52 protein-coding genes (2 of these 52 only partly in view) are annotated in these 57,671 nt (G+C 64.6%); 39 read left to right on the top strand and 13 right to left on the bottom strand.

Annotation, left to right across the window (positions count from 1 at the left end):
• On the top strand, positions 1-502 hold the 3' portion of the coding sequence (locus LDO54_RS08185) for a DeoR/GlpR family DNA-binding transcription regulator (RefSeq protein ID WP_224009022.1). The gene continues 278 nt to the left of window position 1, outside the view; 502 of the gene's 780 nt are visible here — the last part of the coding sequence; its start codon lies beyond the left edge, outside the window; the stop codon is at positions 500-502.
• Positions 503-575: 73 nt separating this feature from the next.
• Here the strand turns inward: LDO54_RS08185 and LDO54_RS08180 are convergent, their stop codons facing one another.
• Entirely contained in the window at positions 576-1,895 is a 1,320-nt protein-coding gene (locus tag LDO54_RS08180) for an ATP-binding protein (RefSeq protein WP_224009020.1), read from the bottom strand.
• A gap of 10 nt (positions 1,896-1,905) precedes the next feature.
• Positions 1,906-2,652, bottom strand: a complete 747-nt coding sequence (locus tag LDO54_RS08175; RefSeq protein ID WP_224009018.1) for a response regulator transcription factor — start codon at positions 2,650-2,652, stop codon at positions 1,906-1,908.
• Positions 2,653-2,829: 177 nt separating this feature from the next.
• On the opposite strand from LDO54_RS08175, the gene LDO54_RS08170 reads away from it, so the two are divergent.
• The 6 genes from LDO54_RS08170 (at position 2,830) to LDO54_RS08145 (ending at position 15,456) form a co-directional block, all read left to right on the top strand.
• Positions 2,830-4,155 carry an MdtA/MuxA family multidrug efflux RND transporter periplasmic adaptor subunit gene (locus tag LDO54_RS08170; RefSeq protein ID WP_224009016.1) on the top strand — a complete coding sequence of 442 codons (1,326 nt, stop codon included), beginning with the start codon at positions 2,830-2,832 and terminating at the stop codon, positions 4,153-4,155.
• A complete protein-coding gene (locus tag LDO54_RS08165; RefSeq protein ID WP_224009014.1) occupies positions 4,152-7,268 on the top strand; it encodes a multidrug efflux RND transporter permease subunit in 3,117 nt (1,038 codons plus the stop codon). Before LDO54_RS08170 ends, LDO54_RS08165 begins: the two co-directional genes overlap by 4 nt.
• Positions 7,265-10,609 (top strand): efflux RND transporter permease subunit, encoded by a 3,345-nt coding sequence (locus LDO54_RS08160; protein WP_224009012.1) that lies wholly within the window; start codon positions 7,265-7,267, stop codon positions 10,607-10,609. Before LDO54_RS08165 ends, LDO54_RS08160 begins: the two co-directional genes overlap by 4 nt.
• On the top strand, positions 10,606-12,039 hold the full coding sequence (locus tag LDO54_RS08155) for an efflux transporter outer membrane subunit (protein ID WP_224009010.1): 1,434 nt from the start codon (positions 10,606-10,608) through the stop codon (positions 12,037-12,039). Before LDO54_RS08160 ends, LDO54_RS08155 begins: the two co-directional genes overlap by 4 nt.
• A gap of 67 nt (positions 12,040-12,106) precedes the next feature.
• Complete coding sequence (locus LDO54_RS08150) at positions 12,107-12,889, top strand: response regulator (RefSeq protein ID WP_224009008.1); 783 nt, start codon at positions 12,107-12,109, stop codon at positions 12,887-12,889.
• 155 nt (positions 12,890-13,044) lie between these two features.
• On the top strand, positions 13,045-15,456 hold the full coding sequence (locus LDO54_RS08145; protein WP_224009006.1) for a TonB-dependent siderophore receptor: 2,412 nt from the start codon (positions 13,045-13,047) through the stop codon (positions 15,454-15,456).
• Between the two features lie 56 nt (positions 15,457-15,512).
• On the opposite strand, the gene LDO54_RS08140 is transcribed toward LDO54_RS08145, so the two are convergent.
• Positions 15,513-16,067, bottom strand: a complete 555-nt coding sequence (locus LDO54_RS08140; protein ID WP_224009000.1) for a lipocalin family protein — start codon at positions 16,065-16,067, stop codon at positions 15,513-15,515.
• An 87-nt stretch (positions 16,068-16,154) separates the two neighbouring features.
• Positions 16,155-17,780 (bottom strand): putative bifunctional diguanylate cyclase/phosphodiesterase, encoded by a 1,626-nt coding sequence (locus tag LDO54_RS08135; protein WP_224008998.1) that lies wholly within the window; start codon positions 17,778-17,780, stop codon positions 16,155-16,157.
• A 25-nt stretch (positions 17,781-17,805) separates the two neighbouring features.
• On the opposite strand from LDO54_RS08135, the gene LDO54_RS08130 reads away from it, so the two are divergent.
• Positions 17,806-18,855, top strand: coding sequence for a hypothetical protein (locus LDO54_RS08130; protein WP_224008996.1), 1,050 nt, complete (start codon positions 17,806-17,808; stop codon positions 18,853-18,855).
• A gap of 130 nt (positions 18,856-18,985) precedes the next feature.
• A complete protein-coding gene (locus tag LDO54_RS08125; protein WP_224008994.1) occupies positions 18,986-19,867 on the top strand; it encodes a LysR family transcriptional regulator in 882 nt (293 codons plus the stop codon).
• A 27-nt stretch (positions 19,868-19,894) separates the two neighbouring features.
• Here LDO54_RS08125 and LDO54_RS08120 read toward each other — a convergent pair whose 3' ends face one another.
• Positions 19,895-21,595 (bottom strand): IlvD/Edd family dehydratase, encoded by a 1,701-nt coding sequence (locus tag LDO54_RS08120; RefSeq protein WP_224009068.1) that lies wholly within the window; start codon positions 21,593-21,595, stop codon positions 19,895-19,897.
• Positions 21,596-21,763: 168 nt separating this feature from the next.
• On the bottom strand, positions 21,764-23,071 hold the full coding sequence (locus LDO54_RS08115; RefSeq protein WP_224008992.1) for an MFS transporter: 1,308 nt from the start codon (positions 23,069-23,071) through the stop codon (positions 21,764-21,766).
• Positions 23,072-23,145: 74 nt separating this feature from the next.
• Between LDO54_RS08115 and LDO54_RS08110 the strand changes: the two genes are divergently transcribed.
• The 4 genes from LDO54_RS08110 to LDO54_RS08095 all read left to right on the top strand — a co-directional run bounded on the left by LDO54_RS08110 (position 23,146) and on the right by LDO54_RS08095 (position 26,254).
• Positions 23,146-23,379, top strand: a complete 234-nt coding sequence (locus tag LDO54_RS08110; RefSeq protein WP_224008991.1) for a hypothetical protein — start codon at positions 23,146-23,148, stop codon at positions 23,377-23,379.
• Positions 23,380-23,462: 83 nt separating this feature from the next.
• Positions 23,463-24,467 (top strand): sugar phosphate isomerase/epimerase family protein, encoded by a 1,005-nt coding sequence (locus LDO54_RS08105; RefSeq protein WP_224008989.1) that lies wholly within the window; start codon positions 23,463-23,465, stop codon positions 24,465-24,467.
• A 49-nt stretch (positions 24,468-24,516) separates the two neighbouring features.
• Positions 24,517-24,903: a C-glycoside deglycosidase beta subunit domain-containing protein gene (locus LDO54_RS08100; RefSeq protein ID WP_224008987.1), complete on the top strand. Its 387-nt coding sequence runs from the start codon at positions 24,517-24,519 to the stop codon at positions 24,901-24,903.
• Between the two features lie 124 nt (positions 24,904-25,027).
• The gene (locus LDO54_RS08095) at positions 25,028-26,254 is read left to right on the top strand and encodes an MFS transporter (RefSeq protein WP_224008985.1); all 1,227 of its coding nucleotides are present in this window, start codon (positions 25,028-25,030) and stop codon (positions 26,252-26,254) included.
• A gap of 104 nt (positions 26,255-26,358) precedes the next feature.
• Here LDO54_RS08095 and LDO54_RS08090 read toward each other — a convergent pair whose 3' ends face one another.
• Positions 26,359-27,297, bottom strand: coding sequence for a LysR family transcriptional regulator (locus tag LDO54_RS08090; RefSeq protein ID WP_224008983.1), 939 nt, complete (start codon positions 27,295-27,297; stop codon positions 26,359-26,361).
• 37 nt (positions 27,298-27,334) lie between these two features.
• Positions 27,335-28,261 carry a LysR family transcriptional regulator gene (locus tag LDO54_RS08085; RefSeq protein ID WP_224008981.1) on the bottom strand — a complete coding sequence of 309 codons (927 nt, stop codon included), beginning with the start codon at positions 28,259-28,261 and terminating at the stop codon, positions 27,335-27,337.
• A gap of 335 nt (positions 28,262-28,596) precedes the next feature.
• On the opposite strand from LDO54_RS08085, the gene LDO54_RS08080 reads away from it, so the two are divergent.
• The 11 genes from LDO54_RS08080 to LDO54_RS08030 all read left to right on the top strand — a co-directional run bounded on the left by LDO54_RS08080 (position 28,597) and on the right by LDO54_RS08030 (position 39,678).
• Positions 28,597-29,739 carry a porin gene (locus LDO54_RS08080; protein WP_224008979.1) on the top strand — a complete coding sequence of 381 codons (1,143 nt, stop codon included), beginning with the start codon at positions 28,597-28,599 and terminating at the stop codon, positions 29,737-29,739.
• A gap of 23 nt (positions 29,740-29,762) precedes the next feature.
• Positions 29,763-30,086, top strand: coding sequence for a hypothetical protein (locus tag LDO54_RS08075; RefSeq protein WP_224008978.1), 324 nt, complete (start codon positions 29,763-29,765; stop codon positions 30,084-30,086).
• A gap of 72 nt (positions 30,087-30,158) precedes the next feature.
• A complete protein-coding gene (locus LDO54_RS08070) occupies positions 30,159-31,214 on the top strand; it encodes a sugar phosphate isomerase/epimerase family protein (protein WP_224008976.1) in 1,056 nt (351 codons plus the stop codon).
• A gap of 51 nt (positions 31,215-31,265) precedes the next feature.
• Positions 31,266-32,429, top strand: a complete 1,164-nt coding sequence (locus LDO54_RS08065; RefSeq protein WP_224008974.1) for a Gfo/Idh/MocA family protein — start codon at positions 31,266-31,268, stop codon at positions 32,427-32,429.
• Between the two features lie 40 nt (positions 32,430-32,469).
• On the top strand, positions 32,470-33,633 hold the full coding sequence (locus tag LDO54_RS08060; protein WP_224008972.1) for an alpha/beta hydrolase family protein: 1,164 nt from the start codon (positions 32,470-32,472) through the stop codon (positions 33,631-33,633).
• 23 nt (positions 33,634-33,656) lie between these two features.
• Complete coding sequence (locus LDO54_RS08055) at positions 33,657-34,604, top strand: VOC family protein (RefSeq protein ID WP_224008970.1); 948 nt, start codon at positions 33,657-33,659, stop codon at positions 34,602-34,604.
• Complete coding sequence (locus LDO54_RS08050; RefSeq protein ID WP_224008967.1) at positions 34,601-35,011, top strand: Rieske (2Fe-2S) protein; 411 nt, start codon at positions 34,601-34,603, stop codon at positions 35,009-35,011. The genes LDO54_RS08055 and LDO54_RS08050 overlap by 4 nt, the downstream gene beginning before the upstream one ends.
• Positions 35,004-36,134, top strand: a complete 1,131-nt coding sequence (locus LDO54_RS08045; protein WP_224008965.1) for an FAD-dependent oxidoreductase — start codon at positions 35,004-35,006, stop codon at positions 36,132-36,134. Before LDO54_RS08050 ends, LDO54_RS08045 begins: the two co-directional genes overlap by 8 nt.
• Before the next feature lie 31 nt (positions 36,135-36,165).
• Positions 36,166-37,182 (top strand): fumarylacetoacetate hydrolase family protein, encoded by a 1,017-nt coding sequence (locus tag LDO54_RS08040; RefSeq protein WP_224009066.1) that lies wholly within the window; start codon positions 36,166-36,168, stop codon positions 37,180-37,182.
• A gap of 11 nt (positions 37,183-37,193) precedes the next feature.
• Positions 37,194-37,982 carry a cyclase family protein gene (locus LDO54_RS08035; protein ID WP_224008963.1) on the top strand — a complete coding sequence of 263 codons (789 nt, stop codon included), beginning with the start codon at positions 37,194-37,196 and terminating at the stop codon, positions 37,980-37,982.
• A gap of 22 nt (positions 37,983-38,004) precedes the next feature.
• Positions 38,005-39,678: a GMC family oxidoreductase gene (locus LDO54_RS08030; RefSeq protein WP_224008961.1), complete on the top strand. Its 1,674-nt coding sequence runs from the start codon at positions 38,005-38,007 to the stop codon at positions 39,676-39,678.
• Between the two features lie 124 nt (positions 39,679-39,802).
• Here the strand turns inward: LDO54_RS08030 and LDO54_RS08025 are convergent, their stop codons facing one another.
• Positions 39,803-40,096 (bottom strand): hypothetical protein, encoded by a 294-nt coding sequence (locus tag LDO54_RS08025; RefSeq protein ID WP_224008959.1) that lies wholly within the window; start codon positions 40,094-40,096, stop codon positions 39,803-39,805.
• Between the two features lie 345 nt (positions 40,097-40,441).
• On the opposite strand from LDO54_RS08025, the gene LDO54_RS08020 reads away from it, so the two are divergent.
• From LDO54_RS08020 to LDO54_RS08005, 4 genes are all read left to right on the top strand, one after another.
• The gene (locus tag LDO54_RS08020; protein ID WP_224008956.1) at positions 40,442-41,359 is read left to right on the top strand and encodes a class I SAM-dependent methyltransferase; all 918 of its coding nucleotides are present in this window, start codon (positions 40,442-40,444) and stop codon (positions 41,357-41,359) included.
• A gap of 656 nt (positions 41,360-42,015) precedes the next feature.
• Positions 42,016-43,392: an MFS transporter gene (locus tag LDO54_RS08015; protein ID WP_224008954.1), complete on the top strand. Its 1,377-nt coding sequence runs from the start codon at positions 42,016-42,018 to the stop codon at positions 43,390-43,392.
• A 28-nt stretch (positions 43,393-43,420) separates the two neighbouring features.
• Complete coding sequence (locus LDO54_RS08010; protein WP_224008952.1) at positions 43,421-43,798, top strand: C-glycoside deglycosidase beta subunit domain-containing protein; 378 nt, start codon at positions 43,421-43,423, stop codon at positions 43,796-43,798.
• A 19-nt stretch (positions 43,799-43,817) separates the two neighbouring features.
• On the top strand, positions 43,818-44,837 hold the full coding sequence (locus tag LDO54_RS08005) for a sugar phosphate isomerase/epimerase family protein (protein ID WP_224008950.1): 1,020 nt from the start codon (positions 43,818-43,820) through the stop codon (positions 44,835-44,837).
• Here the strand turns inward: LDO54_RS08005 and LDO54_RS08000 are convergent.
• Positions 44,834-45,037 carry a hypothetical protein gene (locus tag LDO54_RS08000; protein WP_224009072.1) on the bottom strand — a complete coding sequence of 68 codons (204 nt, stop codon included), beginning with the start codon at positions 45,035-45,037 and terminating at the stop codon, positions 44,834-44,836. The two genes, LDO54_RS08005 and LDO54_RS08000, sit on opposite strands and share 4 nt — an antisense overlap.
• 15 nt (positions 45,038-45,052) lie before the next feature.
• Between LDO54_RS08000 and LDO54_RS07995 the strand changes: the two genes are divergently transcribed.
• The 9 genes from LDO54_RS07995 (at position 45,053) to LDO54_RS07955 (ending at position 53,360) form a co-directional block, all read left to right on the top strand.
• Positions 45,053-45,295: a c-type cytochrome gene (locus LDO54_RS07995; RefSeq protein ID WP_253074384.1), complete on the top strand. Its 243-nt coding sequence runs from the start codon at positions 45,053-45,055 to the stop codon at positions 45,293-45,295.
• Positions 45,292-46,455 (top strand): Gfo/Idh/MocA family protein, encoded by a 1,164-nt coding sequence (locus tag LDO54_RS07990; protein ID WP_224008947.1) that lies wholly within the window; start codon positions 45,292-45,294, stop codon positions 46,453-46,455. Before LDO54_RS07995 ends, LDO54_RS07990 begins: the two co-directional genes overlap by 4 nt.
• Positions 46,456-46,468: 13 nt before the next feature.
• The gene (locus tag LDO54_RS07985; protein WP_224008945.1) at positions 46,469-47,527 is read left to right on the top strand and encodes a sugar phosphate isomerase/epimerase family protein; all 1,059 of its coding nucleotides are present in this window, start codon (positions 46,469-46,471) and stop codon (positions 47,525-47,527) included.
• A gap of 78 nt (positions 47,528-47,605) precedes the next feature.
• On the top strand, positions 47,606-47,908 hold the full coding sequence (locus LDO54_RS07980; RefSeq protein WP_224008943.1) for a Dabb family protein: 303 nt from the start codon (positions 47,606-47,608) through the stop codon (positions 47,906-47,908).
• A gap of 162 nt (positions 47,909-48,070) precedes the next feature.
• Positions 48,071-48,619 carry a gluconate 2-dehydrogenase subunit 3 family protein gene (locus LDO54_RS07975; protein ID WP_224008941.1) on the top strand — a complete coding sequence of 183 codons (549 nt, stop codon included), beginning with the start codon at positions 48,071-48,073 and terminating at the stop codon, positions 48,617-48,619.
• A 2-nt stretch (positions 48,620-48,621) separates the two neighbouring features.
• Complete coding sequence (locus tag LDO54_RS07970) at positions 48,622-50,304, top strand: FAD-dependent oxidoreductase (RefSeq protein ID WP_224008939.1); 1,683 nt, start codon at positions 48,622-48,624, stop codon at positions 50,302-50,304.
• A gap of 101 nt (positions 50,305-50,405) precedes the next feature.
• Positions 50,406-51,779, top strand: coding sequence for a cytochrome ubiquinol oxidase subunit I (locus tag LDO54_RS07965; RefSeq protein ID WP_224008938.1), 1,374 nt, complete (start codon positions 50,406-50,408; stop codon positions 51,777-51,779).
• Positions 51,780-52,007: 228 nt separating this feature from the next.
• Positions 52,008-53,003 (top strand): hypothetical protein, encoded by a 996-nt coding sequence (locus LDO54_RS07960; RefSeq protein WP_224008936.1) that lies wholly within the window; start codon positions 52,008-52,010, stop codon positions 53,001-53,003.
• Positions 53,004-53,018: 15 nt separating this feature from the next.
• On the top strand, positions 53,019-53,360 hold the full coding sequence (locus LDO54_RS07955; protein ID WP_224008934.1) for a c-type cytochrome: 342 nt from the start codon (positions 53,019-53,021) through the stop codon (positions 53,358-53,360).
• Positions 53,361-53,441: 81 nt separating this feature from the next.
• Here LDO54_RS07955 and LDO54_RS07950 read toward each other — a convergent pair whose 3' ends face one another.
• On the bottom strand, positions 53,442-53,705 hold the full coding sequence (locus LDO54_RS07950; RefSeq protein WP_224008932.1) for a hypothetical protein: 264 nt from the start codon (positions 53,703-53,705) through the stop codon (positions 53,442-53,444).
• A gap of 58 nt (positions 53,706-53,763) precedes the next feature.
• Positions 53,764-54,861 carry a porin gene (locus LDO54_RS07945; RefSeq protein WP_224008930.1) on the bottom strand — a complete coding sequence of 366 codons (1,098 nt, stop codon included), beginning with the start codon at positions 54,859-54,861 and terminating at the stop codon, positions 53,764-53,766.
• A gap of 237 nt (positions 54,862-55,098) precedes the next feature.
• Between LDO54_RS07945 and LDO54_RS07940 the strand changes: the two genes are divergently transcribed.
• Both LDO54_RS07940 and LDO54_RS07935 read left to right on the top strand, forming a co-directional pair.
• Positions 55,099-56,019 carry a LysR family transcriptional regulator gene (locus LDO54_RS07940; protein ID WP_224008928.1) on the top strand — a complete coding sequence of 307 codons (921 nt, stop codon included), beginning with the start codon at positions 55,099-55,101 and terminating at the stop codon, positions 56,017-56,019.
• 163 nt (positions 56,020-56,182) lie between these two features.
• Positions 56,183-57,034: a fumarylacetoacetate hydrolase family protein gene (locus LDO54_RS07935; protein WP_224008926.1), complete on the top strand. Its 852-nt coding sequence runs from the start codon at positions 56,183-56,185 to the stop codon at positions 57,032-57,034.
• Between the two features lie 14 nt (positions 57,035-57,048).
• On the opposite strand, the gene LDO54_RS07930 is transcribed toward LDO54_RS07935, so the two are convergent.
• Positions 57,049-57,671, bottom strand: partial view of a LysR family transcriptional regulator gene (locus LDO54_RS07930; RefSeq protein ID WP_224008924.1) — the 3' portion only. Its footprint extends 364 nt past the window's final position; the window shows 623 of its 987 coding nt (coding positions 365-987); the start codon falls outside the window, past its right edge — the gene reads right to left on this strand; its stop codon occupies positions 57,049-57,051.

The raw sequence follows: 57,671 nt of genomic DNA, 5'->3' as shown, positions 1-57,671 counted from the left end.
GCATATTCCCGATCAGGCTTCGCTGTTCATCAACCTCGGCACCACGACCGAGGAAGTCGCGCGCGCGCTCAATCATCATCGCGGGCTGCGCGTGATCACGAACAATCTGAACGTGGCGAGCATGATGAGCGGCTATCCCGAATGCGAAGTGCTGATCACGGGCGGCATCGTGCGGCCGTGGGACAAGGGCATCGTGGGCGAACTCACCATCGATTTCATCCGCCAGTTCAAGGTGGATTACGCGATTATCGGCACGTCGGCGATCGAGCTCGACGGCACGCTGCGCGACTTCGACACGCGCGAGGTGCGCGTGGCCGAGGCCATCATCCAGCACGCGCGCACGGTCTATCTCGTGACCGACCATTCGAAGTTCGGCCGGCCCGCGCTCGTGCGCCAGGGACATCTGAGCCAGATCCACGCGCTGTTCACCGACAAGCCGCTGCCCGAGGCGATGGACGAGACCATCGCTCAGGCCGGTACGGCGGTGTATGTCGCGCAGTGAAGGGTGACCGGCGAGGGTGAGCGGCGGGGGTGAGCGGCGAGCGCGGTGCGTGCCTTGAATCCCGAACTCGCCCTTACGCCCCGGCGTTCTGACTCAACTGGACGCGCGCCGTCAATCCACACGGGCGGCGATTGAAAATGGTGAGCTGGCCGCCGTGCGCGCGCACGATGTCGCGCACGATCGCCAGGCCGAGGCCGACGCTGCCCGGCTGCCCGGCGCGCGACGGATCGAGGCGCACGAACGGTTCGAGTACGTCGCGCAGGCTCGCTTCGGGAATGCCGGGGCCGTCGTCGCTGACGTCGATGAGGATCGTGTCCTCGCGCACCGAGGCCACCACCACCACCGTCTCGCCAAAACGCAGCGCGTTGTCGATCAGGTTGGCCAGCACGCGCTGCATGCTGTCCGGGCGGCAGAAGCAGCGGATCTGGCGCGGCCCCTCGTAGCGGATCGCCGCGCCCGCTTCCTCGTATTCGTCGCAGACCGTCGCGATCAACGCGCTCAGGTCGAGCCATTCCTTGTTTTCGTTGTCGTTGCCCGTATTCAGATACGAGAGCGCCGACGACACCATCGTCTGCATCAGGTCGATGTCCTTGCGCAGCTTGTCGCGCATGGTCTCGCTCTCGTTGGTGTCGAGCTGCAGACGCATGCGCGTGAGCGGCGTGCGCAGATCGTGGCTCACCGCCGCGAGCATGCGCGTTCGGTTATGCAGCGAGAGCGTGATGCGCTCCTGCATCAGATTGAACGCGTGCGCGGCGCGGCGGATTTCGAGCGGCCCTTCCTCGGCGATCGGCGCGAGCGCGATCTCGCGGCCGAACGCATCGGCCTTGTCGGCGAGACGGCGCAGCGGACGCACCACGAGCGACACGGCCCACACGGACATGCCCAGCACGCCGACGCACATGAACAGAATCGCGCCATAGAACGGAAAGCGCAGGCGCGGCGGCTCGGGGCCGATGTGCTGCGTGCGCACTTCGAGTTGCGCGGCGTCGTTCGGAAACTGCACGAGCACCTGGATCGTGCCGCTGGGATCGGCCTTGTCGCAGGAATGGACGCTGACCGTCGCGTCGATGTCGCTCAATTCGTCGCGCAGCGTGCGAAAGAGTTCGCCGTTGTCGAGCGTGTTGACGGTGCAGCGCGCGGGCGCGGACGTCATGGTCATCACGTAGCCGGGCGTCTGCATCGCGGCCGCCGATTGCGCGCGCGCGTTCGCGGGCTGCTGCGCGAGCACGCGCGCGATGCCCGCGATGCGATAGGTCGGCTGCCACGGCCACGGCGGTTTGGGCGGGCCGCTCGGGTTGAGCAGCAGCAGCGTAAAGAGCGCGAACGTGACGCTCGACGAGCAGACGATGATCGCCAGAATCTGGCCGAGCGTGGTGGTGAAGAAGCGGCGCATCAGGCGTGCATCACTCGAAAAAGACGTCGAGCTGGAAGGCATAGCCGTCCGCGCGCACGGTGCGAATGGTCTCGTCGAGCGGATCGTCGCCGCTGAGCTTGCGGCGCAGGCGGCTCACGAGCAGGTCGATCGAGCGCGTGGCGATCGGGAAGTCCTTGCCGCGCGTAAGCGCGATCAGCTGTTCGCGCGAGAGCACCTGGCGCGCGTGGCGGCAGAACACCAGCAGCAGGTCGGTTTCCGCGCCCGTGAGCGGAATGCGCAGGCCCGTGGGCGAGCGCACGAAACGCCGGTACGGAAAGAACGTGTGGCCCGCGAACGCGATCACGAGTTCGGCGCCGGGATCGCGCGCGGTCTCGCCGGGCGTCGCGGCCTGGCTGTTTTCCGCGCCGCTCGGCGGACGCCGCAACGCGGAGCGGATGCGCGCAAGCAGCTCGCGCAGATCGAAGGGCTTGGAGACGTAGTCGTCCGCGCCCAGTTCGAGGCCGATCACCTTGTCGGTGGTTTCGACCAGCGCGGTCAGCATGATGATGCGCGGCCCGCCCGACGCGCGCAGCCGGCGGCACAGTTCCAGCCCGTCCATGCCCGGCAGCATCACGTCGAGGAGCACCAGTTCGACGCTCTCCTGCGCCAGCAGCGCGAGCGCCTGTTCGGCGCTTCCGGCCACGCGTGTGCGATAGCCTTTGCCGCCCAGAAATTGGGCGAGCGGCGCACTGATGTCCGGGTCGTCTTCGACGATGAGAATGGGGATGGGATTCAAGGGAGGGCTGTGGCGCAGAGGCGCGTGGAGTTCGCTTTCATTGTCCGATAATTCGCCGCCGGTCGGGCTGTCAATCGTGTGTCAATCTGGCTACATTGTGTTGATTCCATTAAAAATCAACAAGATATGAGCGCCATGCCGTATCGTTCGCGGCTTCATTCACGTATTGCGAACGGCATGGACAAGCGCGTAGAGCCCCCTCGAGCACCCGACGAAACCAGCGTGCGCGAGCCGCACGAAACCCGTGCGGACCGGCGTCGCCGCGTCTGGCCGTGGGCGCTGCTGTTGCTCGCCGTCGCGGGCGGCGCGCTGTTCGCGCTGCGCCCGCACGCACCCGGCGCGGGCGGTCCGCCGGGCTTTCCGGGCGGCCACGGTTTTCCGGGCGGCCCCGGTGGCCCGATGGGCGGCATGGCCCAGTCGGTGGGCGTCGCCGCCGCCGCGACCGGCGACGTGCCCGTGCGCCTCAGCTCGCTCGGCACCGTGACGTCGCTCGCGACCGTCACCGTCAAATCGCAGATCAGCGGCTATCTGCAGTCGATCGATTTCCGCGAAGGCCAGCACGTGAAGAAGGGCGACGTGCTCGCGCAGGTCGATCCGCGCCAGTACGAAGTGCTGCTCAAGCAATATCAGGGGCAGGTCGTGAAGGACAAGGCGCTGCTCGACAACGCGCGTCTCGATCTCGCGCGCTATCAGCGCCTCGCGAAAACCGATTCGATCTCGCAGCAGACGCTCGATACCGCCGAAGCCACCGTGCGCGAGTACGAAGGCACGGTGCTGACCGATCAGGCCCAGGTCGACGCCGAAAAGCTCAATCTCACGTACTGCCGCATCGTTTCGCCCGTGGATGGGCGCGTGGGTCTGCGTCAGGTCGACGTCGGCAACTACGTGACGGCGTCGGACACGGACGGCGTGGTCGTCGTCACGGAGACCGATCCGATTTCGGTCGTGTTCACGCTGCCCGAAGACGATCTGCGCCGCCTCAACCAGCGTCTCGCGAGCGGCGCGCGTCTCGCCGTGACGGCCTACGACCGCTCGGGCGAGGACAAGCTCGCGGACGGCGTGCTCGACACCGTCGACAACCAGATCGACACGACCACCGGCACGGTGAAGCTGCGCGCGCTGTTCAAGAACACCGATGGCGCGCTGTTCCCGAACCAGTTCGTCAATATCTCGCTGCTGCTCGACACGCTGCACGGCGCGGTGACGATTCCCTCCGAGGCCGTGCAGACCGGCACGCCGGGCACCTTCGTCTATCGCGTCAACGACAATCAGACCGTGTCGCTGCGCAAGGTCCGCGTGGGCGCGTCGGCCAATGGCCGCACCGCCGTGCTCGCGGGGCTGGCGGCAGGCGAGCGCGTCGTCGTGGATGGCGCCGATCATCTGAGCGACGGCGCGAAGATCCGCGAGCCGAAGGCGAGTGCGAATCAAGCCGCAAATCAAGCTGCGAATAAATCCGCAAGCGACAACGACCGCGTCCGCGCGAAGGCCCGCCCGCAGTCATGAATCCGTCGCGCCTCTTCATTCTGCGGCCGGTCGCGACGACCTTGCTGATGGCGGCGCTGCTCGTCGTCGGCCTCGTGGCCTGGCGTTTCCTGCCGCTTTCCGCGCTGCCCTCGGTCGAATACACGACGATCCAGGTGCAGACCTTCTATCCGGGCGCGAGCCCGGACGTGATGACGTCCGCCGTCACCGCGCCGCTCGAACAGCAGCTCGGCGAAATGGCGGGCCTCAAGCAGATGGCCTCGCATTCGTCGGCGGGCGCCTCGGTCATCACGCTGCAATTCGATCTCGCGGTGTCGATGGACGTCGCCGAGCAGGAAGTGCAGGCCGCGATCAACGCAGCCGACAGCCTGCTGCCGAGCGACCTGCCCGCGCCGCCCGTCTACGCGAAGGTCAATCCCGCCGACGCGCCGATCCTCACGCTCGCGATCACCTCGCCGACGATGCCGCTGACCGAGGTGCAGGCGCTCACGAACACGCGCATCGCGCAGAAGATTTCGCAGATGGCGGGCGTGGGTCTCGTCACGCTCTCGGGCGGCCACAAGCCCGCCGTGCGCGTGCGCCCGAACATCCGCGCGCTGGCCGCCTACGGCCTGAACGTCGACGACCTGCGCACCACGCTCACGAACGTCAACACGAATGCGCCGAAGGGTTCGCTCGACGGCCCGCATCGCGCGTGGACGATCGACTCGAACGACCAGATCGAAGATCCCGAGCAGTATCTGGATACCGTGATCGCTTATCGCAGCGGCCGTCCCGTGCGTCTGCGCGATGTCGCCGACGTGGTGGCGGGCGCGGAAAACACGCAACTCGCCGCGTGGAGCAACGACACGCCCGCGATCCTGCTGAACGTGCAGCGCCAGCCCGGCGCGAACGTCATCAACGTGGCCGATTCGATCAAGGCGATGCTGCCCGCGCTCACGCGCGATCTGCCGTCGTCGGTGCACGTCGCGCTGCTCACGGACCGCACGACCACGATCCGCGCTTCGGTGAAGGACGTGCAGTTCGAACTCGCGCTCGCGGTCGCGCTGGTCGTGATGGTGATCTTCGTGTTCCTGCGCAACGTGCCCGCGACGCTGATCCCGAGCCTTTCGGTGCCGCTCTCGCTGGTCGGCACGTTCGCGGCGATGTACCTCTGGGGCTTCAGCCTCGACAATCTTTCGCTGATGGCGCTGACGATCGCGACAGGCTTCGTCGTCGACGACGCGATCGTCGTGATCGAGAACATCAGCCGCCACGTGGAAGCGGGCATGGAGCCGCTCGAAGCCGCGCTGAAGGGCTCGCGCGAAATCGGCTTCACGATCATCTCGCTCACGGTCTCGCTGCTCGCGGTGCTGATTCCGCTGCTGTTCATGGGCGACGTGATCGGGCGGCTGTTCTACGAGTTCGCGGTGACGCTCGCAGTGGCGATCGTGATTTCGGCGCTCGTCTCGCTCACGCTGGTGCCGATGCTGTGCGCGCGTCTGTTGCGCGCGGAGCCTCATGTCGGGCACGTCGCGACGAAAAAACCCAAGGGCCGCGACTGGTTCGGCCCGATCATGGCGCGCTACGACCGTGCGCTGACCTTCGCGCTCGACCACGAAAAAGCCACGCTCGCGGTGGCCGTGGGCACGTTCGCGCTCACGGCGGCGCTGTACGTGTTCATCCCGAAGGGCTTCTTCCCGACCCAGGACACGGGCGTGATCCAGGGCATCACCGAAGCGTCGCAATCGATTTCGTTCGAGCGCATGAGCACGCTGCAAACGCAGCTTGCGGATGCGGTGCTCAAGGACCCGGACGTGGTGAGCCTGTCGTCGTCGGTGGGCGTGGACGGCAGCAACATGACGCTCAACATGGGCCGCATGCAGATCAACCTGAAGCCGAAGGACGAACGCAGCGCCTCGGCGAGCGAGATCATCCGCCGACTGCAGGACGAAACCGCCGACGTGACGGGCATCGCGCTGCATATGCAGCCCGTGCAGGATCTGAGCGTGGATACGCAGGTGAGCGCGACGCAGTATCAGTTCATGCTCGATAACCCGTCGATGGACGTGCTGAGCGAGTGGACCCCCAGGCTGATCGCGGAACTGCGCAAGCAGCCCGAACTCGCCGATGTGACGAGCGATTTGCAGGACGCCGGTCTCGCCGCCACGGTGCAGGTCGACCGCGCGACGGCCGCGCGCTTCGGCATCACGCTCGCGACCATCGACAATGCGCTCTACGATAACTTCGGACAACGGATCGTCAGCACGATCTTCACGCAGTCGGACCAGAAGCGCGTGATCATGGAGATCGATCCGAAGCTCGCGCGCGGGCTCGATGCGTTCGACTCGGTCTATCTGCCGTCGTCCACGGCGACCGATGGTCAGGTGCCGCTGTCCGCGGTCGCGCGCATCGTCACGAGCAAGAAGCCGATCCAGATTTCGCACCTCGGCCAGTTCCCGGCCACGACGATCTCGTTCAATCTCGCGAAGGGCGCGTCGCTGGGCGCGGCGGTCAAGGCCGTCAAGCGCGCGGAAGCGGCGCTCGCGATGCCGGACAGTTTCGAAACGCGCTTCCAGGGCGCGACGGACGCATTCCAGTCGTCGCTGTCTAGCGAGCTGTATCTCGTGCTCGCGGCGGTGCTGGTGATGTACGTGGTGCTCGGCGTGCTCTACGAGAGCTTCGTGCATCCGCTCACGATTCTTTCGACGCTGCCTTCGGCGGGCGTCGGCGCGCTGCTGGCGATGGTGCTCACGGGCGCGGATCTCGACATCATCGGCGTGATCGGCATTGTGCTGCTGATCGGCATCGTCAAGAAGAACGCGATCATGATGATCGACTTCGCGCTCGTCGCCGAACGCGACGAAGGCCTCACGCCGCGCGAGGCGATTCATCGCGCGTGCCTGCTGCGCCTGCGCCCGATTCTGATGACGACGATGGCCGCGCTGATCGCCGCCGTGCCGCTCGCGCTCGGCACCGGCAGCGGCTCCGAATTGCGCCATCCGCTCGGCATCGCGATGATCGGCGGGCTCGTGTTCAGCCAGGCGCTCACGCTGTTCACCACGCCGGCCGTCTATCTGGCGATGGAACGCATGGCGGCATGGATGCGCGCGCGCGGCTGGACGCTCAACGGCGCGCAGCGAGGCGCGTCATGAATCTCAGCGCCGTGTTTATCCGGCGGCCGGTCGCGACCATTCTGGTGACGATCGCGATTGCCGTGGCGGGCGCGCTCGCGTTCGGCCATCTGCCGGTCGCGCCGCTGCCCGCCGTCGATTTTCCGACCATCCGCGTGCAGGCGCAGATGTCGGGCGCGAGCCCCGAGACGATGGCGGCCACCGTGGCCGCGCCGCTCGAACGCCACCTGGGCCAGATCGCCGACGTCACGGAAATGACCTCGCAGAGCAGCGTCGGCTCGACCGACGTGATCCTGCAATTCGGTCTCGACCGCGATATCAACGGCGCGGCGCGCGACGTGCAGGCCGCGATCAACGCCGCGCGCGCCGACCTGCCGAGCGCGCTCAAGTCGAACCCGAGCTATCGCAAGTTCAATCCCGCCGACGCGCCGATCCTGATCGTCTCGCTCACCTCGAAGACGCTCACGCCGGGCCAGCTTTACGACAGCGCCGCGACGGTGCTGCAACAGCGGCTCATGCAGATCGACGGCATCGGCAACGTCGATCTGAACGGCAGTTCGCTGCCCGCCGTGCGCGTCGAGCTGAACGCGGGCGCGCTGTTCAAATACGGCATCGGTCTCGAAGACGTGCGTGCCGCGCTCTCGGCCGCGAACGCGGACAGCGCGAAGGGCATGGTCAGCGACGGCGCGCTGCGCTGGCAGCTTTACGCGAACGACCAGGCCGAACGCGCCGACGAATACCGCAATCTCGTGGTCGCGTGGCGCAACAGCCGTCCGGTTTTTCTGCGCGACGTGGCCGAGGTCAACGACTCGGTCGAGAGCCTGCGCAACGCGGGTTATGTGAATGGCAAGCCCGCCGTGATGCTGTGGATCTTCAAGCAGCCGGGCGGCAATATCGTCGACGTGGTCGACCGCGTGAAAGCCGTGCTGCCGCAATTGCAGGCCGCGCTGCCGCCGGGCACCGAAGTCACGCTCTCCGACGACCGCAGCAGCACGATCCGCGCCTCGCTCTCGCATACCGAGCGCACGCTTGTGATCGCCGTGGTGCTGGTCGTGCTCGTGGTGCTCGCGTTCCTGCGCAACGTGCGCGCGACGCTGATACCCGCCGTGACCGTGCCCGTGTCGATTCTCGGCACCTTCGGCGCGATGAAGCTGTTCGGCTACAGCCTCGACAATCTCTCGCTGATGGCGCTGACCATCGCGACCGGTTTCGTCGTCGACGATGCCATCGTGGTGCTGGAGAACATCGAGCGCCATCGCGAGCGCGGCGCCTCGCGTCTCGAAGCCGCGTTCGCGGGCGCGAAGGAAGTGAGCTTCACGGTGATCTCGATGAGCGTCTCGCTGATCGCCGTGTTCCTGCCGATCCTGCTGATGGGCGGACTCGTCGGGCGGCTCTTTCGCGAGTTCGCGATCGTGCTCTCGATTGCGATTGCCGTGTCGATGGTGCTCGCGCTCACGACCACGCCCACGCTCTGCGCGCTGCTGTTGCGCAGCGCCGAGGACGAAGCGGCGAAGCCGCGCCGCGATAATCGATTCACGCGTTTCTTCGCGCGTGTGAGCGACGCGCTGGGCCGTACATTCGACGCGGCGGAACGCGTTTATGCGCGCACGCTGGGCGCGGCGCTGCGTCATCCGCTGCTTGTGCTGTGCACCTTGATCGCCACGATCGCGCTCAACGTCATGCTCTACGCCGTGGTGCCGAAAAGCCTCTTTCCGCAGCAGGACAGCGGCCTGATGGGCGGCGGCATGATGGCCGACCAGAGCATTTCGTTTCAGGCGATGAGCGTGAAGGTCAAGCAGGCGCTCGCCATCGTCAAGGCCGATCCGGCCGTGCAGACCGTGGTGGGTTTCACGGGCGGCCACGGCACCAATCAGGCGTTCACGAGCATCACGCTCAAGCCGCTCGACGAACGCAAGGTCTCGGCGTTCACGGTGATGGCGCGGCTGCGCCAGAAGCTCGCGTCGATTCCGGGCGCGCAACTGATGATGTTCCCGCGCCAGGATCTGATGGTGGGCGGGCGGCAGAGTTTCGCGCAGTTCCAGTACACGCTACAAGGCGACGACACGGCGCAGGTCCAGCAATGGGCCACGCGTCTGACCGAGGCGCTCAAGCGCGTGCCCGCGCTCGCCGATGTCAGCTCCGATCAGCAGAACGGCGGGCTGTCCGCAAAGGTTGTGGTCGATCGCGCGACGGCGATGCGTTTCGGCCTCACGCCCGATACGATCGACGCGACGCTCTACGACGCCTTCGGCGAGCGCGAGGTGTCGACGATCTACAAGGCGCAGAACCAGTATCACGTTGTGATGGAGATCGCGCCGAAGTGGCTGCAGGACCCGTCGTCGCTGAACGATATCTATGTGAGCACGTCGGGCGCGGCGGCGAGCGGAACGTCGTCGACGAATGCGGTGTCGGGCACGGTCACCAGCGCTTCGACGTCTTCGTCTTCTTCGAGCAGCACGTCGAGCAGCAGCACATCGTCGAGTTCGGCCACCAACGCCGCCACCAATTCGATCGCCACCAGCACCGGCGGCAGCGTCTCGACCGGCGCGGCCGTGAGCACGTCGAGCAGCACGATGGTGCCGCTTTCCGCGTTCTCGAAGCTCGTGCAGGCGCACACGCCGGTCTCGGTCAATCACCAGGGCCAGGCCGTGGCCGTGACGATCTCGTTCAATCTCGCGCCCGGCCATCAACTCGCCGACGCAACCGCCGCCGTCGATCAGGCCGTCAAGGACCTCAACATGCCGAACTCGGTGCACGGCGCGTTCGCGGGCACGGCGGGCAGCGCGCTCGCGGCGGCCTCGGCGATGCCCTTGCTGATCGGCGCGGCGCTGCTGGCGGTCTATGCGGTGCTCGGCATGCTCTACGAGAGCTACGTGCATCCGCTCACGATTCTCTCGACGCTGCCCTCGGCGGGCGTGGGCGCCGTGCTCGCGCTGCTCGCGACCAACACGGAGTTCTCGGTGATCGCGCTGATCGGCGTGTTCCTGCTGATCGGCATCGTCAAGAAAAACGCCATCATGATGGTCGATTTCGCACTCGACGCGCAGCGCACGCAGAATCTCGCGCCCGCCGACGCGATCCGCGCGGCCTGCGTGATGCGTTTTCGCCCGATCATGATGACGACCTGCGCCGCGCTGTTCGGCGCGGTGCCGCTCGTGCTCGATCAGGGCATGGGCGCGGAACTGCGCCGCCCGCTCGGCATCGCCATCATCGGCGGCCTGATCGTCAGCCAGTTGCTCACGCTCTACACGACGCCCGTCGTCTATCTCTATCTCGATCGCCTGCGCCATCGCGCGCGCGCCCTCTGGCGGCGCGTGCGTCCCGGTTCGTCCGGTGGCGCGATGACGGACACCTCCGCATGAAGCTCGCTCCTTTCCGTATCCGCCATTCCCTTTGCACGACCCTCGCCGTCGGCGCGGCCCTGCTCGCGCTGCAAGGCTGCACGGTCGGCCCCGATTACCGGCGTCCCGACGTCGTCACGCCCGTCGCATTCAAGGAAGCGCCCAAGGGCTGGAAAAGCGCCGCGCCCGCCGACGGCGACGCGCGCGGCGACTGGTGGAACGTCTATCACGATCCCGTGCTCGACTCGCTGGTGCCGCAAGTGGCGATCAACAACCAGAACCTGAAGGCCTACGAGGCCGCCTATCGCCAGGCGCTCGCGGTCGTGCGCGAGGCGCGCGCGAATCTGTCGCCGACCGTGTCGGTTTCGCCGGGCGTCACGCGCGCGCGCAGCAGCAACGCGGTCTCGACGACCGGTTCGCTGGAAGCAAGTGCGTCGTGGGATCTCGATCTGTGGGGCAAGGTGCGCCGCCAGGTCGAAAGCGACAAGGCGAGCGCGCAGGCGAGCGCGGCGGAACTCGCGAGCCTCACGCTCTCGGCCCAGGAATCGCTTGTTTCGGATTACTTCTCGATGCGTTATCAGGATTCGCTCACGCGCTTGCTGAACGACACCGTGAAAGCCTACGAGCGCAGCCTGGAGATCACGCGCAATCAATACGAGGCCGGTGTGGCCGCGCGCTCCGATGTCGTGACGGCGCAGACCACGCTCGCGACCACGCGCGCGTCGGCGATCGCCGCCGAGGAGTTGCGCGACCAGTACGAACACGCGATCGCGCTGCTGATCGGCCGTCCGCCTTCGGGCCTGACGATCGCGCCCGCCGAACTCGCGAACGACGTGCCGGAGATTCCGCTCGTGGTGCCGTCCGCGCTGCTCGAACGCCGCCCCGATATCGCCGAGGCCGAGCGCACGATGGCGCAGGAAAACGCGCTGATCGGCGTGGCCGTGGCCGCGTACTATCCGACCATCTCGCTCTCGGGCGCGGCGGGCTACTCGGGCGTGCTGCCGCTGCTGAGCGCGGCCAACACGCTCTGGTCGATCGCGGCGAGCGGCAGCGAAACGCTGATCGACGGCGGCGCGCGCTCGGCGGCCGTCGACGCGGCGCGCGCGACCTACGACCAGAGCGTGGCGAATTACCGGCAGACGGTGCTCACGGCGTTCCACGACGTCGAAGATGAACTCTCGAATCTGCGCGTGCTCGGCCAGCAGGCCGTCGCGCAGGACGAGGCCGTGAAGCTCGCGCGCCAGTCGGTGCAGATCTCGCTCGACGAGTACGAGGCGGGCACCGTCACGTACACGACGGTTGTGACTGCGCAGGCCACGGCGCTGTCGAACGAGCAGACCGCGTTGCAGGTGCGCTCCAATCGCCTGATCGCGAGCGCGAGCCTGATTGAGGCGCTGGGCGGCGGCTGGGACGCGTCGCGGCTGCAAGGTCTGCAAGAGACGCAACGTTGATGACGGACGCGACACGCACGGCGTCGGCGCGGGCAGCATCGGCGCGAGGGCGGCGACAGAGGTGCAGATGAAGCCGCAGATCAAGCCGCAGATCAAGCCGCAGATGAAACCAGCGTCGGCCCATATTCTCGTGGTCGATCCCGACCACACGCTATGCGCGCTGCTCGCGCATTTTCTCGGCGAGGCGGGTTTCGACGTCTCGCTGCTGCACACGCCCGCGCAGTTGCCGCACGACATTCGCGCGGCGTCGCCCGATCTCGTGCTGATGGAGCGCAGCTTTCCGAACGGCGACGGCTTCGCGTCGCTCAAGGATCTGCGCGGACATGGCGACGCCACGCCGGTCATCGTGCTCTCGTCGCTGGCCGATGCGATCGACCGCGTGATCGGCCTCGAACTCGGCGCCGACGATTACCTCGCGAAGCCCTTCGTGCCCTCCGAACTGCTCGCGCGCATCCGCGCCGTGCTGCGCCGCGCGCCCGCTGGCGCGCTGAGCGCACCAGGCGCGTCGGCGGCCGCGATCGGGAACGAGGCGCGCGGGCTGCGCGATCTGCGCTTCGGCCCGTTTCGGATCGTGTTCTCGTCGCGCACGCTGCTGCGCGACGGCGAGCCGCAAGCGATGACCGACAGCCAGTTCGCGCTGCTCACGGTCTTCGCGCAGCGGCCCATGGAAACGCTCTCGCGCAGCCGCCTCGTGACGCTCATGCGCGGTTGCGTCCGCGACGACAGCATCACGGTGGCGGTCGCGCGCCTGCGCGCGCTGCTGGAAGACGTGCCCACGCGGCCGCGCTGGATACGGACGGTGCGCGGCGAAGGCTATTGCTTCGTGCCCGACCCGGAAGGGCAGGGCTGAGCTGAGCCGTGGCCCCGGCGGCGCCGGAAATACTTTGTAATGGCGGGTTTCCGCGACCGCTTAAAAAATGTTTATTAGCAATGTCAGGGTTTGAGCGGGTCGTGCGTCTTCATTGGTAATGGTTCTTATTACGTTACCCGTTGGAGATGTCCCTGATGATGTACCCCCGTTTTCCGCTCGCCACGCTGGCGGCCTCGGTCATCCTCGCCGTGGCCGTGTTCGAGGCGCCCGCTGCCCGCGCGCAAACTCCCTCGGCCTCGGCCTCGGCCGCCGCGCCCGCCGCGCTGACCGACTTCTCGATCCCGGCGCAGCCGCTCGGCGACGCGCTCAAGGAAGTCGCGCGCCAGGCCAATCTTCAATTGCTGGTCAAGTCGTCGCTGGTGGCGGGCAAGACGTCGCCCGCGGTGTCCGGGCGCATGACGGCGGGCGCGGCGCTCGGCCAGGTGCTCAAGGGCAGCGGACTGGCCGCCGATACCCAGGGCGGCACGGTGACGATCGCGCCGGCGCCCGCCGAGGTCAGCGAGACGGACAACACGCTGCCGGCGGTCGTGGTCGCGGCCGAAGGCGGTGAGCAGCGGCCCACCGAGCAGACCCACTCGTACACGATCAAGTCGACGACGGCGGGCAGCAAGATCGCCTTATCGCCGAAGGAAACGCCGCAATCGGTGTCCGTGCTCACGCGCCAGGAGATGGACGACTTCCAGCTCAACGGCGTGAACGACGCGCTGCGCCATATCACGGGCGTGACCGTCGAACCGTACGATTCGTACGCGACCGATTTCACCTCGCGCGGCTTCCAGATCACCAATCTGCAGTTCGACGGCATCGGCATTCCGCTCGTCTACACCTCGCAATATGGCGACATCGACATGGCGTTTTACGACCGCGTCGAAGTGCTGCGAGGCGCGGACGGATTGAACGCCGAAACCGGCAATCCGTCCGCGACCGTGAATTTCATCCGCAAGCGTCCGACCTACGATTTCCAGGCCAAGGCCGGTATTTCGTATGGCTCGTGGGATACGAAGCGCGTCGATGTCGATATTTCCGGGCCGCTGAACAAGGCCGGGACGGTGGCGGGGCGGCTGGTCGCATTTCATGAAGACGGCAACTCCTATACCGACCGCCTGAAGCCGAGCAAGGACGGTATCTACGGCGTGGTCGAGGCGAACCTCACGCCGAGCACGCTGGCCACCGCGGGCTTCAGCTACGAGTACAACCGGCTCGACGGCGCAAGCTGGGGCGGCCTGCCCTTGCTCGACGCGTCGGGCAATGCGCTCAACTACGACGTGCACGCGAGCATGGCGCCGAAATGGGCGTTCTTCAACACGCAGGAACAACGCGCGTTCGCGGAAGTGAAGCAGCAGCTCGGCCAGCGCTGGACGTGGAAAACCTCGGCCAACTGGAGCGATATTTACAACAACGCCAAGTTCTTTTATCCGTATGGATCGCTCGAATCGGATGGCTCGGGCGTCAATTCCTATACTTCGGCCTACGAATCATCGAACCGGCAGATCGTGCTGGATTCGAGCTTGAGCGGCAAGATCGATCTGTTCGGCCGCACGCACGACCTGACTTTCGGCGCGAATTTCTCGCGTTCGGAATTCACGAATCCGTCGTCGGAAGGCGTGGGCGACGGCGTGCCGGTCAGCTATGCCGAACTGCTGGCGGGATCGTATCCCGAGCCGACGTCGTGGGGCGAGAACGCCACGCGCGTGCATTATCTCGATGTGCGGCGCTCGCTTTACGCGTCGTCGCGCTGGAGCCTGACCGATCGCGCGCATCTGCTGCTGGGCATTAACTATACGCAGGCGGCCAGCAGCGGCGACTCGGCGGGCACGAGCTATAACCAGCAATCGGCCGGGTCGGCGCCGTATATCGGCCTGACTTACGATCTGACGAACCAGATCACCGCGTACGCGAGCTTCACCAAGATTTTCAATCCGCAGTATCAGCTCAACGTCGACAATCAATTGCTCGGACCCGCGCGCGGCCGCAGCGCGGAAGCGGGCATCAAGGGCGCGTTCTTCGATAACCGGCTCAATACCTCGTTCACGGTGTATCGCATTCACCAGTCGAATATCGCCACCGAGGCGGGCTTCAACGAGGACACGGGCCAATACTATTACTCGGGCGGCGACGCCACGTCCGAAGGCATCGAGGCCGAAGTGTCCGGGCAGATCACGAACGACTGGAACGTGAGTGCGGGCGCGACGATCCTGCGCGTGACCGACGACAACGGCCAGGCGACGCAACTGTTCGTGCCGCGCAAATCGGCGCATCTGTCGACGACGTATCGCCTGCCGTACTTCGATCACAAGCTGACCGTGGGCACGAGCGTGCGCTGGCAGAGCGCCACGAGCTACGTCGACGAAGGCGTGGGCATGGCGCGTCAGGGCGCGTACACGGTGCTGGATTTCATGGCGCGCTACGACGTGAACAAGCACTTCACGATCACCGGCACGCTGAACAACGCGCTCGACAAGAAGTATTGGTCGTCGATGGAATACAGCTACAGCACGTATGCGGCGCCGCTCAATGGCAGCGTGAATCTCACCTGGCGCTATTGACGACGAGGGCGGCGCGCGTGCTGACGCGCGCCGGTTTTATAGCGGCGATCGCACGATCAATCCGTGTCATGACGGGTCACCCTGATGAGCGACCCGTCATACCCCAGCGCCTCAACGCGTTTGCGCAGACGGTCGAGCACGTCAGGCGACGGGCGCGCCGCGCGCGTCAACACCCACAAATAACGGCCCGAGGGCTCGCCCACGATCGACCAGTCGTAATTGTCGGCGTGATCGAGAATCCAGTAATCGCCATAGAACGGCCCGAAGAACGAGACCTTGAGTTTGGCGTTCGTCGCCGGGTCCGCGACTTTCGCTTTTCCGGCCGATTCGCTGAACGCTTTCGCCCCGGCGCGACGGCCGCGATTGACGACCTTCACGCTGCCGTCGGGATTGAGCGAATAATCGGCCGTGACCTCGTCCATGTCCTTTTCGAACGACGCCTCGTAGCGCAACTGCTCGTACCAGCGGCCCATGTATTGCGTCAGGTCCACGGGCCTTGCGGGCTCGGGGACCGCGCGATTGCCAACCGGGCCCGGACGCGCAATCGTGGCGCAGGCGCCCACGAGCAGCGCGGCGCCGGCGAGCGCCGCGACGAGCATTTTCTTTTGCATGGTGGCCGTCTCCCGCTACGAGTTGCGCCGAACCGGCAGATTCGACGATGTCGAAATCCGTAGCAAGCGACAGGCCCGCCGCCGTTTCTAGGCCTCGCTCGCCGCGATGCCCGGCATCGGCTCCGTGCCGCAATCGGATCGCAGCGGACGCGGCCGTTCGCGCAGCGCTTCGACAAGCTGCGAGACCTGCTGCGCCGGCATCGGCTTGCCGAACAGATAGCCCTGCGCGAAATCGCAAGGCTGCGTCGAAAGCCACAGCACAACGTCCTCGTCTTCGACGCCCTCGGCGGTCGCCTTGATGCGCAGACTGCGTGCGAGCCCGAGCACGGCGGCCACGACCTTCTCGTGTTCCTGGATCCGCGTGTTGAGAAAGGACCGGTCGATCTTGATCTTGTCGATCGAGAGGTGAGTCAGGTGATAGATCCCGGAATAGCCGGTGCCGAAATCGTCGAGCGCAACGGTGATCCCGCGCGACTGCAGTTTCGAGAGGTTTTCCCGCACCGCCGCGATGTCCGAGACCAGCGCCTGCTCGGTAATTTCGATTTCGAGCCGGCGCGCCGACCATCCCTGTTCGGTGATGGCAGTGTGCAGCCGGTCCGCGAAGCCTGTTTCTTCGAGCATCGAAGTCGTCACGTTGATCGCGAGCGTCAGATGATCGGGCCAGTCGCGCGCGCACTCGATCGATCTGGCCAGCAGCGAGAACGTCATTTTCGGAATCAGCCCGAGGCGATCCGCGACCGGCACGAAATTCACCGGCGCCTGCAAGCCGCGCTGCGGGCAGCGCCAGCGCGCGAGGATTTCGAATCCGACGACGTGCTGCTCGGGCAAGCTCACGATCGGCTGAAAAAACGGCTCGATCTGATCGTGTTCGATCGCGAGCGCGAGATCGGATTCGAACTGGCTGGCGAGTTGCTGCGCCTTTTCGTAGCCCGGCTCGTAGAAATGAAACGTCGCGCGGCCCGCGCTCTTGCCGCGATACATGGCATGGTCCGCGCAATGGAGCAGCGCATCCGGCAAGTCCGCGTCGAGATGCGCGATGCTGATGCCGACGGTCGCGCTCACCGTGGTGGCGTCATCCAGCGAAGCGAGCGGCGCGCCGAGATGGGCCAGGATGTCGATCGCCAGCGCGGCGAGGCGCGTCTTGTCGATGTCGTTGACGATCATGGCGAATTCGTCGCCGCCGATACGCGCGACGCAGGCCTCCGAGTGCCTGGCGAGATGGCGCAGCCGCCCGGCGAGTTCGCACAGCACCTTGTCGCCCATCGCGTGACCGTGGCCGTCGTTGATGCGCTTGAAGTCGTCGAGATCGATGAGAAAGACGGCCGCGCCTTGCGCGTGGTCGAATGCCGCCGCGAGGTGCTCGTTGAAGACGCGCCGGTTGAACAGCCCCGTGAGCGGATCGTGGCGTGCGAGCTTTTCGCTCTGCACCTGCGCGCGCCGCAGCGCGCTATAGCCGTCTTTTTGCGTGCGCAACGACCGGCTCAACCAGATTGAGGGAGCGATGAGCGCGACGATTGCAAAGCTCGACGACGTGAGGATGAAACGCCAGCGTTCGGAAAACTCGAATGACGGTTCGTAGGTGAATCCGAGCGCGTGCATGGCCCAGCGTTCGAGCTTGAACTCCCAGAGACAGGATAGCGCGAACACCGTCGCAAGCACGGTGGCCGCGAGGCCCAGAACGTGCCGGAGTATCTGACAGGTAGAAGCGCGCATTACGGATAAAGCATGAGTAGTCTTCATGCGTTATCGGCAGCGATGCGGCGAACTGAAGATCGGACCGTCGTTCATGCGGCGAGCCTCGCGCGCCGTTCAAATAAGCCGATCTGACCCGACGACCCGGGAGTGCGCACGCAAAGGGCGAACACAAAGCGACCACAAGGCGTGCTTAAGCGCCAACGCCGCCTATCTGTACGAATCCGCACGTAACGGAGTACCGATTTCGGTCACGATCCGTCGTTGGCTAAGATTGCATTTGCATTTCATTCCGAAACCACGCTGGGGGATTTCGATGAGTGCTTTCAACCACGGTATGTCGATCGACGGATACGCCAGGGTCAGCGCGGCCAGCGCGCAAAGCCTGGCCGAGTCGATGGACGAAACCGGCGTCGCGGTGCTGCATGACGTCGTGCCCGACGAGATCATTGCGCGAATGCGAGGCTTCGTCGGCGATCAGATCGCGCGGCGCGGCGGTCAGTATTTCAGTTGCGAGGGCACGGCGTGGACCGCCGACACCTGTCTGCGTCCGCTGATCGAGGACGCGGGTTTGCACGCGCTGTTGCGATCGCTCTACGAAGGGAAAATGCGCACGCCGCCGCCGAGCGAGCGGATTTTTCCGGTGTTGCGCGTGCTGACCGGCTCGCACGGACTCCGACATGCGCTCAACTTTCACTACGACTCCTATGTCGTCACGGTGCTGCTGCCGGTTTTGATACCCAACGCGCCGGGTGAGCCGCCGGGCCATCTGCTGATGTTTCCGAATCTGCGCGACGCGCGGCGATCCGCGGTCGTGAACATTCTTGAGAAGCTCATGATGGAGAAATTGCTGAAACGGCTCTGGCGTAAAGAGCGCGTGCAGCATTGGTTGTCGGCGAAGATCGTGCCGCTGACGCCGGGCAATCTCTACTTCTTCTGGGGCATGCGCTCGCTGCATGCGAATCAGGCCTGTCTGCCCGCGAGCGTGCGCTGCACGGTGCTCATGCATTTCGGCGATCCGCACGAGCGCAGCCGGTTCAAAGGGTTTTCGCAGCAATTGCACGCGCGCCGGCTGCGGCGCATGGCGAGGGATTAAGGGCCGACGCCATTGCGCCGCCCGCAGGTCGGTCGATATTATTCTGTGATCCTAACGTTATCTTTCCACTGCGCGAGTGCATACGCGAAAGCGGCTACCAAAGCCGCCCGTCCGTGTCATAAAATAGGTCATGGACATTCGTTATGTGCAGAGTTTTGTCGCGGTGGTGGAGAGCGGTTCTATCGCTGAAGCCGCGCGACGTCTTGGGCTGACGGCAACCGCGGTTGCCGCGCGCATTCGCTCACTCGAAGAAAGCCTGGGCACCACGCTGATTCAACGCTCGGGGCGCAACGTCGGACCTACCGCGGAAGGTGTGAAGGTGCTGGACAGCGCGCATGCGCTGCTGCGTGCCGTGCGCGACATGCAGGCCATCGCGCAGGACGGCCAGATGCAGGTCGGCGAGCTGAGGGTCGGCGTGTTCCAGTCGGCCATGGTCAGCATCCTGCCGTCCGTTTTGCAGGGCGTTTATGCCACGTATCCCGACCTCAAGATTTTCGTCGATACGGGAAGCTCGGTCGATCTCTGCAAGAAAGTCTGCTCCGGCGAACTCGATGTCGCGATCGTCGTCGAGCCGCAGTTCGCGATGCCCAAGACGTGCGAATGGCATCCGCTGACCGAGGAGCCGCTCGTCGTGGTGGCGCACGCCTCGATGCAAGGACGCGACGCGCACGAACTGCTGACGTCCGAGCCCTTCGTGCGCTACGCGCGCTCCGTGTTCGGCGGGCAACTGGCCGACCGCTACCTGCGGGACAACGATCTGCACCCGAGGCAGCGGCTCGAAATCGACGGCTTGCTCGCCATCGCGACACTCGTCGACAAAGGGCTCGGCGTCTCGCTGGTGCCCGACTGGCCGTCGCTGTGGACGAGCGGTCTCGCGATTACCCGGATTGCGCTGCCCGAACGCGCGCCGGTGCGCCGCATCGGGCTCGCGATCGCGCGGCACTCGCCGCGCTTCGCGTTGGTGAAGCTGTTCGCGCAGGCCGCCGCGGTCACTTTCAACCGGCCGTTGTGACGCGCCGCGCGGCCTTGCCCGCGCCGGTCAATCCGGCTTGTCTTTTTGAAGGCTGGCGGCGCGCAGGAAATCGAAATCCACGCCTTCGTCGGCTTGCGTGACGGTCTGCAGAAACAGCTTGCGATAGCCACGTTCGGCCGTCGGCCGCTTGATCGGCGTGGCTTGCGCGCGGCGCTGGAGTTCCTCATCGGAAACAAGCAGCGCGATCTCGCGATTCACCACGCTGAGCCGAATCCGGTCGCCGTTTCGAACGTAGGCCAACGCGCCGCCGACGGCCGCCTCGGGCGTCACGTGCAGGACGATCGTGCCGAACGCCGTGCCGCTCATCCGCCCGTCGGAGATGCGCACCATGTCTTTCACGCCGGCCCGCGCGAGCTTGCGCGGAATGGGGATGTAGCCCGCTTCGGGCATGCCGGGCGCGCCAACCGGGCCGATGTTCTTGAGCACGAGGACATCGTCGGCGTTCACGTCCAGGGCGTCGTCGTCGACGCGCGCGATGAGGTCTTCGACGTTCTCGAACACCACGGCGCGGCCCTCGTGTTCCATCAGCTTCGCGTCGGCGGCCGATTGCTTGATGATCGCGCCGCCTGGCGCGAGATTGCCGCGCAGCACCGCAAGGCCGCCCTGCGGATAGATCGGCTGCGCAAAAGAGCGCACCACGTCCTGCTTGAAGCCTGCGCCGCTCGCCTCGATCTGCTCGCCGAGCGTCTGGCCGCTCACGGTCAGCGCATCGAGATGCAGCAGCGGCTTCAGTTCGCGCAGCAGCGTGGCGACGCCGCCCGCCTTGTGAAAATCCTCCATATAGTGCTGGCCGGTCGGCTTGAGATCGAGCAGCACCGGCGTTTCCTTGCCCATGCGGTCGAGCGTATCGAGGTCGATGGTGTGGCCGAGACGGCCCGCGATGGCGCTCAGGTGCACGATGGCGTTGGTCGATCCGCCAATCGCCAGCAGCACGCGCATCGCGTTCTCGAACGCCTTGGGCGTGAGGATGCGGTCGATGGTCAGCCGCTCGCTGGCCAGCTTGACGGCGGTCGTGCCGGTTTGCTCCGCGACACGGATACGGTCCGCCGTCACCGCAGGCGGGGTCGCACCGCCGGGCACCGTCATGCCGAGCGCTTCGGCGATGCAGGCCATCGTGCTCGCCGTGCCCATCACCGAGCACGTTCCCACGCTCGCGACGAGCTGGTTGTTCACGTCGTCGATTTCCTGCTGATCGATTTCGTTCGCGCGGAACTTGCCCCAGTAGCGGCGGCAGTCCGTACACGCGCCCACGCGCTCGCTGCGATGCGAACCCGTGAGCATCGCGCCGGTCACGAGCTGGATCGCGGGCATGCCCGCCGAGGCGGCGCCCATCAACTGGGCCGGCACGGTCTTGTCGCAACCGCCGATCAGCACGACGGCGTCCATCGGCTGCGCGCGGATCATCTCCTCGGTGTCCATCGACATCAGATTGCGCAGATACATCGAGGTCGGCGACGAGAAGCTCTCGTGAATCGAGATGGTCGGAAAGTCGATCGGCAGACCGCCTGCGAGCATGACGCCGCGCTTCACGGCCTCGACGAGTTGCGGCATGTTGCCATGGCACGCATTGAAGCCGCTGCCCGTATTCACGATGCCGATGACCGGGCGGTCGAGCGCCTGGTCCGTGTAACCCGCGCCCTTGATGAACGCTTTGCGCAGGAACAGCGAGAAGCCCTGATCGCCGTAAGAGGTCAATCCGCGCTTCATGCCGGTCGTTTCTGCGGGGTTGTGCGGGGCGGTCTGCTTGTCAGTCTTGTCCGCGTTTTCAGCCTTATCCATCTTGTCAGCCATGACGTTTCTCCAAAAATTTCGCTTGCAGGTGTGCCTGGGCGCTCGTTCGTTCGATGCGTCCGGTGGCGGCGGCGGGCGCGCGCCTCAGCGGTTGACGACCCGGGCCGGCAGGAACACCAGAATCAGGATCGCCGAGAGCGTGAGACTGCCCGCGACGAGGTAGAGCCCCGAGGTCAGGGAATGCGTTTCGGTTTTGAGCCAGCCCATGACGGACGGGCTGACGAAGCCCGCGAGATTGCCGGTCGAATTGATCAGCGCGATGCCCGCTGCGGCGGCGGTGCCACCGAGGAACGAGGTGGGCAGCGCCCAGAACATCGGCAGCGCGGAAATGATGCCCGCCGCGGCGAGCGAGAGCCCGATCATCGCGGGCACGATCTGATTGCCGCTCAACGCGCAGAGACAGAAGCCCAGCGCGGCCACGAGCGCGGGGGCGCTGACGTGCCAGCGGCGCTCGCGCAGGCGGTCGGCGCTGCGGCCCACCAGCATCATGGCGATCAGCGCGCACGTGTAGGGAATCGTCGAGAGCAGCCCGACCGTCAGCGGGTCGTTGACGCCCGAGGCCTTGATGATGGTCGGCTGCCAGAAGCCGATGGCATACGATCCCATGATGATGCCGAACAGGATCAGACCCAGCAGCCAGACCCAGGCGGAGGACACGGCGTCCTTGAACGAGCCATGCGTGCGCCCGGCCGCGTCGCCTTCGACTTCCTGGAGGATGTGCGCCTTTTCTTCGTCGCTGAGCCAGTGGGCGTCTTTCACGCGGTCGTCCAGAAAGAAGAAGACGATGATGCCGAGCGCGATCGCCGGCACCGACTCGATGATGAACAGCCACTGCCATCCCGCATGACCGGCGACGCCCGCGAAGGCATGCATGATGTAACCGGAAAGCGGCCCGCCGAGCATGCCCGACACGGGATTTCCCGCGGTCAGCACGGCCATCATCTTGCCGCGCCGTTGCGACGGAAACCAGTAGGTCAAGTACAGGATCATGCCTGGATAAAACCCCGCTTCGGCCACGCCGAGCAGGAAGCGCACGACGTAGAACATCGTCGGCGTGGTGACCCACGCGGTGGCGAGCGAGAGCAGCGCCCAGGTCACCATGATGCGCGCGATCCAGCGGCGCGCGCCGACCCGATGCAGCAGCAGGTTGCTGGGCACCTCGAACAGAAAGTAGCCGACGAAAAACAGACCCGCGCCCAGACCGTAGACGGCCTCGCTGAAGTTCAGGTCGTTGAGCATCTGGAGCTTGGCGAAGCCGACGTTCACGCGGTCGAGGTAAGCGACCACATAACAGACGAACAGCAGCGGCATGAAGCGCCAGGCGGCCTTGCGGAACGTGGCATCCGCGGACGCGCGATGGATATCCGCGGGCAGGGCGGGCTGTGAGGACATCGTTGTCTCCTGATGGATGGTCGTGACGAGCGTTCGACGGCGCCATGCGGCCTCTCGTGGCTGGAGGCCTGTGCATGAACGGTCGCGCTTCGTATTGCCAGGGTATTGCGTGGGTTATTGCCCCGGTATTGCTGCCGGATTGCTTCCGGATTGCTTCCGGATTGCGCGGATCGAACCGGACGGCGATCCATGGCGAGACTATGCAGGCGCGCCTTCCGGCGAAGAAGGCGACGGCATTGGGTTCAGAACGAAAAGATTTTTCGGTGTGCGGTTTTGAGGACGAACCGTCGAATCACGAAATTCAATAGTTCACACGCGAAAACTATCAATTTTCATTGCGTCGCGGCCGCCGAATAATCCGTCTCAGGCTCACCACAAAGACGGAGACAGCATGTCCAAACCCGCCCGCATCCAGCGCGGAATCAGCCTCTACAGCTATCAGGAGGAATTTTTCCTGCGCAAGCTGGATCTCGAAGGCTGCATCGCCGAGGCGGCGAAAATCGGCGCGAACGGCATCGAGATCGTGAGCGAGCAGATGATTCCTCGCGCCCCGCACGCATCCGACGACTTTTACGCGCAGTGGCACGACTGGATGGCGCAGTACGGCACGACGCCGGTCTGCCACGACCTTTTTCTCGATACCAAGCGTTACCCGGACCGCCGACTGACCGACGACGAATGCGTCGCCTCGATCGAAGCCGACCTGCGCCACGCGCATCGCCTCGGCTGCCGCTTCGTGCGCGTGCTCGTGAGCGTCTCGCCGCACATCCTCGCGCGCTGCGTGAGCGCGGCCGAACGCTACGACGTGAAGATGCTGCTCGAAGTGCATTCGCCGCTGCATTTCGACCATCCGTGGATCATGCGTCACGCGGAGTCGATGGAACGGCTCGGCACGCAGCACATCGGCTTCATGCCCGACATGGGCATTTTCGTGAAGCACTATCCGCGCGTGATGCGCGACCGCTTCGTGCGCATGGGCGCGCGCGAGCAGGTCGCCGATTTCATCTGCGCCGCTTACGACGATCGCACGCTCTCCGAGTATCTGCTGCAGGACGTGCGGCAGATGGGCGGCACGGGCGTCGAGCTGGCGATGGCCGAAACCGTGCGCCACACGATCTGGTCGAGCCCGAAGCGGCTGCTCGAATTCATGCCGCGCATTCACCACATTCACGCGAAGTTCTACGAGATGACGCCCGAGTGCATCGAGCCGAGCATCCCGTACGACGAAATCCTGCCGGTGCTCGTGGAGGGCGGCTACGACGGCTATCTGTCGAGCGAATACGAAGGCAATCGCCACGTGCAGGACGCCTTCGAAGTCGACAGCGTCGAGCAGGTGCGCCGGCAGCATGCGATGTTCGAGCGTCTGCTGGAGCAATACGCGCCGGTGGCGGCATAAGGCAAATCACGGCGAACGCTCACAGCATCCATTCGCGGAGACACACACCATGTTCGATAAATACATCCTTTGTGAAAACAGCCTGCGCCCGCGTCTCGAAGCGGGCGAGCCGAACGGCTTCTCGGTCGACGTGCGGCTGCCTTATTACCGCGCGCTCGGTCTGTCGATGGTCGAGCAGATCGCGCTGACGATCGACGGCGAGCCGGTCGCGCCCGAGCGCATGACGCTGTGCGTCGCCGACGGCAGCTTCGCGCTCGCGCAGCTCGGCGCGGCGCACGACGCGCGCTGGGGCTTCGGCGAAGTCGCGCGGCTCGAAGTGGACGGCGCGCTGCCCGCGACGGGCGAGCACGACGTGCAGATCGAGCAGCATCTGCGCATTTCCTACCTGCCGTTCACGCTGGTGGGGAAGGATCGCAAGCGCCTGACGCTGGGCTGATCCGAGGGAAATCGGGCGCCGGGCGCGCGAATGCTGGTAGCATGCGCTCGCGCGCCCGGCTCGAACCGATGTAGCGACACACCTATGAGACAACGGCCGCCACGACGGCCGCAAGGAGACGCGTATGACAAATAGAGCACAAGCCGGCGGCCCGCAACGGCAGGCCGGCACGGCGCAAGGCCTCGTGCTGAGCGTGGCATCGACGATGTCGGTGATGGGCGCGGTTGTGATGGCGCCGCTGCTGCCGAGCCTGCACGCCGAATTCGCGGCGACGCCCGGCGTCGATTTCCTGGTGCCGATGGCGCTGACCGTGCCCTCGCTGTGCGTGGCGCTGCTCGCGCCCGTGATCGGGCTGGCGGCGGACCGTATCGGCCGGCGCCGCGCCTATCTCTTCGCGCTGCTGTTCTATGTGCTGTGCGGGACCGCGCCGCTCTATCTGCATACGCTGCCGCAAATCCTCGTGAGCCGCCTCGGCGTGGGCGTCGCGGAGGCCGTCATCATGGTCTGCAGCACGACCTTGCTCGGCGACTACTTCACCGGCTCCGAACGCGTGAAATGGCTGTCGGCGCAGTCGGGCATCGCGTCCGTCTCGGGCATTGCGTTCATCATGCTCGGCGGCGTGCTCGGGCGCGACAACTGGCGCATTCCGTTCGCGATGTACGCGCTCAGTCTCGTGCTGTTCGCCGCCACGCTGCTCTGGACCTGGGAGCCCGCGCCGCGCGAGCGCGAAGCCTCGCAGACGACGCGCTTCCCGTGGGGCATGCTGCTCGGCAACGGCGTGCTCACGGTGATCGGCTCGCTGCTGTTCTACCTGATTCCCGTGCAGATGGGCGCCGTGCTCGCGAGCCACGGCGTGACCTCGCCCGCGAGCATTGGCGTGCTGATTTCGATTGCGAGCATTGCGATTCCGATCGGCGCGTTCCTGTTCCGCCGCGCGGCGCTGCGCATCCGCCTCGACGTGATCGTGTGCCTGCCCTTCCTGCTGATGGGCGCGGGGCTCGTCGCGCTCGGCCGCACCGGCGATCCGCATATGGACGTCGTGGCTGCCACGGTGCATCAGCTCGGCGGCGGTTTCGTGCTGCCCGTGCTGCTGACGATGGCTTTGCAGCGCCTGCCGTTCGAACTGCGCGGACGCGGCACCGGCATCTGGATGTGCGCGTTCTTCCTCGGCCAGTTCATCAGCGCGCCGGTCGCCATCGGCGCGATGAAGGCGGCGGGCAGCATCGGCGTGTCGCTCGGCTGGCTCGGCGGCATGAGTCTCGCGGTGTTTGCGCTGCTCGTGCTCGCCGCCGTGCCGCGTGCGCGCCGCGAAGGCTGGGGCGTGCCGCAAGGGACGACCGCCGGTCAGTGACCGTTCGATTCGACGCTTGATCGACGCCATGCCGCGCATACCGGCATGGCGTTTTGTTTTTCAGGCTTTCAGATTTTCACGCTTTGCAGACGACGCCGCGCGCGTCAGGCAACCGGCGCGATCTCGCGCGCGCAGTCGATCAGCGTGTCCTTGAACCACGCATAGGCGGGATCGTTTTCGCGCGTCTGCTGCCACTGCACGACTTCGGCGAGCGGCGGCAACGGGATCGGACAATCGACGACGCGCAGTTCGCGCTGCCGGGCCGCGAAGCGCTCGGCGACGAACGACGGCAACGTGGCGATCAGCGGCGTGCCGGGAATCGCGAACGGAATCGCGAGCAGATGCTCGGTGCGCACGACGCGCTCGCGCTGCGCGCGATGGATCAGCGCATCGTCGGACTCGATGGTCGCCACGCTGCCGTCGAGCAGCGTCGGCACGATATGCGGCAGCGCGTAGAACGCCGCTTCGTCGAGCGGGCCGCGCGCGGCTTCGTTGCCGCGCCACACGAGACAGCGATACGGCGCCGTGAGCAGCGGACGGCGCGGATGGTCCGCCGACGTGAACAGCGACGGCAGCACCACGAAGTCCACGCCCTGGCGTTCGAGCACTTCGACGGCGGGCGCGCGCGCCGAACGAAACGCGCTGAAGGTCCGCACGTTCAGGCTGACGCCGGGCGCGGTCCGCGCGAGACGCGCGCTCATCAGCGGCAGCACGAAGCCCGCGACGATCTCCGAACAGGCAATCGAAAAGCGCCGCTCCGCGCGCGAGGGATCGAAGCCGGGTTTCGCGGACGTCAGCACGCGCGCGCGTTCGAGCCAGCCGTGCACGGCGGGTTTGAGTTCGAGCGCAACGGGACTGAGCGTGAGCGTGCGGCCCTGCTGCACGAGCAGCGGATCGCCGAAATGTTCGCGCAGGCGCGCGAGCATGGCGCTGATCGCGGGCTGCCCCACGTTGAGCCGGTCGGCCACGCGCGTGACGCTCGGGTCGTCGAGCAGCGCGTCGAGCACCACGAGCAGGTTCAGATCGATCGAGCGATAACGCATGGCGCGAGGTCCTTCAAAAGCCGCATCAAAAGCCGCATCAAAAGCCGCTCGCGCAGTCGACGATCGTGCGCGCGAGCCATTCCACCGCGGGATCGCCCGCGTGCGCCGCGCTCACTTGCAGCGTCTCCCAGACGTCGATCGCCGCGAACGGTGCGGGCACCACGCGCAACGGCATCGTGCGCTCCCAGTCGAGCGCGAGACGCGACGGCACCGTGCCGATGCGCTCGGTGCCGATCACGAATTCGGGTACCAGCAGAAAGTTGGGCACGATCACATCGACCTTGCGCGCCACGCCCGCGCGTTCGAGGCGGCGGCCTTCCACCGTGTTCGCGGCCGAATCCATGAACGTCGCGATGACGTGCGGCAGCGTCGAATACTGCTTCGTGCTCAGCGTCTTGCCGACCAGCGCGTTGTCGCGCGAGACGATGCAGGTGAACGTTTCGTGAAAGAGATCGATGGAAGGCTGATCCGCCGACGTGAACTCCTTCGGCGCGATCGCGAGATGCGCGCCGCGCCGCTCGATTTCATCGCCCATCAGATTGCGCGCGCGCGGCAGCAGGCTGATCAGCGGACGGATCGACAGCGACACGTGCGGCGCGGCCTCCATCAGCCGCGCGATCACGCGCGGCATGAACACCTGCGCGACGTAATCGGAACACAGCACCACGAACTCCTGCTGCGCGTCGGCGGGCACGAACGCGTGATTGGCGTTGGCGATCACATCCGCGCGCTGGAGCAGCGTGCGCAGCGTCGATTGCAGTTCGTAGCCGAGCGTGGTCGGCGTCATCTGGCGGTTGCGCCATTCGAGCAGCGCGTCGTCGAAATGCTCGCGCAGACGGCCGAGCGCCGAACTGACCGCCGACTGCTTCAGGCCGATGCGCAACGCCGCGCGCGAGACGCTGCGCTCGGTGAGCAGCGCGTCGAGCACGACGAGCAGATTGAGATCGAGTCCTTTGAGGCGCATGCGCAGGCGTGGGGCTGAAGGGGGCGTGGCGGAGGCGTAGTGGGAGGCGCCGTGGGACGAATTGTGCGGAACAATAGTTCGGTTCGGCTGTTAGTGATTTCCCCAGGCGCAGACGCCGCCAAATCGCGCCGGAAGCCAGTCTGGACGCGGCCTTCAATGTTTCGCCGAGGTATCACGGCAATCAATACAGTGTGCGCGATATTTTTCATTTTTCGTGATGCCGGCGCCTGTCAATAATTCGATCCACGCGCTGCGAACGACAGCGCGGCGCAGCACGGCCCGCCACCCGCGCGAGCCGCACGATAACGACGCAGACAGGTCAGGAGACGATCACGATGAACCCCCAATGCGACTGGCACGCGCGCAGCGCGGCCGGCAAGCGCAGCCGCTGGAGGCAGCAGGAACGCGCAAGCCGCTGGACCCGCCTCGGCCGCTTCGGCATTCCGCTCGGGCTGTGCCTCGCCGGCACCGCCGCGAGCGCGCAGCAGGTCACGCTGTACGGCACGATCGACACGGGTATCACGTACATCTCGAACGCGGGCGGCAAGTCGCTCGTCGAGATGCAGCCGAACATCATGTGGAAAAGCGCGTACGGGTTCCGCGGCACCGAAGACATCGGCGGCGGCACGAAGGTGATCTTCGACGTGAGCAATACCTTCAATACCTCGACCGGCGCGAACTACGGTTTCGGTCCTTCGTTCGGCGTCAGCAACGACCGGTGGGGCACGCTCACAATGGGCCAGCTGAACGACTTCATGTTCCTCTCGCTGACCGTCGCGCGCTGGGGCCCGCAACTGTATTCGGCGCCGCCGTACTACACCTCGGCCGGACCGTTCAGCAAACTGGGCCTGAAATACGGCTCGATGGACTTCAACGGCCAGGCGGGCTGGTACACCTTCAATAACGCGGTGAGCTACCGGTCCCCGACGATCAACGGCCTCACGTTCGGCGCGATGTACGCGTTCGGCAATGTCGCGGGCCATATGGGCAGCGGCGATTCGAACAGCTTCGGCCTCGACTACAGCGTCGGCCCGCTGCAACTCGATGCGGCGTACACCTTCACGCGTTCGGCCGACATCGTCGAGTCGGGCCAGGCGCTGCGCAACTGGGGCTTCGGCGGCCGCCTCGCCGTGGGCGCGGGCACCGTGGACGCGGTCTACACGAACACGCGCAATACGGCGCTCGGCACGGGCGTGCAGGTGGTGGGCGTGGGCGGCCAGTATCCGGTCACGCGCAATACGGTCCTGTCGGTGAATTACCACTACGACTGGGCGAACGCCGCGCAGAACCGCTATCACGCCAATCAGCTGGGCGCGGGCATTTTCTACGGCCTGTCCAAACGCTCGGACATCTACGCGACCGTGACGTGGCAGCACGCGAGCGGCGAAGGCGCGACGGCCGAAATCAACTATGCGATGGTCGGCTCGAGCAGCGCCACGCAAACCGTGGCGCGTGTGGGTATCACCCACCGCTTCTGATCCACGCCGACCGGAGATCGACCATGTATCTACGCATTATCTTGAGCGTCTTGCTCGCTTTATCGGGAATCCTGAATGTTGGCGCGGCGGAGAGCACTGCGCCGCCCGCGAGCGCAGCCAGCTCGGCGGAGCAGGTCAAGCGCGTGTGCCGCCAGGTCTGGAAGCACGATCACTACGAGGAAAAGTGCCGCACGATCCGGCGCGGGCCGCCGCCTGCGCCGCGCATCGACCAGCCGCCTTCGCCGCCGAACTCGCGCAAGGACGGCCCGCAGAGCCGCGCGCCCAGGCATCCGCACGGCACGAGCGACGTGAGGCCGGTGAGCGCCACGCGCAAGGACGCCGAGTAAGCCTGGCTTGATATCGGCTCCACATTTGCCTCACGTTTTGCCTGAACTCCCACGACTGGAAGCACGCCCATCATGAAGACCCTTCGCGGCCCCGCGCTCTTTCTCGCTCAGTTCGCGAGCGACGAAGCGCCGTTCAACTCGCTCGATTCGATCGCGCGCTGGGCGTCGGCGCTCGGCTATCGGGGCGTGCAGATTCCGTCGTGGGATACGCGTCTGATCGACCTGGAGCGCGCGGCCACGAGCCAGACTTACGCCGATGAAGTGCGCGGCACGCTCGCCGAACACGGCCTCGCCGTGACCGAGCTTTCCACGCACCTGCAAGGTCAGCTCGTGGCCGTGCATCCCGCCTATGACGCCGCGTTCGATGGCTTCTGTCCGCAGGCCTTGCGCGGCCAGCCGCGTGAGCGTCAGCAATGGGCCGTCGAGCAGTTGATGCTGGCGGCGCAGGCGAGCCGCCGTCTCGGGCTCGACGCGCACGCCACGTTTTCGGGTGCGCTCGCCTGGCCGTTTCTCTATCCGTGGCCGCAGCGTCCGGCCGGTCTCGTGGACATGGCGTTCGCGGAACTGGCGCGCCGCTGGCGGCCGATTCTCGATGCGTTCGACGCCGTGGGCGTCGACGTCTGCTACGAGATTCATCCCGGCGAAGACCTGCACGACGGCGCGAGCTTCGAGCGTTTTCTGGACGCGCTCGGCGGCCACGCGCGCGCGAACCTCCTGTACGACCCGAGCCATCTGCATTTGCAGTGCATGGACTATCTCGCGTTCATCGACCTCTATCACGAACGCATCAAGGCCTTTCACGTGAAAGACGCGGAGTTCCGCCCCGATGGACGGCGCGGCGTGTACGGCGGCTATGGATCGTGGCTCGAACGCGCCGGGCGCTTCCGCTCGCTCGGCGACGGCCAGATCGATTTTCGCGCGATCTTCTCGAAGCTCGCGCAGTACGACTTCGCGGGCTGGGCCGTGCTTGAGTGGGAATGCGCGCTCAAGGACGCGGCGGTGGGCGCGCGCGAAGGGGCGCGTTTTATTGCCGATCACATCATCGAGGTCACGCAGCGCGCGTTCGACGACTTCGCCGCGTCGGGCGTGGACGAGGCCGCGAACCGGCGTCTGCTCGGATTCGATTGATCGCAGGCGCAGTAGCGGACGCACACGCAGCAATAGAAAGGATACCGAAGCATGAATGACGAAATCAGGATCGGCATGGTGGGCGGCGGCGAGGGCGCGTTCATCGGCGCGGTGCATCGCATGGCCGCGCGGCTCGATGGCCGTTACCGGCTGGTGGCGGGTGCATTCTCGTCGGACGCGGCGCGCTCGCGCGCGTCGGGCGAGGCGATTGGCGTCGATGCCTCGCGCGCGTATGCCAGCTGGCAGACGATGCTGAGCGCCGAGCGCGAACGCGCGGACGGCATCGAAGCGGTCGTGATCGTCACGCCCAATCATCTGCATGCGCGCGTCGCGCGCGACTGCCTCGCGGCGGGCCTGCACGTGGTCTGCGACAAGCCGCTCGCGACCACGCTCGCCGAGGCGCGCGCGCTGGCCGATGTCGCGCGCATCTCCGGCCGTCTGTTCGGCGTGACCTACACGTATAGCGGTTATCCGCTCGTGCGCCACGCGCGCGAGATGGTGAAGGCGGGCGCGCTGGGCGAGATCCGCTCGGTGCAGGTGCGTTACGCGCAGGACTGGCTCAGCGAAGCGCTGGAAACCACGGGCAACAAGCAGGCGGCGTGGCGCAGCGATCCCGCGCTCGCGGGCGAGGGCGGCTGCATCGCCGATATCGGCACGCACGCGTATCACCTCGCGCGCTTCGTCACCGGTCTCACGCCGCACCTCCTGCTCGCGGATCTCACGAGCGCCGTGCCGGGCCGCCGTCTCGACGACAACGCCCAGGTCATGCTGCGCTTCACCAACGGCGCACGCGGCCTGCTGTGGGCGAGCCAGACAGCGCCTGGCAATGCTAACAATCTCGAACTCGCGGTGTACGGCTCGCGCGGCGGCCTGAGCTGGCGCCAGGAAACGCCCGACGAACTGCGCTTCGCGCCGCTCAACGAGAGCCCGCGCACGATCCGTCGCGGCGACGCGAGCCTGAGCGCCGCTGCGGCGGCGGCCACGCGTATTCCGATGGGGCATCCCGAAGGCTATCTCGAAGCCTTCGCGAATCTATACGGCGATTTCGCCGACGCAGTCCGCGCCCATCGCGACGATCCGCAGCGCGCCGCGCAGGCGAGCGCGTTTCCGACGCTCGACGACGGCCTCGAAGGCATGCGCTTCGTGCACACCGCGCTCGCGTCGTCGCGCGAAGGCGGCGTCTGGCTGCCGCTGCGCGATCCCGCGATCAACTGATTCTTTCATCGGCTTTATTGGCTTATTGACAAGGGCAACCATGTTCAAATATTTCCCGACTAATTACGGCTGGAATCTCGCCGTCGATCTCGCGCTCGAAATGGGCGGCCGCATCGGCGAAATCGAAGCGATGTGCGCCCCGCTCATCGACGCCTCGAAGGACCGCGACGCCGTCGGCACCGCTGCGTTTCGCGACGCGTGGTCGCAAACGGCGGAACGCCTCTGCGTGCTCGCCGCCGAAGACGAAGCAAAGGGCCGGCTGATCTCGGCGGGCGACAAATACAACCGCGCCGCGATCTATCTGCTGACCTGCGAGCGCTTGCAGGCGCATGGCGCGCCGGGGCGCGTCGAACTGTATCGCCGCTTTCTCGACGTGTTCGCGCGCGGCCTCGCGCTCTCCGGCGAAAACTGCGAACGCGTGACGATCCCCTATGGCGACACCGAACTCTCCGCGCTCTACGTGCGCGCCGAGGGCGTGTCCGGACGCGCGCCCGTGCTCGTGCAGGTGAACGGGCTCGATTCGACCAAGGAACTCAAGTACCGCGTGGGCTTGCCGCAATGGCTCGCGAAACGCGGCGTGGCCTCGCTCGTGGTGGATCAGCCCGGCAGCGGCGAGGCGCTGCGTCTGCATGGCCTGCACGCGCGTCATGACAGCGAGCATTGGGCGACGCCGCTCGTCGACTGGCTCGAACAGCGTGCCGATATCGACGCCGCTCGCATCGGCCTCGAAGGCGTGTCGCTCGGCGGTTACTTCTGCCCGCGCGCCGTGGCGTTCGAACCGCGCTTCGCGTGCGGCGTGGTGTGGGGCGCGAATCACGACTGGCGCGAAGTGCAGAAGCGCCGCCTGCAACGCGAAGGCAATTTCCCGGTGCCGCATTACTGGGAACACGTGCGCTGGGTCTGGGGCGCGCGCGACATGGACGAATTTATGCAGATCGCGGAACACGTACATCTCGACGGCGTGCTCGACCGCGTGAAGGTGCCGTTCCTCGTCACGCACGGCGAGCAGGACTCGCAGATCCCGCTGCAGTGGGCGCAGCGCACCTACGAGCAACTCGTCAACAGCCCGAAGCGCGAACTGAAGATCTTCACGGAGCGCGAGGGCGGCGTGCAGCACAGCAGCTTCGACAACTCCGCGAACGCGGGCGCGTATATCGCCGACTGGGTGGCCGAAACCCTCGGCGCGCGCACGGCACTGGCCTGAATGGAATTTAAAGAGGAATCCAGATGAATATCATTGGACCGGATGCACTGGTGTTCGGCGTCGACGACGTCGCGGCCTGCGCGCAATATCTGACCGACTACGGTCTCTCCCCCGTTGACGTGAGCGCCGAAGGCGGCCGCTTCGAGGCGCTCGACGGCACCGCCATCGTGATTCGCCGCAAGGACGACGCAAGCCTGCCGCCGCCGATGGCCACGGCGAACCTGCTGCGCGAAACCGTCTACGGCGTGGCGAATGCCGCGACGCTCGACGCCATCGCGCAGGAACTCGGCCGCGACCGCGAAGTGACGCGCCGCGCGGACGGCTCGATCGCCAGCGTGGACGACGCGGGCTTCGCGCTCGCGTTTCAGGTCACGGTGCGCAAGCCGCTCGCGTTGCCCGCCGAGGCGAGCAACGCGCCGGGCGCAGAACGCGCACGCGGCGTCAACGTGCCGGCGGTGAATCCCGATGCGCCGGTGCGTCCGCGCTCGCTTTCGCACGTGGTCTATTTCGTGCCGGACGCGCAAGCCGCCGAAGCGTTTTACGTCGAGCGTCTGGGCTTCGTCTGCTCGGACCGCTTCACGGGCGTGGGACCGTTCCTGCGCCCCGCGGGCACGCACGATCATCACACGCTGTTCCTGATCCAGACGCCGCCGTTCATGAAGGGCTGCGAGCACTTCACGTTCCACCTCGGCGGCCCGAGCGAACTGATGCAGGCGGGCACGCGCTTCGTCGAGAAGGGCTATCAGTCGTTCTGGGGACCGGGGCGTCATCGCTTCGGCTCGAACTGGTTCTGGTACTTCAACAGCCCGCTCGGCTGTCACGTCGAATACGACGCCGACATGGATCTGCACGACGCCGAGTGGATCGCGCGCGAAGCGCCGATGAGCGCGGACGCGTCGCAACTCTTCCTGTTCCAGCATCGCGAGCGCTGGATGCCGGGCGGTCCGCCGCCGAAGGGCGCAGCCGCGTGAACGCAGCGACGTCGCGCGCCGTGCGGCTCTGCCATCTCGACGACCTCGCACCCGGCGCGTCGCGCGGGTTCGATCCGCACGGCAGCGGGCGCGACACGCTGTTCGTGATTCGCCGTGCGGACCACACAGCAAGCGTCGATGCCTGGCGCAACGCGTGTCCGCATTACCCGCCCGGCGACGCGGTGCCGCTCGCGTGGCGCAAGGACCGCTATCTGAGCGCCGACGGACGTCACATCGTTTGCGCGGGGCACGGCGCACTGTTCGAACTCGCGAGCGGCGTGTGCGTGCGCGGGCCGTGCGAAGGCGCGCGTCTGCAACGCATCGCGCTCACGCTGACCGAGGGCGGCGAACTGTGGTTGAGCAATAACGATTCCGATAACGATTTTGTGGAGTGGGACCATGCCTGAAGGCATTTCTCGTGTGCTGGTAGTGGGCGGCGGCTTTTCCGGCATGTCGGCCGCCATTGAGTTTCGCAAGCGCGGCGTGGCGGTCGATCTCGTCGAGATCGATCCGGGCTGGCGTTCGTATGGCGCGGGCATCAGCCTCGGCGGCGCGACGCTGCGCGCGTTCCGCACGCTCGGCGTGCTCGACGCGTTCCTCGCCACCGGTTATGCCGCCGACGGCGTGAACGTCGCGCTCGCGGACGGCACGCCCATCGGCACGCTGCCCACGCCGCGCATCGCAGGCGACGATGTGCCGGGCGGCGGCGCGATCATGCGGCCCGCGTTGGCCGCGATTCTCGCGCAGGCCACGCGCGAGAGCGGCGCCGATGTGCGCCTGGGCTGCACCGTGAGCGCGTGGCGCGAAGACGGCGAGGGCGTCGAGGTGACGTTCTCCGATGAATCGGCGCGGCGCTACGACCTCGTGATCGGCGCGGACGGTCTTTACTCGACGCTGCGCAAGCAGGCGTTCCCGCACGCGCCCGCACCGGCCTATAGCGGCCAGGGCGTGTGGCGCGCCGTGTTCGAGCGGCCCGAGCAGGTGAGCACGGCGTCGATGTGGGTCGGCGAGCGCCTGAAGGCGGGCGTCAATCCCGTTTCGCGCGAGGCGATGTACCTCTTTCTCACGGAGAACCGTCCGTCGAACGAGTTCGTCGATCCCGCGCAATTCGTCACGCAATTGCGCGATCTGCTCGACACGTTCGGCGCGCCGGAAGTCCGGGCCTTGCGCGATCAACTGGGCGAGCACTCGCAGATCGTCTATCGCCCGCTCGAAAGCCTGCTGCTGCCGCGCCCCTGGTACACGGGCCGCGTGGTGCTGATCGGCGACGCGGTGCATGCCACGACGCCGCATATGGCGTCGGGCGCGTGCATCGGCATCGAAGACGCCATCGTGCTCGCGCAGGAGTGCATGGGCGAGGGCGCGCTCACGCAACGGCTCGCGCGTTTCGAGGCGCGCCGCTGGGAACGCTGCCGCATGGTGGTGGAGAACTCGGCGCGGCTCGGCGAGATCGAGATTGCGGGCGGCGACCGCATGGAGCACGCGGGCATCATGCGCGAAACGCTCGCGGCGCTGGCGCAGCCGATCTGAGCGCGACGGCATGAAGGAGACAGCGATGAAACTGAAGCTCGCCACGCTCGACGACGGCAGCGCCGACGGCGCGCTCTGCGTCGTGTCGACAGACGGCACGCGCGGCGCGCTCGCCACGCAGATCGCGCCGAACCTGCTGTGCGCGATCGAGCAATGGGACGCCGTGGCGCCCGCGCTCGACGCGCATCGCGTCGCGCTCGATGCGGGCGCGTTGATCGAGAGCGAGAGCTTCGTGCTCGATCAGGCCCGCCTGCGTGCGCCGTTGCCCCGGACGTTTCAGTGGTGCGATGGATCGGCGTTTCTGGCGCACGGCGCGTTGATGGAGCGCGCGTTCAACACGGCGCCGATGCCCGATGCGCGTGAGGTGCCGCTCATGTATCAAGGCGCGAGCGACGACTTTCTGGGTCCGCGCGACGATGTCGCGTTGCCCGATGAGGCGCATCAGATCGACTTCGAAGGCGAGTTCGGCGTGATCGTCGGCGCGACGCCGATGGGCGTCTCGCCTCGCGAGGCGCTCGGTTTTATCCGGCTCGTCGTGCAGCTCAACGACTGGAGCCTGCGTGCGTTCGGCCCGCGCGAGATGAAGACCGGCTTCGGCTTTTTGCACGCGAAACCATCGACGAGCTTCGCGCCGATGGCCGTGACGCCCGCCGCGCTCGGCGACGCGTGGCGCGATGGCCGGCTCGCGCTGAAGCTGCATGTCGAGCGCGACGGCGCGTGGTTCGGCGAGCCCGATGGCCGCGCGATGCATTTCCACTTCGGCGAGTTGATCGCGCACGCCGCGCGCACGCGCGCGCTGAGCGCGGGCACCTTGATCGGCTCGGGCACGGTCTCGAACGAAGGCGCGCCCGCGGGCTCGGCGTGTATCGCGGAGCGGCGCGTGCTCGAACTGCTGGAGAGCGGCCAGCCGCGCACGCCGTTCATGCGCTTCGGCGACCGCGTGCGAATGGAAGCGCGCAGCATCGACGGGATGCAGGCGCCGTTCGGCGTCATCGATCAGCGCGTGGTTCGCATCGACAACGCGTCGCACGATCACTCGAATAATTAATCAGGAACCCTATGAAAACCCCGCGAACGTTCATCGACCTGTCGATCTATCTGGAGAACGACGTGCTCTCCGACCCGCCGCCGCTCGCGCCGAAGATCACCTATCAGCGCCACGCCGATACCGTGCCCGAATTTCTCGCGATGCTGCCGGGCGTGCAGCCTCAAGACTTTCCCGATGGCGAGGCGGCCGCCGCCGAATGGGTCACGCTCACGACGCATTCGGGCACCCATCTGGACGCGCCATATCACTTTCATTCGACGATGGACGCAAGTTTCGGCGAGCCGAAGCCTTCCACGACGATCGATCACGTGCCGCTCGAATGGTGCTTTCAACCGGGCGTGAAGCTCGATTTCCGTCATTTCCCCGATGGCTATGTCGTGAGCGCAGCCGATGTCGAAGCCGAACTCAAACGAATCGGCTACACGCTCGAACCGCTCGACATCGTGCTCGTGAACACGCGCGCGGGATCGCGCTACGGTCACAACGACTATGTGAGCGCGGGCTGCGGCATGGGCTACGAAGCGACCATGTATCTGCTCGAACGCGGCGTGCGTCTGACCGGCACCGACGCCTGGAGCTGGGACGCGCCGTTTTCCTATACCGCGAAGCGCGTGGCCGAGACCGGCAACAAGGCGCTGATCTGGGAAGGGCACAAGGCGGGCCGCGATATCGGCTACTGCCACCTGGAAAAGCTGCACAACCTCGAAGCGCTGCCCGACCACGGCTTCACGGTGTCGTGCTTTCCCCACAAGATTCGCGGCGCGTCGGCGGGCTGGACGCGCGCCGTCGCGATCCTTTGAATCCGGTATCGAGAGAATGTCGATGAGCAACGAAAGCAGTGAATTCGATTATGTGATCGTCGGCGCGGGATCGTCGGGCAGCGTGCTCGCCGATCGCCTGAGCCGCGACGGCAAGAGCCGCGTGCTGCTGCTCGAAGCGGGCGGCGATAACGAATCCGAACTCGTGCGCATGCCGCGCGCGTTCATGAAAATGTGGGGCAATCCGCAGTACTTCTGGCAATTTCCCGTGAAGGCGCAGAAGGACCGCCCGGCGAATGAAACGTGGGTTTATGGACGCGGGCTCGGCGGATCGAGTTCGACCAACGGCACGTGGTATCTGCGTGGCATGCCCGCCGACTACGACGCGTGGCACGCAATGGGCTTGCGCGAGTGGTCGTGGAGCGAAGTGGAGCGCTGTTTCGGCGAAATGGAAAACTACCGCTACCGGCACGGTCATCGCTCGCGCGGCCGCAACGGGCCGCTTCAGGTGACGGAGTTGCCGTTTCGCTCGCCGGTGATCGACGCCGCGCGCGAGGCGGGCCGCCAGATGGGCCTGCCCGTGCTCGACGACATCAACACGCCGAATACGCAGGGCATCGGCTACACGCAGGCGACGGTCGATCGGCGCGGCCGCCGCGCGTCGGCGTATCGCGCGTTTCTCAAGCCTGCGATGCGCCGGCGCAATCTCACGGTGATCACGGGCGCGCTTGCGGAGCGCATCGTGTTCGAGGGCACGCGGGCCACGGGCGTGCGTTATCGCGTCGGCGAAACAGCAGGCTTCGCGCGCGCGCGACGCGAAGTGATTCTCTGCGCGGGCGTGTTGCAGAGCCCGAAGCTCCTGCAGATTTCCGGCGTCGGTCCTGCGGATGTGCTTGCGAAGGCGGGTGTCGACGTCGTGAAAGACCTGCCCGCCGTCGGGCGCAATCTCGTCGATCACGCGATGTTCTCGATTTCGTTTCGCATGCGCAACGATCCGGGCTTCAATCGCGAATTCCACGGCTGGCGCTTGATGCGGCATGTGCTGCAGTACTACACGACGCGCACCGGGCTCATGGCCTATACGTCGCCAGAACTGACCGCGCTGGTGTCGATGCGATCCGAGCCGCATTGGCCCGACGTGCAGTTCGGCGTGGGGCCGTTTTCGATGCGTTCGTCCGAGGAAATCAAGGCCGATCCGGGCCGTGGCGCGTTGGAGGATCAGCCGGGAATCACGCTCAATGGCTATTATTTGCGGCCGAAAAGCCGTGGCAGCGTCGCCATTCAGTCGGCGGATATCGCGCAGCCGGTGCTCGTCGATGCGAACTGGTGGGGCGATCCTGAAGACCGCAAGCTGCTGATCGACATGCTGCGTCTCATGCGCAAGTTCGCGGCCCAATCCGCGCTCGCGCCGTATATCGTGCGCGAGGTTACGCCCGGCCCGCAGTATCAGAGCGACGACGAGATCTTCCAGGCATTGCAGTGGCTCGTGAGTCCCGGCGTGCATGCGACCGGCACGTGCCGCATGGGCGCGCCGGAAGATTCGGTGCTCGATTCGCGCTTGCGCGTGCATGGCGTTGACGGGCTGCGCGTGGTCGATTGCTCGTCGATGCCGACGCCGCCTTCGGGCAACACCAACGGTCCGGCGATGATGCTCGGTTATCGTGCGGCGGAGTTGATTCTCGAGGATCGCGATCGGCGCGTTGAAGAACGGTGTGCGGGGACTGCCGTGTTCGCGTAGTGCTTTGTTGAGTGCTTTGTTGAGTGTTTTGGTGGCTTGCACGTTGCGGTTTGCGTGCAACGTGCAAGCTGATCACGTAGGCGTCACGGTCGCGGGAATAGCCGCCCGGGACGCGCGCCGATCGTCAACCTATCTTGTTGGCCTGCTCTTTTGCGAGCAGACGTTGCGCCTGACGATCCCCATGGTTGGCTTCCTGTGCGGTTTGCACCGAGGATTCGGTGGCTTCCGCAAAGGCTGCGCGCGCCATGCTGCTGATATTGACCGTATAAGAAGCCGATGGCGTCGAACTTTGCGTCGTCGTGCTGGATTGCGTCTGCGATGCGCTGGCCGGTTGCGCGGCGGCCGTCGCCTGTTGCTGCTGCGTTCCGGTACTCGTCGCGACGGACGCGGGTTGACTGGAAATGGCGGCAATGCTCATGAAAGGTCTCCAAAAGGTGAATGAACCGTGAACAGCGCACGGTTTATCGGAGAATCCTTTCCAATACTTAAGAAGTATTTATTTTCAGGTAATGAGCGGCCTTAAGGCTTGCATAAGCTGCGGTTTGATTTCCACTACGCCGACTCACAATAGCCGCGTGCCAGTCCATCGAAATCGTGGATGAAATGGCTGGAATGAAAATGTCTTTTATTCAACCTGCAAGCGCACGGAACGGCGCGCTTTTTAAAAAAACGATCCAGACCGGAAGTCGTGTTTGTTAAGGCGTACATCAGGATACGTCGCTAGTATCTCGCCGATCGCTCAGGTTGCCCGTGGAAATCAATCTTGTCATCGCGCACGAATAACGTTACTCACGATAACTGGTCCACCTGGATTCTCCGGCAACGTCACGGCGACGATCGCGCGCAGGCGCGCAACGTTCGCGTCGAGATTACGAAATACGCGGACCGTGTGCTGGATTCCGTTCGACTCCAACCCGGTATGACATTGGCCGACATTGGCACCGGGGATGGTCTCGTGGGATTTCGGGCAATCGAGCGCGCCGGTGCTTCGATCAGCGTGATCATGACGGATATTTCACCGCCGTTGCTGGAGCATGCTGAAGAGACCGCCCGAAAGCTCGGTGTCAGCGGGCAGTGTGCTTTCGTTCAAGGGTCCGCCGAGCAACTGGACGGTATCGCCAATGCATCCGTCGATGCGGCCACGATGCGCGCGGTGCTCGCCTATGTGCCGGACAAGCCCGCGGCAATGCGCGAGCTTTATCGCATTCTCAAACCGGGCGGCCGTTTCGCCATGGCGGAGCCGATTCTGCGTGATGAAGCGCTTGAGGTTTGCATGCTCAAGCGATTGGTCGATGAAGGCGCGTTCGAGGCCGGTGATCCGTTCTTTCCGCTTTTGCTGCGATGCCGGGCCGCACAATTCCCCGACACGGAAGACAAGCTGCGTTCGCTGCCCATAACGAACTATGGGGAGCGCGACCTGGTTCGCTATGCGATGGATGCGGGATTCACGGACATTCATCTGGAACTGCATATCGATGTGCGGACCGAGGACAGTCTTCCGTGGGACATGTTTATCCGCACCTCACCTCATCCTTTGGCGCCGCCGCTGGAAGAGATCCTCAAGACGGAATTTACCCAGAGCGAGCGCGAGTATCTCGAAGTGCGCATGCGGGCGATTTTTGAAAGCGGCAAGCAGCTTGGCGCGGAACGCATTGCGTACCTGACGGCGAAAAGGCCGTAGACCGTGAACGCCTGTGACGGGCGTTCAAGAAGGGCGGCTGATAAACCGTCGTCATTTCCCCGCGCCGGTGGGCTGTTCGCAACTCATCACGAGTGTGCCTGCGTCGTTCGCCACGGCCCTCACGACGGCGCGGTGGAATTCGCCCGATCCGCAATACCATTCAGCGACAAAATCCGATCGGCACGCTTTTGCGTCGAAAGTGTGCTCAGGCGAAGCGACCGGATAACGGCAGGTTTCGCGAGCGTTACAGTGGAGCGCGAGCGTGCGCGTTGAATTGCCGTGACGCGCGCCGCAGTTCGCACCGTAAGTCCCCGATTCGATACGGATCGGGGACGCCAATGCGCTGAAACTCGCGCCAAGCAGAACGACCGCCAATAAGGCGTAAAACGTTCGGTTCATGATTGCCCCCTTTATCGCGGCGGCGGCTTTCCTCCATTCAGTTTAGGGCGGATTGGGGACTCGCAAAACGCTGCATTCGAATACGCCCACGCGGCTCGAAACCCCAGACGAATGCCGCCGTCATCACATCAGGTGATGACGGTCATATCCCCCGCTTCGTTGATCAACGAAAAGGGCGGCCCGTAGACTCCTGCCATACCCAACAACACTCAGGAGACACGGCGCGGCGGGAGCTCAGGCACCTGCGCCCTTCGACCATGGATCTGTCCCTTCCCAATACGACGGCCGGACGGCCGACCCTCTCCATGGGCGAGAAGCTGAGCTACGGCGCGGGCGAGATCGCGTCGAATCTCGCCTGGAACATGGTCACGGGCTTTCTGCTTTTCTATTACAGCGACGTCGCCATGCTGCCCGTCGCCGCGCTCGGCGGACTGATGCTCGTCACGCGTGTGCTCGACGCCATTTTCGATCCGCTGGTGGGTCTCACCGTGGACCGGACATCGAGCCGCTTCGGCAGGGCGCGTCCGTATCTGCTCTACGCGACGATTCCTTTCGGCATCCTCTGTATTGCGACGTTCACGGTACCGGACTTTTCGCCGCTCGGTAAACTGGCTTACGCGTATGTCACGCTCACGCTGCTCGGCCTGCTCTATTCGCTGCTTTACATTCCCTATAGCGCCTTGTTGCCGCTGATGACGCGCAATCCCGCTGAAAAGAATCAGCTCGGCAGTTTTCGCTCGATGGGCACGTCGATTGCCTCGATCTTCGTCTATGGCCTGACGATGCCGATCGTCGGTTATATCGGCGGCGCCGACCGTCAACACGGTTTCACCGTGGCAGCCGTCATCATGGCCGTGCTGAGCGTCGCCCTGTATTTTCTGGTGTTCTTCAAATGCAAGGAGCGCACGCAGGCCGCAGCGCCGGTTCAACACGTCGCGGTCCGGCTCAGTCTCGCGCAGATGCTGCGCAACCCGATCTGGCGCATCGTGTTCGTGATGGCGCTGCTCATCTTCATCAAGCTGGGCGTGCTCGTGTCGAGCGTCGCGTACTTCACGAAGGACGTGCTGCGCGCGCCCTGGATGATCTCCGTGCTGCTGCCGCTGCTTTCCGTGGCGATCCTGATCGGCGGATTCTTCGCGGGCCTGTATTTCAAGCGCTTCAGCAAGCGTATCGGCAACATCGCCGCCATTGGCGTCTCCATCGCGCTGACGCTCGCCATGCCGCTGTTCCAGTCGCACACCACCGTGTTCGTCACGCTATTCGTGCTCTCGAACATCGTGACCGGCATTCAGGCGGCGACCACCTTCGTGATGATGGCCGATGCCGTCGAGGTGCACGAAACGGCGTTCGGCAATCGCGCAGACGGCCTCATCGTCTCCAGCGTCAGCTTCGGCATCAAGGTCGGGATGGCGGTGGGCACGGCATTGACCGCGTTTGCATTGGGCTGGGCGGGATACAAGCCCGCGGACATCACGGCGAAGGCGGCATCGGTGGTGGGCTGGCTGTTCTACGCCACGCCGGTCGTGCTGATGGTTCTGCAGGTCGTTTGCCTGTCCTTTTATCGCTACGACGAGAAGTCGGCATCGCGCGAAAGCCGCGCGATCCACGGCGAGGGCGCGCCCAAGGCGCTCTAACCCAACCTGTAAATGGAAAATTTCGAACATGATGAAAAACCGAGTAGTGAGCGACAACGGTCTGCGCGCGACGGAGAGCGGATTTGCAATCGATGTGCGCTTGCCGTGGTATCGCTCGCTGCCGTTGTCCACGGTCGACATTGCGGAAATTATTCTGGATGGCGAAACGATTGATCTCGCCGATGTGACGTTTGAACTCGAAGGGCAGACGCTGCGCCCCGACGATCTCCGTGCGTTGACCGACCAGTGGTGGTACGTGCTCGACTCGGCGTGGCTGAACGTCAAGCATGCGCCGATCGCGAAGGGCAGCGCGCACGATGTCGCCGTCACGCTCGCGGTGCGTCCGCCCTATATCAAGGGACTGGTCCGCCTCACGAAAACCGAAAAGCGCCTGGTCGCGAACTAATCGACAGCAGGAGAAAACGATGAGCACCAAGAACACCGGTCTGCGACTGGGCACGACACTCTATAGCCTCACCACGCAGTTTCACGCGCGCGAATACACGTTCGACGAACTCGTGCGCAAAGTCGCGGCCGAGAACCTCGGTCCGGGGCTCGAAGTCGTCGGCTTTCAAAGCATCCGCGGATTCCCGAACGTCAGCGATGAATTTGCGGATCACTTCCGTGGGCTGATCGAAGAAACGGGCCTTGAGCCGTCCTGCCTCGGCATCAACGCCGACTTCCGCATGTCGCGCGATCGCGATCTCACCATTGACGAACTCGTGACGTACCACGAGCGTCAACTTCACGCGGCGGCGAAGCTTGGCTTCCCCGTGGTGCGCTATCAGTACCCCGCGGGTCCCGAGGTCATCGAACGGCTCGTTCCGCTCGCGGAAAAACTCGGTGTCAAGCTGGGTCTCGAACTGCACGCGCCGCATCATGTGCAGCATCCCGATGTGCTGGCGTTCCGCGAAATGTATGCGCGCGTGGGCTCGCCGTATCTCGGCTTTATCCCGGACTTCGGCGCGTCGGCGCGTGCGGTGCCGCCGAGTTTCATCGAGTATTTCCGCGAACTGGAGATTCCCGAGTCGCTGATCCAGCTTGCGCTCGAACACTGGAATGGCGAAGGCGAGGCCTATCCGCGTCGTGACCGTTTCCAGGCCGAGGCGCGGGCGCTCGGTGCCAACGAACGCTTCATCACCGAGATCAGCATTATTTTCGGGCTGTTTTCACGCCAGAACCCCGAGGCGTGGCGCGAAATCATGCCGCAGGTCGTGCATATTCACGGGAAGTTTTTCGATTTCGCCGACGACGGTTCGGAAGTCTCGGTGGACTACGACCGCATTCTGCCGATCTTCGTCAACGCCGGTTACAACGGCTTCATGTCGAGTGAGTATGAAGGCCATATGTGGACCGATTCGGACGGCTTCGACAAGCTGCGCCGCCACCACGCGCTTGCACGGCGTGTACTCGGCAGACTGAACGAAGTCGAACACGCAGGTTAATCGTCAGTTAATTGTTGGTTGATCGCGTGCACGGTGCGGATCGATAGCGAGCTTTTAATCAGGATGCCGAAGTGAGAGGAATTATGCGTTTGCGGGCTGTTGTACTGTGTGTTGTTGCTTTGGCGGCCGGAGCCGCGAAGGCCGAGCCGGGCGATGTTGCGGCGGGCAAATCGGCATTTGCGCGCTGTGCGGCCTGCCACTCGGTCGCGCCGGGCGTGACGCTCATGGGGCCGTCGCTGTCGGGCGTCGCGGGCCGACGCGTCGGCTCCGTGGCGGGCTTCCGCTATTCGAACGCGCTCGCCGCGTCTCACGATACGTGGACGCCGGAGCGGCTCGCCGCATGGCTCGCCGATCCCGCAAAGGTTTATCCGGGCAACCGGATGCCTTTCGCCGTGTCGGACGAGAAAACGCGCCGCGATCTGGTCGCTTATCTCTCGACATTGACCGCCGCAAAATGAGCTTCGCATCGGCGGGAAACACGCGCAAATTGCGCCTCGCGATGGTCGGCGGCGGTCCCGGTTCGTTCATCGGTCCCGTTCACCGGATCGCGGCGGAACTCGATGGACAAATCGAGCTGGTCGCCGGCGCGTTCAGCAGCAACGCTGAACGTTCGGCGCAGGCCGCCGCGCAATACGGCATCGATCCAGCGCGGGCTTATTCGGATTACGAAACATTGCTCGACCGCGAGCGAGAGCGCACGGACCCGGCCGACCTAGTTGCGATCGTCACGCCGAATCACCTGCATTTTCCGGTTGCGGCGGCCGCACTCGCGCGCGGTTATCACGTCATCAGCGACAAGCCCGCGACCGCCACGCTCGACGAGGCGCAGGCACTGGCCGAGCACGTGGCGGATAGCGATGGGCTTTACGCGCTGACCTATACGTACACGGGCTATCCGATGATCCGGCAGGCGCGCGCGATGTGCGCGGCGGGCGAACTGGGGCGCATCCGCAAGGTCGTCGTCGAGTATGTGCAGGGGTGGCTCAGTCAGCCCATCGAAGCCGATGAGCAGAAGCAGGCGGCATGGCGCACCGATCCGGCGCGCGCCGGTATGGGCGGCTGTATCGGCGATATCGGCGTGCACGCTTTCAATCTCGTCGAGTTTGTCACGGGCGAGCGTGTCGTGAAGCTTTGCGCGGACCTCTCGGCGATCGTGGAAGGCCGCCGTCTCGACGACGACTGCAATCTCCTGGTTCGCCTCTCAGGCGGCGCGCCCGGCGTGATCCATACGACGCAGATCGCGGCTGGCGAGCGTAACGGACTTGCGATTCGTGTCTTTGGCGAAAAGGGTTCGCTGGCCTGGGAGCAGGAGGAGCCGAATCGGTTGCGCGCTTCCTGGCCCGATCGGCCGACGCAAATTTTCCACGCGGGCGCATCGTATCTGGCGGCGTCCGCCGCGAGCGCGTGCCGTTTGCCGCCGGGGCACCCCGAAGGCTATCTGGAGGCCTTCGCGAATCTCTATCGCGACTTCGCAGCGTCGATACGCGCGCGAGCATCGGGCGCGAGCGATGAATGTGGGCTCGTCAACGGCATCGAGGCGGGCGTTCGCAGCATGCGTTTCGTGGAAGTCGCAGTGGCGGCGAGCCGCGACGGACGCGGCTGGGTCGCGATGGATTAAACGAGGAGCGTGCATGCAAACCATCAAGGGACCGGGCATTTTTCTGGCGCAGTTCGCGGGCGATACGCCGCCGTACAACTCGCTGGAATCATTGGCTCGCTGGGCGAGCGGGCTCGGATACGTGGCCGTGCAGATTCCCACCTGGGACCGTCGGCTATTCGATCTCGAACTCGCGGGCACCAGCCAGGATTACTGCGACGAAGTTCGCGGGACGCTCGCGCAGCACAAGCTGCAGATCAGCGAACTGTCGACGCATTTGCAGGGACAACTCATTGCCACACATCCGGCGTATGACGCGCTGTTCGACAACTTCGCGCCTGTGGAACTGCGCGGGCAGCCGCAAGAGCGGCGCGAATGGGCGCAGCGACAGTTGCGCCTGGCCGCGTCCGCAAGCCGCAAGCTTCAACTGAAAGCGCACGCGACGTTTTCCGGCGCGCTGGCGTGGCATTTGTTTTACCCGTGGCCGCAACGGCCCGCTGGCCTCATCGACGAAGCCTTCGCGGAACTCGGCAAGCGTTGGCTTCCGATCCTGAATGCCTTCGATGAAGCGGGCGTGGATGTCTGTTTCGAAATCCATCCCGGTGAGGATCTGCACGATGGCGTGACGTTCGAACGCTTTCTGGATGCAACCGGCGCGCATGCGCGCGCGAATATCCTGTTCGATCCGAGCCACCTGCTGCTTCAGCAGATGGACTATCTCGCGTTCATCGATATTTACCACAGCCGTATTCGCGCGTTTCATGTGAAAGATGCCGAATATCGGCCGAACGGGCGCAGCGGTGTCTATGGCGGTTATCAGCCGTGGTTGTCGAGGCCGGGCCGTTTCCGCTCGCTCGGCGACGGATCGATCGACTTCAAGGCGATCTTTTCGAGCCTGACTCAATACGGCTACGACGGTTGGGCGGTTGTCGAATGGGAATGCTGTTTGAAGCATCCCGAAGCGGGCGCGGCCGAAGGCGCATCGTTCGTGCGCGAGCATCTCATTCGCGTCACGGAACGCGCGTTCGATGACTTCGCGGGCGCCGACGCGGACAGCGCGCGAAATCGGCGGATTCTCGGACTCGTCGCTTAAACCTGCTGTCGCGACGCCAACGCTGCCCTCACGGCGCAGCGTCGTTGCTGCAGCCATTCTTGATGGGCGATTCGAGGTATGAGCGCAATTAGACACATCGTGATGTGGGAGCTGAAAGGCGAGTCTCCCGAAGAGAAGGCGACGGCCGCCAAGCGGGTCAAGCTCGCATTTGAAGGTCTCAACGGAAAAATTCCGGGTCTGCTCAAGCTTGAAATCGGCATCGATTTCAGCGGCGTCGATTACGCCTGCGATGTCGTGCTGTATTCGGAGTTCGATAGCCGGGAGGCACTGCGGGCGTATGCCACGCATCCGGAGCACCTGCGCGTACGCGACGAGCTGACCGGTGTGCGCGTGAGCCGCCATCAGGTCGACTACGCCTGATGCGTGCAGGCAGATTCGAAGACGATTCTAAGCCCGATTCGAAGCAGGTGTATGGGCCATCTTGCTTAATCGACTCGCGCGGCGCTTGACAGCCAATTCGAAGTACGACGCGGCTGAGCGCCTCGCCCCGCAATGCAGGCAACTACGATAACGAAGGAAGAGATGGAGACACGCAGCATCAATCCCAAACGCCGGCGGCTCATTGTCGGCGCCGGCGCTGCCGCAGCGGCAGCGGGCATCTGGACGCTGGTCGGCACGGTTCGTCCCGCCGAAGCGGCTTCTTCGCTGGTCGACTTCGTTTGCGATCAGGCCCTGCCGCAGACGGATACGCCCGGCGCGTTGTCCGCAGGTGTGCCCCAGTTCCTGCGTCTGGCGGTCCAGCACGGACTCGCGGGCGCAAAACCCGATCTGCTTGAGCAACTGGCATCGGAACTCGATCACGCCGCGGGCGGCCGCTATGACGCGTTATCGACTGCGGAAAAGCTCAAGGTGCTCACGCGCCACGACGAGGCCTGCTTCAAGGGCGGACGACCGAGCGGCGCGCAGGCATGGCCCACCGTGAAGCGCCTGATTCTGATCGGCTACTACACCTCCGAGATCGGCGGCTCGCATGAATTGCGCTATGAGCTGGACCCCGGTGGCTTCCAGCCCGATCTTCCGTATAAGGCGGGCGACCGCGCCTATTTGAACGACTGGTTTGGGACGATTTGATCATGCGTGACGACTTCGATGTGATTGTGGTGGGATCGGGCATCTCCGGTGGTTGGGCCGCGAAGGAACTGACTGAAAAAGGTCTCAAGGTCGCGCTGATCGAGCGCGGCAAGATGATCGAGCATCAGGCCGACTATCACAATGAAATGAAGGCCCCTTGGGAGATGCCGTTCCGGGGCATGGGCGATCAGAATCTCTTCAATGCCGATTACCCGCAGCAGCAAGGGCTTTTCTTCAACGAATGGACCCAGGATCATTGGGTCAACGACCGCCAGAATCCGTATGAATCGAGCGGCCCCGTGCCGTTTCAGTGGCGACGCGGCTATCAGCTTGGCGGCCGTTCGCTGACGTGGGGACGTCATGTCTTTCGCCGCGACGACCACGATTTCGAAGCCAATCTCAAGGATGGCAACGGCAGTGACTGGCCGATTCGTTATCGCGACATCGAACGCTGGTATGCGTATGTCGAATCGTTTATCGGCGTGTCGGGCGACGCCAATGACAAGGTCGAGGGCTTGCCGAATGGCGTCTTTCAGGCACCGTTCGGACTGACCGCGCCCGAACTGGCGCTGAAACAGCGTCTGGCCGAACACTACGACGGGCGGCGTCAACTGATCATCGGCCGCATCGCGCACCTGCGCGAAGCGAAGGAAGGCCGTGCGCCGTGCCAGGCGCGGCTCATCTGTTCGCGCGGCTGCTCGTATGGCGCGTACTTCAGCACGCAGAGTTCGACGCTGCCGGCGGCGCGCGCCACGGGCAATCTCACGCTGCTGACCGACCAGATTGTCGAACGCGTCGATTACGATGCCACGTCGAAACGCGTGACTGGTGTGAGCCTGTTAAATGCGGTCGATGGCTCGCGCAAAAAGCTCACGGCGCGCGCGGTATTTCTCAATGCTTCGGCGTTCAACTCGGTCGGGATTTTGCTGCGCTCCGCCTGTGATTCTTTTCCGAATGGTCTGGGCAATTCCAGCGGCGTGCTCGGGAAGTACATCATGGACCACGGCTCCACGACTTTCGTCGCGCGCATCAAGGGTTTCGACGATCGAACTTACGCGATCAACCGTCCCGCCGCGTTCATCATCCCGCGCTATCTGAACGTCACTGAAAAACAGGCCGGTCTGCTGCGCGGCTATGCATTCCAGGGTGGCGTGTCACGGCGCGGTTATACGCGCGGTGCCGATGGCCCGGGTTTGGGTATCGCGTTGAAGAAAGACCTGAAAGGCGTGGGCGACTGGATCATATTCATGGGCGGATTCATCGAAACGCTGCCGCGCGAATCGAATGCCGTGACTTTGTCGCGTTCGGCAAAAGATGCCTACGGTATGGCGCAACTTCATATTAATTTCGAATTCTCCGACAACGAACACCGGCTGGCGGAACACGCGACGAACGAAGCCCGGCAGTTTGCGGGTCTCATGGGCTGGGACGTGTTGTTCGCGTCGCCGGAACTGGGGCGACCCGGCAGTTCGATTCACGAAATGGGCGGCGCGCGCATGGGGCGAGATCCGCGAACGTCGTTTCTCAACGGATTCAATCAGAGCCACGACATTCCGAATCTGTTCGTCACCGACGGCGCGGCGATGGCTTCGTCGGGTTCGGTCAATCCGTCGCTGACCTATATGGCGTTGACGGCGCGCGCGGCGGATTACGCCGTCAAACAAATGAAGGCCGGTGCGATCTGAAATCGAGTCATCGATGAGTGCGTGTGCGGACGCACGTCGTACCGCGTCGTTGGTTTTCTGACGCCATTCTGAAACGTTGAGAGCTGATCCGCATGCTGGGCATGTATCCGACTTTTTATATTCCGGGCATTGGCACCGCCTGGATGATGGGCATCATTGGTGTCGTTCACGTTGTTGCCTCGCATACGTCCGTGGGCGCGTCGTTTCTGTTTGCCTTACTGGAAACACGCGCATTCCGGCAAAACAAGCCGGAGCTGCTGGCGTTCATCAAGCGCTATGGCGCTTTTCTGCTGGTCTTTTCGTACATCATCGGCTCGATTACGGGGCCGGGAATCTGGTACGCCATCACGGTCGCGAGCCCGCGCGGCGTGAGCGGTCTCATCCACAATTTCGTCTGGGTGTGGGCCAGCGAATGGGTCTATTTCACCGTCGAGGTGATCGGCGTATATGCGCTCGTCTATCTGATCGACAAGGTGGATGCGCGAACGCACCTCATGCTCACGTGGACGTTCGCGATGGCGTCGTGGGCGACGATGCTGCTGATCGTCGGCATTCTGTCCTTCATGATGTGGCCGGGCAACGCGATCTGGTATGAAACCGGCCGAGCCGCCGACGCGTTCTTCAGCCCGAACTTCTTCGCCCAGCTTGGCGTGCGGACGGGCGGCATGCTCGTCATGGCGGCGATTGTCGGCCTGGTGCTGGCGAGCCGCGTGCGCGACCGCGCGCAGCGGCGCGAAATCATTCGCCTCGTGGCGCCGGTGGGACTGAGTGGCGGCGCCATCGCCGTGCTCATGTTCTTCGCGTATCTGCATACGCTGCCGCAGAACGCGATCGTGATGCTCAACACGCATCTGCTGCCCGTCTACGGTCGGGAAATGCTCGCGGTGTTTATCGTCACGGCGAGTTGGCTGATGTTTTGCTGGGTGTTTCCGCAGCGCGTTTACACCTCGCTCGCGGTGCCGCTGTTCGTGCTGATCGCGGTGGCCGGCGTGTGGCCTGAGGAGCGCATGCGGGAATCGATGCGCAAGCCTTTCGTGGCGGGCCAGTACATCTACGGCAATCAGGTCATCGCGCGGAATGTGCCCGGAAGAGGCATTCACGATGAAGTGGACCGGATCGCGGCGCATGGACTGCTCGCGCTGCATCCCTTCATACCGGATCGCCTGCGCGTGATCGACGACGCGAACCGGCTCGAAGCCGGGCGTCTGCTGACGCGGCTGGCCTGTGCGAATTGCCATTCGCTGGAGCCGGGCGGACCATTGCGCAGTCTGCCCGACAAACTCCATCGCGCGACCGACGAAGACCTGATTGCCGCATTCCTGCGTGGGCCGCTCGGACACGGCACGCAACCGTATATGCCGCGCATCGACTTGCCGGATGCCGAGGTTCGCGCCATCGCTCACTACCTCGCCGCTGTCGACGCAGGAAAAGATGTCGACCGCCTGATCGATCAACATCATAAAAACGGCCGCTAGAACATGGAAATAGGTGCAGTCATGGACGCGATGCGCGATCCCGCCGGGATTCCCGCGCCGCCGTTCGTCTTTCAGGCGCTGATGGTGATTACATGGGCGCTCCATATTGCCTTTGTTCATCTGTCGATGGGCGCGGCGGGTCTCGCCATTTACGCGTTTCATTCGCGTTCGCGCGGCGCGCATTGGACGCGTCTCTCGATGGCGATGACCAAAGTGGCGAAGGTCGGTGTGTCGCTGCTGATCGTGCTCGGTGTCGCGCCGCTCTTGTTCACGCAGGTCATCTACGATCCGCAGTGGTACACGTCGAACGTCTTGTCCGGGCGTTGGGCGCTGGCGTTTATTTTCACGCTGCTCGTGGCCTACTGCTCGTGGTACGTGTTTTACGTATCGAATCACGAGCACGCGAAACGTCGTGCGGGATGCTATGCATGGATCGCGTTGCTGTTATTTTGCGTCGACGGACTCATCATGCACGCGCTGTCGTATCAGGCGTTGTTGCCGGAAAAGTGGATGAGTTGGTACGCGCCCGGTGGTGTCGTGGACACGCGTGGCGCGGCCCTGCATGCGATCGAATGGGCGCGCTATGTCTTGATCATGGGGCTTTCCGTGCCTGCCATCGGCGTATTCCTGATTGCTTACGCCCATTACTTTTCCGTGCGCGGCGATCGTGATGCGCGCTATCTGGTTTTCGCGCGGGAACTCGGGCGGCAAATCGCGCAGTGGGGTTTTCTGTTTTCGATCGTGCCCATGCTGGCCTGGCAGTTCGACCTGCCGCCCGCGTCGGGTCTCGAACTGCTACCGCTCGGATGGTCGATCGTGGGCGCTCTCGCAATCATGGGCGCATGGATGCGGCTTCCTGGTTCGAGCGTGCAGGGTTATCTGCCGATGGTGGCCAACTTCGGCATCGTCTCACTGCTCGCCGTCTGGCGGGAAGTCATCCGCATGCGCTATTTAAAGCCATTGGGTTACGACATTCACAGCTATACGGTTCATCCCGACGCTCCGTCGATGCTGTTGTTCTTTTTGACGCTTGCAGGGATCGGTGGCGTGGTGGGCGGTTTTTATCTGACGCTGCTGTATCGATCGGGACGCGTGGCGGGGCGTTATACCGCCGAACCGCTCGTGCGCTACCTCGCGCGCGGCGCGTTGTCCGTGCTCGGTGTGTGGATCACGGCATTCCTCGCCTACGGTGTGGTGATTTCACTGCGCGACAGCTTTAACTAAACCAGGTAATCGGCATTGGATACGAAAACCCCTTATTTCGCGGCCGGGTTGGCTTGCGTCGCGGCGCTTGCTATGGCGAACGCCCACGCAAAAAATCCCGGTATCGACGCGAATGCAGGAAAGCAGCGCGCGGCGGTTTGCTTTGCTTGTCACAATACGAATGGGATGGCGCAGATACCCGGTGTGCCGAATCTCGCGGGCCAAAATAGCGATTACCTCGAAGAAGCGCTTAGGGCGTATCGCGACGGCCATACGCGCCAGAATGTCATCATGAATGCGATGGCGTCGCCGTTGAGTGACGGAGATATTGCGAACATTTCGGCTTACTTCAGTCTGCTTCATCCGCAAATGAAATGAATGGCGCGGCGATTTTTATCCGCCGGATCAGTACAACGATCCGGCGGATAAAAAGTGACTGCGGTTCAAATCAGCATCGCATCACTGTCTTGAAGAAACCTGCGGGGCCGACGCCGCTGGCGCGGCAGGTTCACTCGCGCCGCGCCCACGCGGCGGCCCAGGCGGGCTCGGAATGCGCGCGGGCGGCGCGGGGCCGCGACGCGGCGGACGGCAGCGGTCCGACTTCGGATCGAGATGCCAGCCCACTTTGCAGATCTTCTTCGGTTGCGCCTGTGCAGCGTCGGCGGCCAGCAGGCCGATGCCGAGGCTCAAACACAGGAGCGAGAAACGCAGTACGTTTTTCATGAGTAATCTCTTTGCGAATAGTGTGTCGCGACGATGGCGCGTGTTGACGTGTTGGCGCTCAGAAGCGATGGGTAATACCGATACGCAGCAGCGATTGCGTGTCGGTCGATGAAGACTCCGGCAGGAAGCCAATGCGCGCGACCGCATCGACACCGCTTGCACGCTGATACACCGCGATCGCATAGATATCGGTGCGCTTAGAAAGCCCGTAAAACGCGCCGACGGAAATCTGGTGATCGTGATTGCTGTTCAGCACGGCATTACCCCAGTTGTACTGGTAGTGCAGCGACAAGGTCACGTTTTGCGTGGCCGGATAAAAGCCGCCGACGCTCACGACCTGCGCGCCCGCGCCATTGTTCGGATTGCGCGAGTTGGTATAAAGCGCGTCGATAAAACCGATGCCGACAGCGAGGCGTCCACCGAAGCCGAAGTTTCGCAATGCCTGGCCGTCGTTCACGATGTCGGTATTGCGCGTGTAGGTATAGGCGGCGTCGAGTTGCAGCGGACCGCACGAGTAATCGGCGCCGAAGCTCTGCGTATTGCCTCGTCCCGCATGGCCCGGCTCGCTACCGAACGCATACATCGCGCCGAGCGAAAGGCCGTAGATTGCGGGCGTGCGATACGAGACGGCGTTATTGAACAGATACCAGCCGATCACGCCGTTGAAGTCCAGCGAACCCATCGCGAGGTTGAAGCCGGAGAAGGGGCCGGCCGAACTGTTGTACGGCGGCATGGCGTAGAGTTCCGGCCCCCAGCGCGAGAGAGTGAGCGACTGAAACATGAAGTCGTTCAACTGGCCGATGGTCAGCGTGCCCCAGGTGTCGTTGCGCACGCCAATCTGCGGGCCGTAACCATAGTCGGCGCCATTCGACGCATTGAAACTATGCGATACGTCGAAGAAAAAACTGCTTCCGCCGCCGAGGTCTTCTGTGCCTCTGACGCCGAAGCCGCTTTTCCACATGATGCCGGGCTGCATTTCGATTTGTTTGCCGCCGGCGACGTTCGAGATATAGGTGATGCCATTGTCGATCGTGCCGTAAAGCGTGACCTGTGCATGGCAGGCATCGCTCGCTGCGAGGGCGAGTGTGCCCGTCATCAGCATCGTATTGAGGCGGCAACGCGGATACGCGCGCGGGCGCGCAGCAGACTTCTTCATGCTGTCTCCATCTCCTTTCTTGTGATGTCGTTACGCCCTCGTTCAGGGGCGTTTTCTTCCGCCTGTGTGGCTGGAATGACGCAAGCGTAGAAGGTGGAGTGGACATTGATCAAAGCGGTGCGCGATATTAATATCATCACGCGAAGTGATCACTAAGGAATAGAAATGAAAGATGTGAAGGAGACGAAAGCGCGGGCGGCCCGTTCCAGCGAGCCTGCCGCCGCGGAGCGAATCGATTTGAATCTGCTGAACGTCTTCGACGTGGTGATGACCGAGCGGCACGTCACGCGCGCGGCCGAGCGCCTGGAGATGACGCAGTCGGCGGTGAGTAACGCGCTGAACCGGCTGCGCACGCAGTTCAAGGATCAGTTGTTCGTCAAGTCGCCGAAGGGTGTCATGCCCACGCCGCGCGCGCTCGCCATGTGGCCCCGCGTGCATCAGGCGATGGAGGAACTGCACGCGGCCACGCATATGGACGATATGGACGTCAGCGAATCCGATCTGCGGTTCCGCATTTCACTCGGCGATCTGTCCGCGGCGTTGCTGGCTCCGCACCTTTACCGGGTGCTGGCTTCGCATGCGGCGCACACGCGGCTGTCCTTCGTGCCTCACGATCCGGCGATGGCCGGCGCGCGGCTCATGCGCGGCGAAGTCGATTTCGCCATCGGGCTGGAACCGCCTCGCGCGGCGGTGGTGCAGGGCATGCCGCTGTGGTCGACGTCTTATCTGATCGCGGGTCGCAAGGGCCATCCGCTATTCGATCGGCCTATTTCGCTCGCGTCGTTTTGCGAAAGTCCGCAGCTTGCGGTGAACGTGCTCGGCGAGGACGATGCGCCCAGTCCCGTCGACGATGCGCTGGCGAATCGCGGCCTCAAGCGCGATGTGCGTTTCTCCGTGAATCAGTTTTCGGTGGCCGCGCCCATTTTGCGTGAATCGGATCTCATCGCCGTGCTGCCTGCGCGACTCGCGCTCACGTATTCCGCGCGCGGCATCATCGAAACGCGGCCTTTGCCTTTTTCGATTCCCGACGCCGTGCTCTATCTCACGTGGCATCAGCGCAGCAATACCTTGCCGTCGCATCAGTGGTTGAAGCAGCGGCTGATCGAAGCCGCAACGCAATTGAATATCGAAGCGGAAAGGGAATTGCGGAAAGACTAAAAAGCGAATTATTTCTCCCGCTGATAACCGTCATATTCCTGACTATGTTGCCCGGCGCATTCCGCACGAATAGGCTGCGCTAGCGAAAGTCTGTCGGCGCGGTCCCACGTGTAGCGCGCGGCCGCGCCAGCCGACATCACCGAGGTCAGGGAGATCAGGCGGCATGAAGCTGGTGAGCTTTACACACAAGGGCGAGAGCAGTTGGGGCGCGCTGACGGATGCGGGGATCTACGACTTCAAACGGCTATCGGGCGGCGAGTGGCCGACGCTGCGCCACGCGCTTGCGGTGCAGGCCGGGGCGCAGTTGAATCAGCTTGTCGAGGTGGGCGCGCCGTCGCTCCAGTTGCAGGACGTCGTGCTGCAAACGGTCATTCCCGACGCGGTCAAAATCCTGTGCGCCGAATGCGGCGATAGCGATTCCATCGGCGTGCAGCGCTTTCCGCTGATGTCCCGACGCGATGTGTTTATCCGCTTGTCCGGCACGCTGGTCGGACACGGCGAACCCATCGTGCGGCCCGCGGATACCGACCAGTTCGAATTGCGCGGCAGACTGGCCGTGATCATCGGGCGCGCGGGGCGGCGCATTCCGCGCGAGCTCGCGCGCGAGTATGTGGCGGGCTACGCGCCGTTCTGCGATACCACGGTGCAGGAATGGCGGCGCGCCGGTCGCCCGTCGACGATCGCGATGAATTTCCCCATGACCTGTGGCATCGGTCCGTGGATGTCGACGCGCGACGCGTCGGGCGACGAGGCGGATTTCCATCTCACGACGCGCGTGAACGGCGCGGAAATCGACTACCAACCGGGCGCCGATCTACGACGCGATATCGCCGACACGATCGCCTTCTGCTCGGCATTCACGCCGCTTGCGCCCGGCGATATTCTGGTCGTCGGCGGGCGGCCGCGCGCGAGTCTCGAAACGAGCGAAAACACGCTGAAACCGGGCGATTCCATCGAAGTGGAAGTCGCGAACGTCGGCACGCTTTATCACCCGGTGATCGACGAAGTGCGCTAGCGTGTTTCGCCGTGTCAGGCGGGCCCGCGGTCCGCGTCCACATTCAGTTGCGTGACCGATTCGATCAGCCGCTGCTTGAACCACTGATGTGCGGGCAGCGTATTGCTGCGCTGATGCCAGCTCAGGTTCAGCACGATGTCGGGCACCTTGAACGGCAACGGACACACGTCGATCTGTTCGCGCGCCCGCGCCGTCATGGCGAAACGCGCGGGCAGCGCGGCGATCAGATTCGAATCGAGCAGAATCGACGTGGCGACCGAAAACTGATTGACTGTCATGCAGACATTGCGCGTGAGGTCCTGGTTCGCGAGCGCATCGTCGATCGGGCTCGGGTAATCGTCGTCGCCTGGCAGATTGATCGTCAATTGTGGCGCCTCGCAGAATTGCGCGAGCGAAATGCGCTGCTTGAGCAGCGGATGACCTCGCCGCCCCGCCACTACATAGGACTCCGACCAAAGCGGCATCGAGTGAATCACGGCCGTTTTCGGCGGCTCGATGCTCACGATGAAATCGATCTCGCCTCGCATCAGCCGAGGGCCGGCGGTCGCCGGATCATGCGGGATCACAAACACGCTCGCGTCCGGCGCGAGGTCGTGGATGCCGCGATAAAGATGCGGCAACAGCAGCGACGCCGAAA

The organism is Paraburkholderia tropica, assembly GCF_914484835.1.
In the GTDB taxonomy this organism is placed as follows: Bacteria; Pseudomonadota; Gammaproteobacteria; order Burkholderiales; family Burkholderiaceae; genus Paraburkholderia; species Paraburkholderia tropica_A.
The sequence above is the reverse complement of the archived record's forward strand: the minus strand, read 5'-3'. Positions and strand labels throughout refer to the sequence as shown.

Bases quoted from the DNA above. Each gene is read 5' to 3' on its own strand.
- LDO54_RS07985 (WP_224008945.1), top strand. From the start codon at position 46,469: ATGCAAACCATCAAGGGACCGGGCATTTTTCTGGCGCAGTTCGCGGGC.
- LDO54_RS07965 (WP_224008938.1), top strand. From the start codon at position 50,406: ATGTATCCGACTTTTTATATTCCGGGCATTGGCACCGCCTGGATGATG.
- LDO54_RS08055 (WP_224008970.1), top strand. From the start codon at position 33,657: ATGAATATCATTGGACCGGATGCACTGGTGTTCGGCGTCGACGACGTC.
- LDO54_RS08165 (WP_224009014.1), top strand. From the start codon at position 4,152: ATGAATCCGTCGCGCCTCTTCATTCTGCGGCCGGTCGCGACGACCTTG.
- LDO54_RS08025 (WP_224008959.1), bottom strand. From the start codon at position 40,096: ATGAGCATTGCCGCCATTTCCAGTCAACCCGCGTCCGTCGCGACGAGT.
- LDO54_RS08125 (WP_224008994.1), top strand. From the start codon at position 18,986: ATGGACATTCGTTATGTGCAGAGTTTTGTCGCGGTGGTGGAGAGCGGT.
- LDO54_RS08065 (WP_224008974.1), top strand. From the start codon at position 31,266: ATGAATGACGAAATCAGGATCGGCATGGTGGGCGGCGGCGAGGGCGCG.
- LDO54_RS08115 (WP_224008992.1), bottom strand. From the start codon at position 23,071: ATGTCCTCACAGCCCGCCCTGCCCGCGGATATCCATCGCGCGTCCGCG.
- LDO54_RS08045 (WP_224008965.1), top strand. From the start codon at position 35,004: ATGCCTGAAGGCATTTCTCGTGTGCTGGTAGTGGGCGGCGGCTTTTCC.
- LDO54_RS08095 (WP_224008985.1), top strand. From the start codon at position 25,028: ATGACAAATAGAGCACAAGCCGGCGGCCCGCAACGGCAGGCCGGCACG.
- LDO54_RS08120 (WP_224009068.1), bottom strand. From the start codon at position 21,595: ATGAAGCGCGGATTGACCTCTTACGGCGATCAGGGCTTCTCGCTGTTC.
- LDO54_RS08170 (WP_224009016.1), top strand. From the start codon at position 2,830: ATGGACAAGCGCGTAGAGCCCCCTCGAGCACCCGACGAAACCAGCGTG.
- LDO54_RS08005 (WP_224008950.1), top strand. From the start codon at position 43,818: ATGAGCACCAAGAACACCGGTCTGCGACTGGGCACGACACTCTATAGC.
- LDO54_RS08015 (WP_224008954.1), top strand. From the start codon at position 42,016: ATGGATCTGTCCCTTCCCAATACGACGGCCGGACGGCCGACCCTCTCC.
- LDO54_RS08035 (WP_224008963.1), top strand. From the start codon at position 37,194: ATGAAAACCCCGCGAACGTTCATCGACCTGTCGATCTATCTGGAGAAC.
- LDO54_RS07990 (WP_224008947.1), top strand. From the start codon at position 45,292: ATGAGCTTCGCATCGGCGGGAAACACGCGCAAATTGCGCCTCGCGATG.
- LDO54_RS08085 (WP_224008981.1), bottom strand. From the start codon at position 28,261: ATGCGCCTCAAAGGACTCGATCTCAATCTGCTCGTCGTGCTCGACGCG.
- LDO54_RS08155 (WP_224009010.1), top strand. From the start codon at position 10,606: ATGAAGCTCGCTCCTTTCCGTATCCGCCATTCCCTTTGCACGACCCTC.
- LDO54_RS07980 (WP_224008943.1), top strand. From the start codon at position 47,606: ATGAGCGCAATTAGACACATCGTGATGTGGGAGCTGAAAGGCGAGTCT.
- LDO54_RS08160 (WP_224009012.1), top strand. From the start codon at position 7,265: ATGAATCTCAGCGCCGTGTTTATCCGGCGGCCGGTCGCGACCATTCTG.
- LDO54_RS08130 (WP_224008996.1), top strand. From the start codon at position 17,806: ATGCGTTATCGGCAGCGATGCGGCGAACTGAAGATCGGACCGTCGTTC.
- LDO54_RS08080 (WP_224008979.1), top strand. From the start codon at position 28,597: ATGAACCCCCAATGCGACTGGCACGCGCGCAGCGCGGCCGGCAAGCGC.
- LDO54_RS08060 (WP_224008972.1), top strand. From the start codon at position 32,470: ATGTTCAAATATTTCCCGACTAATTACGGCTGGAATCTCGCCGTCGAT.
- LDO54_RS08070 (WP_224008976.1), top strand. From the start codon at position 30,159: ATGAAGACCCTTCGCGGCCCCGCGCTCTTTCTCGCTCAGTTCGCGAGC.
- LDO54_RS08100 (WP_224008987.1), top strand. From the start codon at position 24,517: ATGTTCGATAAATACATCCTTTGTGAAAACAGCCTGCGCCCGCGTCTC.
- LDO54_RS08145 (WP_224009006.1), top strand. From the start codon at position 13,045: ATGATGTACCCCCGTTTTCCGCTCGCCACGCTGGCGGCCTCGGTCATC.
- LDO54_RS08110 (WP_224008991.1), top strand. From the start codon at position 23,146: ATGAACGGTCGCGCTTCGTATTGCCAGGGTATTGCGTGGGTTATTGCC.
- LDO54_RS08150 (WP_224009008.1), top strand. From the start codon at position 12,107: ATGAAGCCGCAGATCAAGCCGCAGATCAAGCCGCAGATGAAACCAGCG.
- LDO54_RS08105 (WP_224008989.1), top strand. From the start codon at position 23,463: ATGTCCAAACCCGCCCGCATCCAGCGCGGAATCAGCCTCTACAGCTAT.
- LDO54_RS07975 (WP_224008941.1), top strand. From the start codon at position 48,071: ATGGAGACACGCAGCATCAATCCCAAACGCCGGCGGCTCATTGTCGGC.
- LDO54_RS08135 (WP_224008998.1), bottom strand. From the start codon at position 17,780: ATGCGCGCTTCTACCTGTCAGATACTCCGGCACGTTCTGGGCCTCGCG.
- LDO54_RS08090 (WP_224008983.1), bottom strand. From the start codon at position 27,297: ATGCGTTATCGCTCGATCGATCTGAACCTGCTCGTGGTGCTCGACGCG.
- LDO54_RS08030 (WP_224008961.1), top strand. From the start codon at position 38,005: ATGAGCAACGAAAGCAGTGAATTCGATTATGTGATCGTCGGCGCGGGA.
- LDO54_RS08180 (WP_224009020.1), bottom strand. From the start codon at position 1,895: ATGCGCCGCTTCTTCACCACCACGCTCGGCCAGATTCTGGCGATCATC.
- LDO54_RS07970 (WP_224008939.1), top strand. From the start codon at position 48,622: ATGCGTGACGACTTCGATGTGATTGTGGTGGGATCGGGCATCTCCGGT.
- LDO54_RS07950 (WP_224008932.1), bottom strand. From the start codon at position 53,705: ATGAAAAACGTACTGCGTTTCTCGCTCCTGTGTTTGAGCCTCGGCATC.
- LDO54_RS08140 (WP_224009000.1), bottom strand. From the start codon at position 16,067: ATGCAAAAGAAAATGCTCGTCGCGGCGCTCGCCGGCGCCGCGCTGCTC.
- LDO54_RS07945 (WP_224008930.1), bottom strand. From the start codon at position 54,861: ATGAAGAAGTCTGCTGCGCGCCCGCGCGCGTATCCGCGTTGCCGCCTC.
- LDO54_RS07935 (WP_224008926.1), top strand. From the start codon at position 56,183: ATGAAGCTGGTGAGCTTTACACACAAGGGCGAGAGCAGTTGGGGCGCG.
- LDO54_RS08075 (WP_224008978.1), top strand. From the start codon at position 29,763: ATGTATCTACGCATTATCTTGAGCGTCTTGCTCGCTTTATCGGGAATC.
- LDO54_RS08010 (WP_224008952.1), top strand. From the start codon at position 43,421: ATGATGAAAAACCGAGTAGTGAGCGACAACGGTCTGCGCGCGACGGAG.